Raw genomic sequence first — 56,758 nt, 5'->3', positions numbered from 1 at the left:
AGGTGGGCGGCACCGTCGGCGACATCGAGTCGTTGCCGTTCCTGGAGGCGATCCGCCAGGTCCGCCACGACCTGGGCCGGGACAACTGCTTCTACCTGCACGTCTCGCTGGTGCCGTACCTGGCGCCCTCGGGCGAGCTGAAGACGAAGCCGACCCAGCACTCGGTGGCCCAGCTGCGCAACATCGGCATCCAGCCCGACGCGATCGTGCTGCGCTGCGACCGGGAGATCCCGGAGAAGCTCAAGGAGAAGCTCTCGCTCTACTGCGACGTGGACCGGGAGGCGGTCGTCGCCGCCCCGGACGCGCCGAGCATCTACGACATCCCGAAGGTGCTGCACCGCGAGGGCCTCGACGCGTACGTGGTGCGCCGGCTCGGCCTCTCCTTCCGCGACGTCGACTGGGCCAGCTGGGACGACCTGCTGGACCGGGTGCACCAGCCGCACCACACGGTGACCGTCGCGGTGGTCGGCAAGTACGTCGACCTGCCCGACGCGTACCTGTCGGTGAGCGAGGCGATCCGGGCCGCCGGCTTCGGCCACCGGGCCCGGGTGCAGCTGCGCTGGGTGCCCAGCGACGACTGCGTCACTCCGGCCGGCGCCGCGGCGGCGCTGGCCGGCGCGGACGGCATCGTCATCCCGGGCGGCTTCGGCGTGCGCGGCATCGAGGGCAAGATCGGCACCGCCCGGTACGCCCGCGAGAACGGCATCCCGCTGCTCGGCCTCTGCCTCGGCCTGCAGTGCATGACCATCGAGGTGGCCCGTCACCTGGCCGGCCTGGACGGCGCCAACTCGCTGGAGTTCGACGAGGAGGCCACGCACCCGGTCATCGCCACCATGGCCGACCAGGAGGACATCGTCGCCGGCAAGGGCGACCTGGGCGGCACCATGCGGCTCGGGGCGTACCCGGCGACGCTGGCCGAGGGCTCGCTCGTCGCCGAGGCGTACGGCAGCACCGAGGTCAGCGAGCGGCACCGGCACCGCTACGAGGTGAACAACGCCTACCGCGACCAGCTCACCAAGGCCGGCCTGCACATCTCCGGCACCTCGCCGGACGGCCGGCTGGTCGAGTTCATCGAGCTGGACCGCGGCCTGCACCCGTTCTTCGTGGCCACCCAGGCGCACCCGGAGGTGAAGAGCCGCCCGACCCGCCCGCACCCGCTCTTCGCGGCGTTCGTGAAGGCGGCCGTGGCGTACTCGGAGGCCGACCAGTTGCCGGTGGACCTGGACGCGATGGCGGAGGCCCCGACGGCGAAGAAGGCCTCCCGCAACGGCGCCACGGCGAAGGCGGCGTCCGCCTCGTGAGCGCCGTCGAGCACCGCTACGAGCTGCGGGACCGGCAGGAGCGCTTCCAGGGTCGGATCTTCTCGGTGGTCACCGACGAGGTGACCATGCCGGGCGGCGACACCGCGAAGCGGGACTACGTCCGGCACGTCGGCGCGGTCGCCGTGGTGGCCCTCGACGACGCCGGCCAGGTGGTGCTCGTCCGGCAGTACCGGCAGCCGGTGGGGCGGCACCTCTGGGAGCTGCCCGCCGGGCTGATGGACGTCGACGGTGAGCCGCTGCCCGCCGCCGCCGCCCGCGAGCTGGCCGAGGAGGCCGACCTGACCGCCGGCACGCTCGACCTGCTGGTCGACGTGCACACCTCGCCGGGCTTCTCCGACGAGGTGGTCCGGGTCTTCCTCGCCCGTGACCTCGCCGACGTACCGGCCGAGGCGCGGCACGAGCGCCGCGACGAGGAGGCCGACATCCAGATCGTCCGGCTCGACCTGGACGAGGCGGTCGGCATGGTGCTCGCCGGGGAGATCACCAACGGTCCGTGCGTGGCCGGGCTGCTCGCCGCCGCCCGGGCCCGCGACGCCGGCTGGTCGGTGCTGCGCCGGGCCGACGCCCCGCTGCCCCACTGAACGGGTACGCCCCGAAGGGCCGCGCGGTTCGCCGCGCGGCCCTTCCGCATCTCTGGCCCCCTCCTGCCGCTCTCTCCATCACATGGCCCGCTCCAGCTGTCTGCGCCCCGCTTTGCGGCGTGTCGCGGCGTCCGTCCGCCGGGACACCGCGACACGCCGCAGAGCGGGGCGGTGGTGGCCCTCGGTCGGCCCCTCGGATCGCCGGCGTCCGGTTCGGGGGTGACCGGTGCGACGGGTGCCGGGGCGCAGCCCGGCGGGCACCGAGCGCGGCGGGGCGGACACCCGGCGTGTCGCCTGCGGGTTCCGCCCGGCGGTACCCGTCGCGCGGTGCGACGATGAGGGCGAACGCCGAGCGGGGAGCGGGCCCGCACGCCTGACACATCGTCAGGCGGATCGGGCACCGGATGTCACTGTGCTGGGCCCCGGAGGGTGCTCCCGCGCCTAGACTGCCGCCGGCGGGACCGGTCGACCGCGCCGGCAATGGGGCCGGCGCGGGGCCGAGCAGTCGGGGGTGAGCTGCCCCGAAGAGAGGTGTCTGCATCGTGAAGGTCGGAATCCCACGCGAGGTCAAGAACCACGAGTACCGCGTGGCGATCACGCCGGCGGGCGTCAACGAGTTCACCCGCCACGGTCACGAGGTCTTCGTCGAGTCCGGCGCCGGTGTCGGGTCGACCATCAGCGACGACGAGTTCGCCGCGGCCGGCGCCAAGATCCTGGGCACCGCCGACGAGGTGTGGGACACCGCGGAGCTGGTGCTCAAGGTCAAGGAGCCGGTCGCGGAGGAGTACCACCGCATGCGCGAGGGGCAGGTGCTCTTCACCTACCTGCACCTGGCCGCCTCCAAGGAGTGCACCGACGCGCTGGTCGACCGGAAGGTCACCGGCATCGCGTACGAGACCGTCGAGCTGCCCGACCGGTCGCTGCCGCTGCTCGCCCCGATGTCCGAGGTGGCCGGCCGGCTCGCCCCGCAGGTCGGCGCCTTCTACATGATGCGCACCGGCGGTGGCCGGGGCGTGCTCCCCGGCGGCGTCTCCGGCGTGTACGCGGCCAAGACCGTGGTCATCGGCGCCGGTGTCTCCGGCCTGAACGCCGCCGCGATCGCCCTGGGCCTGCAGTCCGAGGTGCTGCTGCTGGACAAGAACGTCGCCCGGCTGCGCCAGGCCGACGCCATCTACCGCGGCCACCTGCAGACCGTCGCCTCCAACGCGTACGAGATCGAGCGGGCCGTGCTCGACGCGGACCTGGTCATCGGCGCGGTCCTCGTCCCGGGCGCGAAGGCCCCGAAGCTGATCTCCAACGAGCTGGTCTCCCGGATGAAGCCGGGCAGCGTGCTCGTCGACATCGCCATCGACCAGGGCGGCTGCTTCGAGGACTCGCGTCCCACCACGCACGCCGACCCGGTCTACAAGGTGCACGAGTCGATCTTCTACTGCGTGGCGAACATGCCCGGCGCGGTGCCGAACACCAGCACCTACGCGCTGACCAACGTCACCCTGCCGTACGCGCTGGAGCTGGCCAACCAGGGCTGGCGCGAGGCGCTGCGCCGCGACCCGGCCCTGGCGCTGGGCCTGAACACCCACGACGGCCAGGTCGTCTACGGCCCGGTCGCCGAGGCGCACGGCATGCCGACCCTGCCGCTGGCCGAGGTGCTGGCCTGACCGCTGCACCGGACACCGCCGGCGCGGGCGTCACGCCCGCGCCGGCCCTGCGCCGTGCCGTCCGCGGCTACCTCGACCACCTGACCGTCGAGCGTGGCCTCTCGGCGAACACGCTCTCGTCGTACCGTCGGGACCTGGAGCGGTATCTCGACACCCTCGCGGTCGCCGGGGTGACCGACCTGGCCGCCGTCGGCCCGGGGCAGGTCGAGGCGCACCTGGCCCGGCTGCGGGCCGGGGACGACGGCCACCCGCCGCTGGCGGTCTCCTCGGCGGCCCGGGCGGCCTCCGCCGTGCGCGGGCTGCACCGCTTCGCGCTGCGCGAGGGGCTGGCCGGCGCCGACCCCAGCCGGGACGTCCGGCCGCCCACGCCGCCCCGCCGGCTGCCCCGGGCGCTGCCGGTCGACGACGTGGTCCGGCTGCTGGAGACCGCCGGCGCGGTGACCGCCGCCGGCGACGGCGCCGCCCTCGCGCTGCGCGACCGGGCGCTGCTGGAGTTCCTGTACGGCACCGGCGCGCGGATCTCCGAGGCGGTCGGCGCGGCCGTGGACGACCTCGACGTCGACGAGGGCACCGCGCTGCTGCGCGGCAAGGGCGGGCGCACCCGCGTGGTCCCGATCGGCGGGTACGCCGTCGAGGCGCTGCGCGCCTGGCTGGTGCGGGCCCGGCCCGCGCTGGTCGCGGCCGGCCGGGGCACCCCGGCGGTCTTCGTCAACGCCCGCGGCGGCGCGCTGACCCGGCAGGGCGCCTGGACGATCCTGCGCCGCGCGGCCGAGCGCGCCGGGCTGCCGGTGGACGGGCCCAACGCGGTCTCCCCGCACACCCTGCGCCACTCGTACGCCACCCACCTGCTCGACGGCGGCGCCGACGTGCGGGTGGTGCAGGAACTGCTCGGCCACGCCTCGGTGACCACCACCCAGGTGTACACGTTGGTCACCGTGGAGCGGCTGCGCGAGGTGTACGCCACCGCGCATCCCCGCGCCCGCGGCTGACCCGGGCGCCACGGGTCGGTCGGGCGGGACGTCCGACACGCCGGACCGGTACCGAACGCGCTGCTGGTGAGTGGCGTACAGTCGGCATCGGCGCGGACCTCCTGGGGCGACATCCGGGGTGCGCAGCGGCGCCGCGCAGGACGTCGGACGGCTCCGACGCCGGGTGGTCGTCGGGAGGGGGCAACGAGGACATGGCTGGCAACGGTGACCGTGCCGACGCCTGGACGTCGGAGCTCCGCGAGCAGCAGGCGTCGCTCGGCGCGGACCTGGGTCCGGCGGACCCGGCCGCTTACACGATGCGCAAGCCGATCCCCGAGCCGATGCCGACCGACCGGCACGGGCCGGCGCGGATCATCGCGATGGCCAACCAGAAGGGTGGCGTCGGGAAGACCACGACGACCATCAACCTGGGCGCCGCCCTCGCCGAGTACGGCCGCAAGGTGCTGCTGGTCGACTTCGACCCGCAGGGCGCCCTCTCGGTCGGCCTCGGGGTCAACCCGCACAACCTCGACCTGTCGGTCTACAACCTGCTCATGCAGGACGACGTCACCGCCGAGGACGTCCTGATCAAGACCGACGTCGCCGGGCTGCACCTGCTGCCCGCCAACATCGACCTCTCCGCCGCGGAGATCCAGCTGGTCAACGAGGTCGCCCGGGAGATGGCCCTGGCCCGGGTGCTGCGGACCGTCCGCAAGGAGTACGACTACATCCTGATCGACTGCCAGCCCTCGCTGGGCCTGCTGGCGATCAACGCGCTCACCGTGGCGCACGGCGTGCTCATCCCGCTGGAGTGCGAGTTCTTCAGCCTGCGCGGGGTGGCGCTGCTGCTCGACACCATCGACAAGGTGCGCGAGCGGCTCAACTTCGACCTGGAGCTCGAAGGCATCCTCGCCACCATGTACGACAGCCGCACCACCCACTGTCGGCAGGTGCTCCAGCGGGTGGTCGAGGCGTTCGGCGACAAGGTCTACCAGACGGTCATCACCAAGACGGTGAAGTTCCCGGAGTCCACGGTGGCCGGTGCGCCGATCACCACCCTCGACCCGGCCTCCTCCGGAGCGCGCAACTACCGGCAGCTGGCCCGTGAGGTGATCGCCGCCCAGGCCGACCGGTAGGTCGGGGTGCACCTTGCCGCCGGTGGCCCCGGGGCGTGGACTACGGTCGTCCGGTGACCGCGCCACCCCTGGATCCGCCGACGACCCCGGAGCAGCCCCCCGTGCTGGCTGCCGAGGCCGCCGCCGAGGTGGCCACCGACCCCGCCGGCGTGCCGCAGGCCGCGGAGAGCGCCGGCTTCACCGTCCGGCTGGCGAACTTCACCGGCCCGTTCGACCTGCTGCTGCAACTGATCGGCAAGCACAAGCTCGACGTCACCGAGGTGGCCCTGCACAAGGTCACCGACGAGTTCATCGCGTACATCCGGGCGATGGGCGACCAGTGGGACCTGGACGAGGCGAGCGAGTTCCTGCTCATCGCGGCCACCCTGCTCGACCTGAAGGCGGCCCGGCTGCTGCCCGCCGCCGAGGTCGAGGACGAGGAGGACCTGGCCCTGCTGGAGGCGCGGGACCTGCTCTTCGCCCGGCTGTTGCAGTACAAGGCGTACAAGGAGGCGGCGGCGCACATCGCCGAGCTGGAGGCGGTGGGCGGCCGGCGCTACCCGCGGGCGGTCACCCTGGAGCCCCGGTACGCCGAGGCGCTGCCTGACCTGGTCCTCGGCATCGGCCCGGAGCGGCTGCTCAAGCTCGCGATCCGGGCGATGACCCCGAAGCCCACGCCCGAGGTCTCCATCGCGCACGTGCACATGGTGCGGGTCAGCGTCCGGGAGCACGCGGCGATCCTCACCGAGCGGCTGCGCCGCGCCGGCACCGCCACCTTCTCGCTGCTCTGCGCCGACTGCGAGATCACCCTGGAGGTGGTGGCCCGCTTCCTGGCGCTGCTGGAGCTGTACCGGGAGGGGCTGGTCTCCTTCGTGCAGGACCAGGCCCTGGAGGAGCTGACGGTGCGCTGGACCGGCCCCGCCGACGGGGACACCGAACTGCACATCGACGAGTACGCCGGCTCGGCGGAAGCGGCGGAAACCGACGGCGCTGCGGCGAGCGCGCCGGTCGAGCCGACGGACGGGGACACCACGGGTACGACGGAGGAGCGAGCGGGATGAGCGACGAGGAGCGCCGGGACTCCCTGGCCGACCAGGCGGCCGCCTGGATCCCACCCTGGGAGCGCCCCACCCCGCCCCGCGACGAGCCCGCCGAGCCGCCTGTCGAGGCGTCCGACGAGCCCGGCGAGGCGTCCGACGAGCCCATCGCGTCCGCGCCGGCCGCCGACCTCACCGAGGCTTCCGGACCGGCGGGCGACGCCGAGCCCACCGCCGCCTCCGCTCTGCCGGGCGACGCCGAGCCGCCTGCCGTCCCGGCGGCTCCGGAAGATGCCGAGCCGACCGCCGACCCCGCGCCGACCGCCGGCCCCGCGCCGGCGGGTGGCGCCGACGAGCCGGCGGGGGAGGGTGCGGCTGCCCGCGTACCCGGGAAACAGCCGGCGCCCCGACGGCGGGCGACCCCCGCGCCGGAGCCGGCGCTGGTGTTGGACGACGCGGAGCTGCGCGGCGCGCTGGAGGCCATCCTGCTGGTGGTGGACGAGCCGGTCAGCGAGTTGATCCTGGCGCAGGTGCTGGAGCAGCCCGCCGAGCGGGTCGGGCCGATGCTGGACGAGATCGCCGCCGGCTACACCGCCGCCGGGCACGGTTTCGAGCTGCGCCGGGCGGCCGGTGGCTGGCGTCTCTACACCCGCCCGGAATACGCGACCTACGTGGAACGGTTCGTACTGGACGGGCAGTCCGTACGGCTGACCCAGGCCGCGCTGGAGACGCTCGCGGTGATCGCCTACAAGCAGCCGGTCACCCGTTCGCGGATCTCGGCCATCCGGGGTGTGAACTGCGACGGGGTCATCCGTACGCTGGTCTCCCGCGGGCTGGTCGAGGAGTGCGGCACCGAACCGGACAGCGGGGCGTTCCTCTACCGGACCACCACGATGTTCCTGGAGAAACTGGGGCTGAACTCGGTGGACGACCTCCCCCCGCTCGCCCCGTTCCTCCCCGACGACGTAGAAGAGCTTGCCGATGCGACGCGATGACCGTGCCCCGAAGACCGACGCCCCCGTGTACGAGGGGACCGAGCGCCTGCAGAAGGTGCTCGCCGCCGCCGGCGTGGGCTCCCGACGCGCCTGCGAGGACCTGATCTTCCGGCGCCGGGTGACCGTGAACGGCCGGGTCGCCCAGCTGGGCGACAAGGTCGACCCCGCCACCGCCGTGATCCACGTCGACGGCGAGCGCCTCCAGGCCGACAACCGCCTGGTCTACGTGGCGATGAACAAGCCGCGCGGGGTGGTCACCACCATGGCGGACGAGAAGGGACGCAACGAGCTCGCCGACTTCATCGGCAACCGGGTGGAGCAGCGGGTCTACCACGTCGGGCGGCTCGACGCGGACAGCGAGGGGCTGCTGCTGCTCACCAACGACGGCACCCTCGCCCACAAGCTCATGCACCCGTCGTACGAGGTACTCAAGACCTACCTCGCCGAGGTGGCCGGGCCGATCCCGCGCAACCTCGGCAAGCGGCTGATGGCCGGGGTGGAGCTGGAGGACGGGCCGGTCAAGGTCGACTCGTTCAAGGTGGTGGACACCCTGGGCAAGACCGCCCAGGTGGAGCTCTCCCTGCACGAGGGGCGCAAGCACATCGTCCGGCGGTTGCTGGCCGAGGTCGGGCACCCGGTGTCCCGGCTGGTGCGTACCGCGATCGGGCCGATCCGGCTGGGTGACCTGCGTACCGGGCGGATCCGGCGGTTGACCAACGCCGAGGTCGCCGCCCTGTTCAAGGCCGTGGGTGACTGACCCGGCGAACCGGGTATCGGTGCCGGTAGGCTTCGTCGCGGCCGATGGGCCGGCGGGTGGCGTGGGTCGCCCCCGCCGGTGGCGCGCGCGGCCACCCGCGAGGCGCGGGCATGATTGACGATGGACATACCGCTCAACGGCGCCGGAGACACCGGCGACCCGCGAGGTACGGGCTATAGGAGGACAACGGTGGAGGAAAACGTACGGGCCGTGCGCTGCGTGGTCGCTGTGGACGGGCCGTCCGGTTCGGGTAAGTCCACCGTCTCGCGGCGGCTCGCCGCCGGCCTCGGTGCCCGCTACCTCGACACGGGGGCCATGTACCGGGCGATCACCTGGGCCGTGCTGCGCTCCGGGGTCGACCTGACCGACGTCGAGTCGGTGGCCAAGGTCGCCGGCGAGGTCGACCTGCGCATCGGCACCGACCCCCAGGGGTACGGCGTGACCGCCGACGGCGTGAACGTCGACAAGGAGATCCGTGGCCCCGAGGTGACCGCGGCGGTCTCCGCCGTGGCCGCCGTCCCGGCGGTGCGGGAACTGCTCGTCGCCCGGCAGCGCCAGATGATCACCAACGCCGGCCGGATCGTGGTCGAGGGCCGCGACATCGGCTCCGTGGTGGCCCCCGACGCCGACCTGAAGGTCTACCTGACCGCCTCCGAGTCGGCCCGCGCCCAGCGGCGCAGCGCCGAGGACGCGGTCGACGTCGCGGCGACCGCCGCCGACCTGGCCCGCCGGGACAAGCTCGACTCGACCCGCAAGGTCAACCCTCTGCAGCAGGCCCCGGACGCGGTGGTGCTGGACACCACCGAGCTGGGCATCGACGAGGTCGTCGCCCGACTGCGCGATCTCCTCACCGAACGGGGGGTGGCATGAGCGAGGACATCGGCGGCTGGGTGGAGCTGCGGGAGCCGGACCTCGACGTCGAGGAACCGTCCGGTCCGCAGCCGGTGGTGGCCGTGGTCGGCCGCCCCAACGTGGGTAAGTCGACGCTGGTCAACCGGATCATCGGCCGCCGCCAGGCGGTCGTGGAGGACGTTCCCGGGGTCACCCGGGACCGGGTGCCCTACGACGCGCAGTGGAGCGGCCGGGCGTTCACCGTGGTGGACACCGGCGGCTGGGAGCCGGACGCCAAGGACCGGGCCGCGGCGATCGCCGCGCAGGCCGAGACGGCCGTGGCCACCGCCGACGTGGTGCTCTTCGTGGTCGACGCGATGGTCGGCTCGACCGATGTGGACGAGGCCGCGGTGAAGATGCTGCGGCGCAGTGCGAAGCCGGTCATCCTGGTGGCGAACAAGACCGACAACACCGCCATCGAGATGGAGGCGACCTCGCTCTGGTCGCTCGGCCTCGGTGAGCCGTACCCGGTCTCCGCGCTGCACGGTCGGGGATCCGGCGAACTGCTCGACGCCATCATGGAGGCCCTGCCCGAGGCGCCGAAGATCATCGAGAACCGGCCCCGCGGCCCGCGCCGCGTGGCGCTCGTCGGCCGTCCCAACGTCGGCAAGTCCAGCCTGCTCAACCGGTTCTCCGGCGAGGAGCGGGCGGTCGTCGACGCGGTCGCCGGCACCACCGTCGACCCGGTCGACAGCCTGGTGGAGATCGGCGGCGACGTCTGGCAGCTGGTGGACACCGCGGGCCTGCGCAAGCGGGTCGGTAAGGCCAGCGGCACCGAGTACTACGCCAGCCTGCGCACCGCCTCGGCCATCGAGGCGGCCGAGGTGGCGGTGGTGCTGCTCGACGCCAGCGAGCCGATCAGCGAGCAGGACCAGCGGATCCTGTCCATGGTCACCGAGGCCGGGCGGGCCCTGGTCATCGCCTTCAACAAGTGGGACCTGGTCGACGCCGACCGCCGGTACTACCTGGACAAGGAGATCGACCGGGAGCTGCGCCGCATCCCCTGGGCGATCCGGCTGAACCTGTCCGCCCAGACCGGCCGCGCGGTGGACAAGCTCGCGCCGGCGCTGCGCAAGGCGCTGGCGAGCTGGGAGACCCGGGTGCCGACCGCGCAGCTCAACCAGTGGCTGACCGCGCTGGTCCAGGCCACCCCGCACCCGGTGCGCGGTGGTCGGGCGCCGAAGATCCTCTTCGCCACCCAGGCGGGGGTCGCGCCGCCGCGCTTCGTGCTCTTCACCACCGCGCCGCTGGACGCCGGCTACCAGCGCTTCGTCGAGCGCAAGCTGCGCGAGGAGTTCGGCTTCGAGGGCAGCCCGATCGAGATCTCGGTCCGCCCGCGCAAGAAGCTCGGCCCCGGCGGCCGCGGCAAGGCGCACGGCTGACCCGTACCGTCCCGATCGCCGGGTGGAGCCTCGTTGCTCCACCCGGCGCTCTCTTTCCTAGGACGCTCTAGGGGGAGTGGCGTGGGACGCCGCGACGCGGGAGGGGCCTGTGCGCGTGGTGCGAAGATCCTGCGCTAAGCTGTACCGGCTGCCGCGGGGGAGACCACGCGGGGGCATCGGGACGTGGCGCAGCTTGGTAGCGCACTTGACTGGGGGTCAAGGGGTCGTCGGTTCGAATCCGGCCGTCCCGACGCAGGTCAGAGGCCATCTGGAATCTTCCAGGTGGCCTTTTCTGATCTTGTACAGCAGCAAAGTACAGCAACGGCTCATTGGTCAAGCGCGGCCCGCGTCGCGGGCCGCTCGCGCCGCCGAACCTGGGCCGGGCCGATGGCCCGCCGCCGCGCCTCTGGCCTTCAGCCGCCAGGGCGTCGGTTGCAGCCCGCCGGCGGCGCGACATACGACGAAGCCCCGGGCCGCCTGACATTTCAGGTAGACCGGGGCTTCCGAGTTTGGCCGCAAGAGCGTGTGTCCTCGCCGGACGGGCAGACAACCAGGATGATCCACAACCCGACCGATCCTCGGGGAGCGTGGTGGTTGCGGGGCGGAGCCATCCCACCCGCCTGCCCAATGGGATGCCGGCACGGCGCCGGGGTGTCAAGCGGTGGGGCGTGCTTGACACCCCGGCGCCGTGCCGGCATGGCAGAGCCCAGGCGGCCGGGATGACTCCTTCGGGACGGCTGACCGGGTCGCCCTGGGCGGTAGTCAGGTAAACCGTCACGGTCCGGGGCTCACCGTCAGGGGTGCCCCACGGCAACATGACCGGCATCTGGTGGGTTTCACGGTGGTTGAATGGTATGAGCTGATGTCTGATGATCTGCACTGTTGAACCGATTCGGAAGCCGGCGGTTAGCGCAGGTGTCCGGGGGTAACTCCGGGCGGTGACCAGGCCATCCGAGGACCCCGGCACTCGGGCGGACCTCAGCCGCACCGTCGCTTTCAGCGACGCAGTTCTGGCCATCATCCTGACTCTGCTGGTGCTAGACCCCGTACTGCGGGTCCCGGAGGTCCGGCCCGGCCATCTGCTGCCCGCGCTGCTGGACCAGTGGCCGAGGTACGCGGCGTATTTCGCGTCGTTCTCGTACGTGGCCGTCGTCTGGCTCAACCACAAGGCGACGTTTCACCGCATCCGCAAGACCGATCGAGGCCTGCACTATGCAAACCTGTTCATCCTGTTCACCACGGCGCTGATGCCGTTCCCGACCGCGGTCGTCTCGCACGCGTTCCTGGTGCTCACTTTGCCGGACCAGCGTGTGGCCATCGCCTTTTACGCGGCGATCGGGGCGTTGATGTGTGCGAGCTGGCTGGCGTTCTTCCAATACCTGGCCCGGCGCCCCGACCTGGTCAAGGACGAGGTTGACGAGCGGTTCTATCCCGCCGAGCGGCTGCGGGCAATGGTCGGTGTCGTCCTGTACGCCGTGGCCGGAGTTGCCGGCTATCTGATCGCACCGCTCATCGGCATGGGGGTCTTCGTGGTGCTGCCCGTGTTCTACGCGATCACCAGTGCTGGCCTGTACGCGACGCCCTTCGCCCGCCGGATCGCACACCGGCCGCCGCCGCCCGCCTGAGTTGACCTATGCGCTTCCAGCAGGCAGGGCCAAGCAGTACAGCAACGAAGTACAGCAACCGACGACACCAAGAGGAACCACGGTGACCACCATCAGACCATCGACCAGGTGCGAGCCGAACGAGACCGCGTTGCCGATCTCTGGAGGTCAAGGGGTCGTCGGTTCGAATCCGGCCGTCCCGACACAGGTGAGGGGCCATCTCGGAAGTTCGAGACGGCCCCTTTGTCGTACCTGGGTGACTAACTGAGTGACTACGCCTCAGCGTCGAAGATCCGGTCCATGGCGACTGCGCCGCTCAGGAGCACCGGCCGGAGTTGGTGCCGGTAGACGCTCTCGGTGACAGTCGTGCCGGAGTGGCCGCAGAGGTCAGCGATCTGTTCAAGGCGGCTGACCATCCCGAGGCTCGCACGTCGGCTCAGAGCCACCATGCAGGCGCGGAAGCAAGGCTTTGCGTATCTCGATAAGGGCACCGTTCCCGCCAAGGTCTGAGCGGGTCTTAGGCCGGCAGCCGGCGGTGCCTGGTCTCGCGTGATGGTTGACGGAACGGCGTCGCAGGACGCTTGACGCTTAGGGCTGCGATCGGGTTCGGGATTGTGAGCCACGCACCGAAAGCCACCAGGCGGTGTCGATGACAATCTGTTCCGTATCCAAGACATCACGCTCGAACGCTTCCACGTCCACGGGCGCCGGCGGTTGATTCATCAGCTCGGTGATCTCATCGGGGAGTCGCACGTTGTGCGCGTCGATGTAGTGCGCGAGCCCTTCTGGCCACACGAAGTACTTGCCGTCGGTCAGTTCCGTGATTCCGTTGGCGGTGCCACACAGCCGACACGGTGAATGGCCCGCTGTAGCCACGAACCACGTGCCACCACGCAGGTAGCCGCTTACCCGTCGCTGGCTCGCCACATCGGCCTCGCGGTCCACGAAAAGCGCAGGGTCGGGCCAGTGCTCTTCGGCTGGCCCACACCAGTAGCCGATCCGTCGCAAGGTCCGGGTGCTGTCTGCCTCGCTGCTCGACACGGGCGTCATCGTCACACGATCGGAGACGGACTGAGCGTCAAGGGTCAGCCGAGGCCGCGGTGTCAACCATCACCCGGCGCAGGACAGCCGGCCGCGGGCGTGTCTAGTCCCACCACATGCTTGACGAATCCGTCCCAGGACATGCTTGACGTTTGGCCTAGGAATCGTCGCCCGCGTCCTTCCGGCCGCCCCGGTCGGGCAACTCGGCGAGAAGTCGTTGGCACTCGGCCTGGCTGCCGATCGCGACCCGGTGTTCCGGGTGACAGACGTAGTGCCGGATTGCAGCGGCGAGAAACCCGGCGTCGATGTTGTCGGTGCGCAGGGCCTTCCGACTCCACGGAATACCGCGTCGCCGCACCAGCTGGGGTTCCGCGATCGCCATCCGGAGCCGCGAGGGGCGGTCGACACCTGGGGGGATCTGAGCGGCCGGTAGGGCCTCCCACGGCACAGTGAGTGAGCCGAGAGCCCAACGCTGCCGTATCCCGTAAGGATGAAGCTGTACCCCGTAACCCCGCCACGCCTCAACCAGCAACAGCGCGATCAGCACAAACCAGGGGATATTGGCAACCAAGTCGAACGTCGACACAATGCCTGCCCTGGTCGAACGCACCACTGCGCCGATGCTGGCCGATGCAGGCGCGAGGAAGCCCAGGGCAATGAACACCTTCCACGCTGGCGCGGGTGTGGCGAAGGCCGGAATCTGCGGCTGCACCACGAAGTAGGCCGGACGGATCCCCATAGTGATGAGCGCCAGGACCAGGACCGCCAAGGTAAGGAAGAGCAGCGGGAAGAACAGGCGCTGACCCAAGGTAGGCACGAACCCGACGGCCGCGACGTTCACGCCCGCCACCAGTAGACCAAGCATCAAGACGACGTGCCGGTGCTGCACCATGGCATCCGAAACCTTGCCGATCATGCCCGTGACCATACGAGCCAGCGGTTGCAGGACCGGTTAGCCGATCGGTCGACGCTGAACAACGAAACGTCGATCATGTCAAGCATCTGGTGGGACGCAGGTGTAAAGCATCAGCCGGGACACGACAAACACCCTCCCAGAATCCCCGTTCAAACTTTCTATACGTCTTCAAGGCGGCTCTTGACGGGCCGCACGCGCCGCCGCCTGGGCGCGCGTCCGTCGCTCCGCTGGCGCTCCGACTCCGGCCACGCAACACGCCCGGCGGCTGGCGCGGGAAGCGGGAAGCCCGGGGCCGCCGCAGACGGGTAGTCCAGAGTGTGGTGGAGGTTCGCCGCCGGCAGCCGGCCGCGCCGCGCCCGAGCAGCGCGGCGCAGGAGAGCGCGTGCCGGGTCCGCGCGGCAAGCCCCAAGCATGGGGGCGGTGTCCGCGCGAGGCGTGCCGGTCGTCCAGGAGCCGGCTCCGCAGCCGCTCAGGGTCAGATCAACTGCTCACCTGGGAGGGGGAGGGGTGCCCGTCGGTGGCCAGATCCGACCCCGGGAGCCGGGTCCGTGCCGGGCGAGGTTGGGTCAACTGCGCCACTGTGGCGGTGTCCGTCGGGGGCGCGGTCCGTGACACGAGAGCCGACTCCGTCTGTTCCGGCAGCGTCCGACCGTGCGTCAAGGACCGCTTGACGTGCGGGGCCGGGCCGGCTCGGCCCCGGCCTGCTGGCGACCTCCCGCCGGCATCGGCCGGGCCGGCCGCACCCTCGCGTGCGTGATTCAGCCGGAGGCAGCGACGGGATCGGACGGTTGCTCGACAGCGCAGCTTCACTGAAGCTCGCAGCCACGGAGCGTCACGGAGGCCACGTAGGTTTCCGAAGCTCGATCGCCGGTTACCGGAAAGTCATATTCGGCGCGGTACGGCTCCGTCCTGCCAGCGGTAGAGGTCGCGCAGTAGGGAAATCTCGGCGCCGTGATGGATCAGCTCCCTGTTGACGTGCAGGACGATGCCCTCCATGGGAAACCGCTCGGGACCCCCCGTGGGCGGATTCTCCAGGTCAGCGTCCGAGAGCTCGCGGACCCCCGCGTTCCATCTCCCATACATCTCATCGAGCTGTTTTAGCGCCTCGTCAGCGGTCCCCGCGTAGGCAAATGTCTGGGAGTCGACGTCCTGGCCGCCGAAGTGCCATCCGACCCGATAGCCCAGGCAGGAGACGATGATGTGCGCCAGCCGCCAGGCAATCGTGGTCACCGGCGCCGGCACCGGGTCAGGGGACGCGGAGTCCATCGTCCATTCCCCCGAACCTGCCGACATCGGTGCGGCCGACGTGCCACGTGGGCGGATGCTCCAGCAGCCGCGCACCGGCTCCCAGAAGTACTCCTCATCGGCAAGACCGTGCAGCCGCGGCCGCAGGTTCTTGTGCCAGTGCCGGTCCAGCTGGTCCGCGAGTCGCTGGCTTCTTGTCACTTCCGCACACTACATACAACGGAGACCTGGCTGCGACCCTCGCGGACGCCGGGCCGAGTCCAGTGCAGCGGCTGACTCAAGACGATGGACCAGTCGTAGTCGGGGCTATCGGGAATGACTTCGCCATACACGTCGATCTCCCTCGTCCCCAACGCGCACGTGATGAGTAGCGCCCGGAAGCTCGGCCGGGAAACCGAGAGAGTGAAGTCGTCGGGTGAAGGCATCACAGAATCATGCCTCGGGCCATTGTCTGCCGCGTGCCCGGTCCGTGCACGATGCAGGGGGCAAGATGGGTCAACGGCGGCGCGGTCTGCAGCCGGGTGTGCACGCCCCGTGCCGGACCGAGGCGTTCGTGGTCACCCAGCGTGTAGATCAACACGATTCCCAAGCTGACAGTCGGCACCTTCCAAACTGACGGTGCTCACTCAGTCCGACTGCTCTGCTGTGCGTAGCGGAAAGCAAGCCGTCTGATGATGTTCTCGCCCTCGGCTGCCGGTAGCCAGCTGGCTTCCGTCCGGGCCGACGAGTCCGGGAAGCTCGGACGTCCTGCGCCCCCTCCTTGAAGGACACCGTCGCCGCCTCGATCCCGGTCACTCCCGGCGGTTCAGCGCAGCAGGACTGGTCCGGCGTCGATGCGGGTGCGGAACAGGGCGTACGGCTTGCGCCGCAGGTCTTGTCCCCGCTGGTACTTCGGCTGCCGGTGCAGCTGGTTGGCGGTGACGTAGAGGTGCCCGTCCGTGGCGACGGACATGGTGTCCGGCCAGAGCAGACGGGGATCGTGCACGACGGTCTCGTACTCTCCGTCCGGCCGGCGGCGCAGCACGGCGTTGTTCTCGTACGAGGTGAGGTAGAACCGGCCGGCGTCGTCGGTCTCCAGGCCGTCGGAGCCGCCGCCCTTGTCACCCTCGTCCGCCACGGTGGCGGCGACCAGGTCCTCGGTAAGGGCGCGGTCGGCGAGCGCGTCGGTGGCGACGCTGTACCAGCGGCGGGAGGCGAGGGGACAGTAGTGCAGCCGGGAGCCGTCGGCCGAGATGGCGATCCCGTCCGACCCCATCGACAGCGGCTTCGGCGGTCCGTCGGTCGGGCGTTCCAGGAACGGCCGTCCCTCGACGATCGGCCGGTAGGTGGACAGCGGCTCCGCCTTGGTGGAGGGGTGGTCGTGCAGCCGCCGCCAGGACGCGCCGCTGGCCAGGTCGACCACGACGATCCCGTTCGGCCCGGAGTCCGAGGAGTCGGTGATGTAGGCGATCCCGGCGTCCCCCCGGCGCAGGTCGAATCGCACGTCGTTGAGGTACGTCGAGGGCAGCGCGACGTCGGTCGGAAAGGTGATGACCTGGGCGACGGAGTTGCTGTCCAGGTCGACGCGGACCAGTTTCGGCCCGCCCGGCTTCGTGGGCCGGAACATCGGGCTGCCGGTGTCGAGCACCCAGAGCCGGTCGGCCGGGTCCACCACGATGCTCTGCACCGAGACGAAAGCGCCGGCGTCGTCGTCCCGGGCGGGCTGGTTCCAGGCCTGGTCCGGGAAGGGCACCTCGCGGCCGTCGCGTAACTCGACCACCGTGGCGGGCACCTCGTCGCCCCACTTGGGGAAGTTCACGAAGACCCGGCCGGTGTGCGAGACGCTCACCCCGGTGGGCATGGGCCCGGTGAAGGTGTGCACGAGTTCGAGGTCGCCGACGGGTTCGTCGGCTAGGGGCCCGTTCATCCGCTACTCCTGACTGTCGGTGCGACGGCTTCTTCCCGAAGCCCTGAGCGGCAAACGCCTGGGTAGGCGCTGCCGGCCCGGCGTGTGCCTCACGAAGTCACCGTGATCGTCACCGGACCGTGACAACGCCAGCTGGTGCCCGCCGCTGCGGACGACCAACATCTGCCGCTTCGACGGAAGGCGCTGAGGCACCGTCGCACGCCGGGCGGCCCGACCCGGCCGGACAGGGCCTGTCCCGTCGGCGGCACCGAGAGCGCCGGCGAAGAAGGCACCGGCCAAGAAGGCCGCGCCCGCACGGGCCCGTACGACGAAGGCCACCCGGGCGCGGTGAAGAAAGCCACCACCATGGAGTCCTTGGGCAACCGGCGGACTGCCCGCAAGACCACACGCTGACCCGCCCGCGACCCGGAGAGCGGGCGCCCGACGGGGCCCTACTGGCCGCCCACGGCGGTTTCGGTGCGCTGACCGAGCCGGGCGACCGTCGCCGTGGCGAGCTGGGTGCGGGGGCAGCGAGACGTCCAGGACCCTGAACACCACCGGCTGGATGAGTAGCCGACCCACCGAACGTGCTCGGCCAATAGATGTGCCAGGTACGCGGTGGTTCGCCGTCAGGGTCGTGGCGCTGCCGACGAACCACAGCCCCTACCGGGTCCTCATCGCCCCGTTCGTGTCGAGCCGACCGGCGACACGACCCCGCGCACCGATCATCGGGCGGGCTCGAAGACGGCGCGTACGCAGCCGTCGAGCTTGTTCTTGAACATGTTGTATCCCTGTGGCGCCTCGTCGAGTGGCATGGTGTGTGTCGCGAGGTGTTCGGTGATCAGTTCGCCGCGTGCCATCCGTTCGAGCAACATCGGGATGTAGCGGTGTCCGTGCTGTTGGGCGCCGCGCAGGGTGAGGCCCTTGTTCATCAGTGCCCCGAGCGGGAACTTGTCGACAAGGTTGGCGTAGACGCCGAGCAGGAACACGCTGCCGCCCTTGCGGCAGTGGTAGAGGGCCTCCCGGGCGGCGATCGGGCGGTCCGATTCCAGGCGCAGCTGCTGTTTGACCTGGTCGTACAGGTATTGCGGTCCGGTGCTGTGGGATTCCATCCCCACCGCCTCGATGCACACGTCAGGCCCGCGCCCGCCGCTGCGTTCCAGCAGTTCACCGCCGACGTCCTGAGTCTGGTAGTTGAGCGTCTCCACGCCCAGGTACTTCTCCGCCATCTGCAGCCGATTGGCGAAACGGTCGATGATGATCACCCGCTCTGCGCCGAGCAGGACGGCCGCGCGTGCGGCCATCTGGCCCACCCCGCCCGCGCCCCACACCGCGACCACGTCACCGGCCTTGACCCCACCGAGGTCCGCGCCCATCCAGCCGGTCGGGGCGGCATCGGAGGCGAAGAGAGCACGCTCGTCGCTCACCCCGTCCGGGACGGTGAAGGCTCCCTGGTCGGCGTACGGAACGCGGATGTACTCGGCGTGGCTGCCCGCGAAGCCGCCGAGCGCGTGGGAGTAGCCGTAGCAGCCGCCGGGTGCGAAGCCCCAGACGTTCTCGGTGATCGCGGGGTTGGTGTTGCCGTTGTCGCACAAGGAGTACTGCTGCTGCTGGCAGTACCAGCAGCGGCCGCAGGAGACGAACGAGCAGACCACCACCCGGTCGCCCACCTTGTGCTTACGCACCTGCGGGCCGACCTCGACCACCTCGCCCAGGAACTCGTGCCCGAGGACGTCGCCCCGCTCCATGAACGGGATGTACCCACCCAGCAGGTGCAGGTCGGAGCCGCACGTCGCCGTCTTGCGCACCCGGATGATGGCGTCCTGCTCGTTGCGCATCGTCGGGTCCGGAACCTCGTCCACCGACAGTTCGTTGACGCCTTGCCACAACAGTGCCTTCACAGCCGCCCCTCCCGGCGCCCCTGCCGCGTCGCCATCTGCAGCGCTTTGTTGACCGCCGTCGTCTGGGTGGTGGGTGGAGAGTCGGGGTGCAGCACCTCGCCGGTCTCCAGCAACTGCTTCGCCTCGCGCAGTGCGGCGCGGATCGCCTGGTTGGGATCGCGACCCGCGAGTCGCCTGGCTCCCGCGGTCACCGGCAACCGAGCGCCGTCACGCAGCCGTACCGCCAGCTCGATGCCGCGGTCAGCCGGGGCGCGGCGGATCTGCACGTCCACGGCGTCACCGAGACCGGCCAGTGGCTCCGGAAGTGGCGAGTCCGGGGTCAGCTCGTCGCGGGCCGGGTTCACGGTCACCACGTGCCACCGCGGCTCGCGCCGCATCAACGGGGCCCGCTGCCAGGGCCCTTGACGGCCCGACGGAAGCAGCAACCTGCGGAGGGCCAACCCCCCGACCACGATGATCCCTACCTTGACCAATGCCCTCATGTACGCCCCCGAGTCGACCCCACCCGTCGACGCATCTGCCTGACCGACGGCTCCGTAACGCACAAACCCTGTCATATCGGTGCAATGTCACGCTCGCGATTCCCGCACCCGGCAAGGGGCAGTGGTGCGGGCGCGACACCGCGCGGGCGAAGGACGTCACCGCTCGACGAGCAGCCGAGCCACGAACAACGCGATCCACCGACCGTGGGGCTCCTCGTAGCCGCCGTCGTGAATGGCCCTAGTTGTTCTGTCCACGGACGTTGGTGACGTGAGCGGGTCTTGAACGGGTGAGGACCTCCCGGATAGGTGTGGAGCTACCAGACAGCCGCACCCGAGTCCGTGGAGGTCCTCGTGGTTCACCGTAATGCCCCGTTGTCAGAGACCGGCAGGCTGCGTCTGGCCCGGTGCGTGGTCGAGGACGGTTGGCCGTTGCGGCGGGCCGCGGACCGGTTCCAGGTCAGCGCGACGACAGCGAAACGCTGGGCCGACCGCTACCGCGTCGAGGGGCTTGCGGGCATGGCGGATCGGTCCAGTCGGCCGTACCGCTCACCCGCACGTACAGCGGCACCGTTGGAACGCAAGGTGCTGCATCTGCGTGCCACCCGGCGGTGGGGTCCGGCGCGCATCGGTGGTCGGCTCGGCCTGCCCACCTCGACCTGCCACGCGGTTCTGCGTCGCGCCGGGGTCGCCCGCCTGGCCCACCTCGACCGCGCCACCGCACAACCGGTCCGCCGCTACGAACACGCCGCCGCCGGCGATCTGATCCACGTCGACATCAAGAAGCTCGGCAACATCCCTGACGGCGGCGGCTGGCGAACCCAGGGCCGACGGCGGGGCAAACTCAACCGCACGGCCACACCCGGACACGACACAGACCGGTGGGGCGGCGCCAGGCTCGGCTACGCGTTCCTGCATACCGCCTTGGACGACCACTCCCGCCTGGCCTACACCGAGATCCTCACCGACGAGACGCGCGAGACCGCCACCGCCTTCTGGCAGCGGGCACACGCCTGGTTCACCGCCAACGGCATCACCGTGCGACGCGTCATCACCGACAACGGCAGCTGCTACCGATCCCGGCTCTGGCGCGAAACCCTGAGCAGCGCCGGGATCAGCGTGAAGAAGACTCGTCCCTACCGGCCACAGACGAATGGGAAAGTCGAACGCTTCCACCGAACCCTGACCGAGGAATGGGCCTACGCCCGTCCCTACCTCTCCGAGGCGGCACGCCGCAGAGCCCTACCCGGCTGGCTGCACGCCTACAATCACCACCGCGCTCACACCGCACTCGGCGGCCAACCACCCGCCAGCCGCGTTCCCAACCTCTCTGGGCAGAACACCTGGGCGACCCTCGGCGCGGGCACCATCGGCAGGGCGGCTCGGCGGGCCGTACCCGAGATGTCGCCGGTCTGGACGACCTCCGTGGCCTCCGCGGCCACCTCGCCCGCGACGGCGGCCGGCGCCCCCGGCCCGTCGACCGGCGGGGTGGCGGCGGCCTCGAACGCGGTGAGCAGGACCCGCAGCCGGCCCACGTCCGCAGCGGCCATCCGGAAGCATGAGGACGGCCACCGCGCTGATCATCGATGGTTTATGAGGACGACCGAAGATCGTGTGGTGGCGGTGGGCCACAGGGTGGACCCCGCCCGGTGGCGGTCATTCTGGACGAGGCGGTGACGCGTGTCGCGTGCCGGTTCGTCCGGGCGGAGCGGCGCCGGACCGCCGCGGAGTTCGTGGAAGGGCTGCTGTCGGGCGTGGAACGCAAGACCTGCTGGTCCCTGGGGGAACGGGCGGGTCACGACGATCGGCAGGCCATGCAGCGGCTTCTGCGTACGGCGGTGTGGGAGACCGGGACGGCCATGGCCGGTACTGGACCCGCCTGCGGCTCGTGCAGCGCCTGCCTTCCTCCCCGACGGAGGCGGCACCCACACCGGGTGCCGCCTCCGCGCGTCATGGGGCCAAGCCGTGGTCAGCGTCCGCCGTCCGGGTGCAGCAGCACCTTGGTCCAGCCGTCGTTGCGGGCATCGAAGTTCCGATACCCCTCCGGTGCCTGGTCCAGCTTCAGCTCGTGCGACACCAGGAAAGAGGGCTCGGCCTTGTGGTTCGCGATGAGGTTCATCAGCTGCCGGTTGTAGTTCTTCACGTTGCACTGACCGGTGCCCATGCTCTGTCCCTTGAACCAGAACATGCCGTAGTCGAACGGCGCCTTGCCCTGTTTCTGCAGCGGGTCTGGGGATCCTGGGTCCTTGGGGAAGTACACGCCGACCACGCCGATCGTGCCGCCGAACCGCACGGAGTGCACGAGGTTGTTCAACGTCAGCGCCGACTTCTCCTGGCCACTCGGGTCGTGCGCCTGGTGACCGACGGCCTCGCAGCCGCGGTCTGCGCCCATCCCGCCGGTCTGCTCCAGGATCTGGTCCACCGGTGATGCCTTGGAATCGTCGATGGGAATGGCGCCGATCTGTTCCGCCAGGCGCAGCCGGTCCGGATGCCGGTCGACCACCATCACCTTGTTGGCACCCTTGATGATCGCGGAGTACGCGGCCAGCAACCCGACCGGTCCGGCACCATAAACTGCCACGCTGTCGCCCGGTTGCACGCAGGCGAGCTCGGTCGCGTGCCAGCCGGTGGGGAAGATGTCCGAGAGCATCACGTAGTCCTTCTGCCTGCTCATGTCCCGGGCGTCCGGCGGCAGGACCAGGCAGTTGAAGTCGGCCCACGGCACCCGCAGCAGCTCGGCCTGACCGCCCGCGTACGGACCCATGTCGGCGTAGCCGTAGGCGGCACCGGCCATGCCGGGCGCCGGGTTGGCCACCAGACAGTACGCGGTCAGGCCCTGGTTGCAGTTGGCGCAGACGCCGCAGGAGACGTTGAACGGCAGGCAGACCATGTCGCCCACCTTGACCACGTCGACCCCGTCGCCGACCTCGATGACCTCACCCATGTTCTCGTGCCCGAGCACCGTGCCCGGCTGCAGATCCGTGCGCCCGTCGTACATGTGCAGGTCGGACCCGCAGATGTTCGTCGTCGTGATGCGTACCAAGGCGTCCGTCGGTCGCTCGATCCTGGCGTCCGGCACCTCCTTGACGCTGACCGTCCGTGGCCCGTCGTACACAACTGCCTTCATTCAGTACCCCCGCGTGAAGATTTCCCCCCTGCTGCGGCTCCAAGGCCGCTGGAATTCGAATTCTTGCAATCCACTTCGCCCCCCACCTCATGATTCGCGCTATTGGCTGGGTTGGGAGGAGCCGGTCATCGCTGAACGCTCCGGTGCCTTTGCCGCCGACCTTCCCACCAACGCGGTGTTCCTTGTCGACACGCATGACGCGCCCCGGCCAGGTACGCGAGCGCCACCGGATCGACGCCGATGCTGCCTGGCTCCCGGAGGCGGCCCGCATGCTGGCCGACCCGACGCCACTGACCGCCACCGTCAGCCCGGCGCTCACCGCCCTTCACCGCCGGATCGCCGAGCGGATGGTGCCGACCTCGACCAGCGCCGTCCGATGAAACGGTCGGTGGCGCTACAACATCTCCAGCGGTTGCGGGCCGGCCGGCGGCGGGAACGCCGTGTCGAGTGCCGCCACGTCCTCCTCAGTCAGATGCAGGTCGCGCGCTTCCGCGTTCTCCCGGGTGTGTTCGGGCTTGGACGATCGGGGGATGGCCGCAACCATCTCCTGCCGCAGCAGCCAGGCCAACGCGACCTGAGCGGGCGTGGCCCCGTGCCGGGCGGCGACCTCCGCGACCTGCGGATGGCCGAGCAGGCGGCCCTGCTCGATCGGCGAGTACGCCATCACCGGGATCCGGTGCTCGCGTAGCCACGGCAGCAGGTCGTACTCGGGACCGCGGCGGGTGAGGTTGTACAGGATCTGGTTGGTCGCGCAGGAGTTCCCGCCCGCCTCGAGCAGCTCCGTCATGTCGGAAAGATCGAAGTTGCTCACGCCCCACTGCCCGATGTCACCGGCGTCGACGAGTTCTGCGAACGCCCCGATCGTCTCCGCGAGTGGATGTGCGCCGCGCCAGTGCAGCAGGTAGAGGTCGATGTGGTCGACGCCGAGTCGTTGCAGGCTGCGGCGGCAGGCCTGCACGGTTCCCCGTCGGCTGGCGTTGGACGGCAGCACCTTGTCGACCAGAAAGACGTCGGCGCGTCGTCCGATGATCGCCTCGCCGACGAGTTCCTCGGAAGCGCCGTCACCGTACATCTCCGCAGTGTCGATCATGGTCATACCCAGGTCGAGCCCGATGCGTAGGGCGGCTATCTCGTCCCGCCGCCTCGCGGGGCGCTCGCCCAGGTACCAGGTTCCCTGGCCGAGCACGGGCATCGTCTGGCCGGACGGCAGCTCGATCGCGTCGGCAGCGAGGGTCATGTCGACCTTTCCGAAAGCCTGGGTACCAATGGGTTGCCTGCGTTACCCACCACGACGGGCAGCACACCCTCGTAGCGTGACCTTTCTCCACGAGGGCCCTCACTATTCAGTGGGCATCTGGGCGGATTGTCCGCCATCGAGCGGCCTTCGCTGGCCTGTTTGCCGATACCCGCACAGGGAAGGCGACCGGAGCAAGCGACGAGCCCTCGACCGGGCGGCGCCGCGAAACGGCAGTTCACTCCCGGGTTCTTCGCCGTCGAGCGGCTCCGGACGCTGCCGGCGATCATGGCCTACGCCGGGGCCAGTGTGGTCGATTGGCTGGTCAATGTGCCGGCGGCGCTGGTCGTCCTGCTCGTGCTTCCGTCTACGGGCTCTCCAGCGAGGAGTTCGCGATGACTTGGTTGGTGACGGTGGACGGCGACGAGCCCGGCTACCGGTGAGGAGCACCGATGACGCACCGTGAACAGCAGCACCGCCCGGAGGTCGTCGTCGGCCTGGTGGCGACCCCGCCGGACCATCCGGCCCGGGTGGCCGCGCGGCTCACCGCCGAGCTGGCCGGCCGGCTAGCCGAGCGGGTGGACGCGGACGTGCGGTGGACCGTGCGGGAGGGCTGGGGTGAAGTGGCGCCGCGCCGCGACGGCGGCGTGGAGGCGCTGCTCGACGATGCTGCCCAACGGCGCACTGACGACCAGTGGGACGTCGCAATCTGCCTGACCGACCTGCCGCTGCACACGGGGCGGGTGCCGCTGGTCGCGCAGAGCTCCGCCCGGCGCCGAGTCGCGATGGTGTCCCTGCCCGCGCTGGGACTGCAGCAGCTGCGAGCGGCCCGCGCGGCCGTTCCGGATCTGGTGAGCCGACTACTCACCGACGCTTCCGACCAACGGGTGACGCCGGCCGGCTGGGCACCGGCCGAGATGGCAAGCCGGGTTACGGCCATCCACACGGTCGTTGGCGAGACCGACGCCGCGGAACTGCGCTACGTCGCCTCACGGCTGAGCGGCCGGGTGCGGCTGTTGGCCGGCATGGTCCGAGCCAACCGCCCGGGGCGTGCCCTGCTGGGCCTGTCCAAGCTGCTGGTGGGCGCGTTCGGCACGGCCGCGTTCGCGCTCACCACGAACACCATCTGGCAGATGGGCGATGCGCTCGGCGGAATCCGGCTCGCCGTGATCATGCTACTCGGGCTGACCGCGTTGGTGGCCTGGCTGATCGTCGCGCACGACCTGTGGGAGAAACCAGACCACGAGACACCGCCTGAGCTGGCCCGGCTGTTCAACCTGGGTACTATCCTCACCCTCACTCTGGCCACGGCGGTGTCCTACCTGGTGCTGTTCGCTGGAACGGTGCTCGTCGGGGCGCTGCTGATCGACACGTCCGTGCTGGAACGGACCTTGCAGCGGCCGGTCGATATCACCGACTATTTGACGCTCGCCTGGATCACCAGTTCGCTGGCCACCGTCGGCGGCGCGATCGGCTCCGGGCTGGAGAACGAGGAAACGGTGCGGGCTGCCGCTTACGGCTACCACCCCGCACCCGGCGGCTGGCGGGATGAGACGGACGGATAACCCCACTGCGGGCGGGTGAGCGGGCGCATGCCCGATTCGCGATCGAACGCCGAGGGCCCGGGCGTCGTCACGCACGTTGTGGGCGTGGCGGTGCGGGCGTGTCAGCGACCTTGGCACGCTCCTGCGGGAGCGGCTCGGCGGCCACCACACGGGGACATCCGGTCCGCGTGGCCGGAGCCGGTCCCGGCGTTGGCGGGCCGGCTGCCGTCCCGATGAGTGCCCGTCTGGCGGCCCGGGCCAGCCGTGCGATTTCCGTGCAGCGATCGATTGGCGGGTTCAGGTGGTGCCCGGGGGGTATCCCGGCCCCACTAGGTCGGGCCCCGGATCGCCGTGAACCGGGATGTTCGGCCAGGTGCGATCGGAAACGGAGGTTACCTGTGACTCAACTGGCGACCCGAGAGGCAGCTAGGGCCAGGCAGAACGAGGTGCAGCGGCGGGGGCGCGGGCTCGGCTGGATGAGTCTCGGTCTGGGCGTGGCACAGCTGGCGGCGCCGGACACGGTGCGCCGGATCAGCGGCGTGGACGACTCCCCGACGTCCCGGGCGGTGGTGCCGCTCGTCGGGGCGCGGGAGCTGGTACACGCGGCCGGGCTCCTGACGAGCCGGCGCAAGAGCGTCTGGGCGTGGACCCGGGTCGTGGGTGACGCGATGGACCTGACCTCGCTCGGAATGGCCATCGCCCACCGTGGCGGGCGCCGCCGGCGGCGGCTCGTCGGCGTCACCGGCGCCGTCGTCGGGATCACGGTGCTGGATCTGCTGACCGCCGTGCAGGCCACCCGGGCGAGGGAGATCGGCTCCGTGCGGGCGCTACGAGGCTCACGCAAAGGAGGATCCATGGAGCTGACGGCCACGACAACCGTTCGCAAACCCCCGCCGGAGGTCTACGCGTTCTGGCGCGAGCTGGGCAACCTCCCGACGTTCATGGCGCATCTCCAGGAGGTTCGCGCCACCGGTGACCGTACGAGCCATTGGTCCGCCAGCGCTCCGTTCGGCAAGAATGTCGAGTGGGACGCCGAGATCATCGACGAGGCGACCGGCGAGAAGATCGCGTGGCGGTCGACCGGGAATGCCGACGTGCCGAACGCCGGTACGGTTCGGTTCGTGCCCGCCCCGGACGGTGTGAGCACCGAGGTGCACGTCGTCCTGACCTACGACATCCCGGGCGGCGCGGTCGGCAAGGCGGTCGCCAAGTACTTCGGCGAGGAACCGCACCAGCAGCTCGACGACGACCTGCGCCGGCTCAAGCAGGTGCTGGAGACCGGCGAGGTGGTCCGCTCCGACGGCGCCCCGTGGGGCAAGCGGGCCCGCAAGGAGTTCCCGCAGCGTCCGGCGCAACCGCTGTCGGACTCCGAGCTCGCGAAGGGAGCGGACGCGTGAGGGCGAACACCTGGGCGGGCCGCAACAAGGTCAAGGTCCGCGATGTGCCGGACCCGAAGATCCTGAACAGGCGCGACGCCATCGTACGGATCACTTCCACCGCCATCTGCGGCTCGGACCTGCACCTGGTCGACGGGTATGTGCCCACGATGCAGGACGGCGACGTCATGGGTCACGAGTTCATGGGTGAGGTGATCGAGGTCGGCCCGGGCGTTGATCCGGATCGGCTGCGCATCGGGGACCGGGTCGTCGTGCCGTTCCCGATCGCCTGCGGCGCGTGCGGCGCCTGCGCCGCCGAGCTGTACTCCTGCTGCGAGAACTCCAACCCCAACGCCGGGATCGCGGAGAAGATGTTCGGTCACCCGGTCGCCGGGATCTTCGGTTATTCGCATCTGACCGGCGGCTTCGCGGGGGGTCAGGCACAGTATGCGCGGGTGCCGTTCGCCGACGTCGGTCCGCTGAAGATCGAGTCCGATCTGACCGACGAGCAGGTGCTGTTCCTCTCCGACATCCTGCCCACCGGCTACATGGGTGCCGAGATGTGCGACATCCAGTCCACCGACGTGGTGGCGGTGTGGGGCGCCGGCCCGGTCGGCCAGTTCGCGATGGACAGCGCCCGGGTGCTCGGCGCCGCGAAGGTCATCGCCATCGACAAGGAGCCGTACCGGCTGCAGATGGCGGAACGGGCGGGCCACACACCGGTGAACTTCGAGGAGGTGGACGTACGGGCCCGGCTGCTGGAGCTGACCGGCGGGCGGGGACCGGACAAGTGCATCGACGCGGTCGGCATGGAGGCGACCCACGGTGCCGCGCACGTCCACGCCTACGACCGGATCAAGCAGGCGGTCCGCTCCGAGACCGAGCGCCCGCACGCGCTGCGGCAGGCGATCCTGTCGTGCCGCAGCGGTGGCATCGTGTCGGTGATCGGCGTGTACGGCGGCTTCCTCGACAAGTTCCCGGCCGGCGCGTGGATGAACCGGGCGCTGACCCTGCGTACCGGGCAATGCCACGTGCAGCGCTACATGAAGCCGCTGCTGCGGCGCATCGAGCGCGGGGAGATCGATCCGACCCGCGTCATCACCCACACCCTGCCGCTCGACGAGGCCGAACGCGGCTTCGACATCTTCAAGAACAAACAGGACCACTGCGAGAAGGTCGTCCTCAAACCCTGACAAGCACCCGCATCCGGCCACCGCGGGGCCCACGGTGGCCGAATGTGGGGTCTGTCCGGAGTCTGCCGATCGATGGGAGAAGCTGCCGACAGTCGCGCGACGCAGGAGCCCGGCCGAACTGCCTGGCATGGGAAGCGCTTGACGATCCGCGGTAACGAGCCCGGTAACTGAGAAGATCGCCACCTGCGGATGAGGCGGTACCAAGCGGGATGGGACAGCATTTCGGGCCGTCGTTCTGTCCGGCTTCTGTGGATGCTTCGAGCTGTTCCGGCACGGCGTGACAGAGTCGTTGTGAAACTGGGGGTCAAGGGGTCGTCGGTTCGAATCCGGCCGTCCCGACGCAGGTGAGGGGCCATCTCGGAGGTTCGAGACGGCCCCTTTGTCGTACCTGGGTGACTAACTGAGCTGACTACGCCTCAGCGTCGAAGATCCGGTCCATGACGACCGCCCCGCCTAGGAGCACCGGCCGCAGTTGGTGCCGGTAGACGCTCTCGGTGACAGTCGTGCCCGAGTGGCCGCAAAGGTCCGCGATCTGTTCAAGGCTCATCCCGCTGTCCGACAGCAGGGAGACGAAGCTGTGTCGCAGCTCTGGGGGAGTCCAGTCGCGGGGGTCAAGGCCCGCTTGGGCTTCCCCCCGGGATGTGGACACCGGATTATGCCGCGACCTGATGCAGCGTAGTCGGTGTGAGGGTCTGTTCGTAGTCGGCGTGCCGGCGGTGGGCACGTCGAGCCCGGACAGGATCGTGAGCAGCGTCGACTTGCCCGATCCGGAGGCGCCGACCAGGGTCATCAGCTCACCCCGGTCGACCACGAGGTCCAAGCCCTGTAGGGCGACGACCTCGACCCCGTCGGCCTTGAAGATGCGGACCAGCCCGTCACAGACGATGTGGCCGCGCAGCCGGTCGGCGCCACCCGGGCGGCGGCCCGCAGGCGGGCGCGTTCCTGTAGGGCGGGCCGAGAGCACCCCCTGGGCCGGGCAGTGGAGCAAGTTCCATCCCGCCACGCCACCGAGGACGGCCATACCGATACGTGCCCCAGCCGCGGTCCACGCGGCCAGCCGCCTCATCGCGTACATCGCCGGTCCGTTGTCACTGTCGCCGCCGCGCCCCGACCGCGCGGCTACCCGCCGGCAGTCGGGGCAGGCGTGCGCCCGGATCCGGTGCCGCGGTCGTGCGGGCGCGTCGGCTCTCTTGACCGCCAACTTCCTGCTTTACTATGGTACTAGTAAAGCAGCAAGGGGCTACCGTGTTCGTCTTCCGGCTCGACACCCACTCCGGCGTGCCGCCGTACCTGCAACTCGTCCAGCAGGTCCGCCAGGCGGTGCTGCTGGGCTTTCTCCAACCCGGTGACCGCCTCCCGCTCATCCGCGAGGTGGTCGAGGACCTGGCGATCAATCCGAACACCGTCGCCAAGGCGTACCGGCAGATGGAGCAGGAGAACCTGGTCACCGGCCGGCCCGGCCAGGGCACGTTCGTCAATGAACAGCAGTCGGCCGCGATGTCGGCATCGACGTACACGTCGCTGCGCCGCGGCCTGGCGACCTGGTTGCGCCGCGCCTACGCGGCCGGCCTCGACGAGCAGGCGGTCAACGCGCTTTTTACTTCCGTCCACCAGCAGACGAGGAATGAGGACGTGGCGTGACAGCGACCGAGTTCGCGCTGAGCACCGACGGTGTGGGCAAGCGGTACCGGAGGGGCTGGGCGCTGCGCGACTGCACCCTGGCCCTGCCGGCGGGCGGCGTGATCGCCCTGGTCGGGCCGAACGGCGCGGGCAAAACCACGCTGCTGCGCCTGGTCGTCGGGTTGCTGGCACCGAGCACCGGCACGGTGGAGGTCCTCGGCCACGACGTCACCGCCAGCACCCCGCAAACTCTGTCCCGGGTCGGGTTCCTGGCCCAGGACCACCCGCTGTACAAGCGCTTCACCGTCGCCGAGATGCTCCGCTTCGGCCGGGCCTGCAACCTGCGGTTCGACCAGGGGCTGGCCGAGCGCCGGCTGGCGAAGCTGGGCATCCCGCTCGACCGCAGGGCCGGTACGCTCTCCGGCGGGCAGCAGGCCCAGGTCGCGTTGGCTCTGGCCCTGGCGAAGCGGCCGGACCTGCTTGTCCTCGACGAGCCGGTGGCCAGCCTCGACCCGCTGGCCCGGCACGAGTTCCTGCAGGTCCTCATGGGCGCGGTGGCCGAAGGCGGGGTGACCGTCCTGTTCTCCTCCCACGTCGTGCACGAGCTGGAGCGCGTCTGCGACCACCTGGTCGTGCTTAACCACGGCCGGGTCACGCTCACCGGTGACATCGACACCCTCCTCGCCGAGCACCGGCTGCTCGTCGGCCCGCGCACGGCCACCGACCTCGACCGGGCCGGCGCCGTCGTGGAGGCCGTCCACAGCGACCGGCACACGACCCTGCTGGTACGCGACGGCGCGATCCCGGCCGCGCCTGGGTGGCAGGCCCAGCCGGTCGCGCTGGAGGACCTGGTGCTGGCGTACCTGCGCCGGCCGTCCGAGCCGAGCGCCGCGGTCACGTCGGGGGTGGCGGCATGACGTGGTTGATCTGGCGCCAGCACCGGACCGAGGTCTGCGTCCTGGGTTTGCTTGTCGGCATGTTCGGCATTGCCCTGCTCGTGCTCGGGACGCAGGCCCACGACCTGTTCCCCGGCGGTCCCGCCCGGTGTGCGGGAGAGGCCGGTATCAACGAGGCCTGCGCGGCCTCCTTCCGCCGGCTCGACGAGGAGTACGGGTACGTCGAGAACCTCCTGGCGGGCTTCTATCTGGTCCCCGTCGTCATCGGTGCGTTCCTCGGTGCGCCGCTGCTCGCGCGCGAACTGGAGGACGGCACCTGGCAGCTCGCCTGGACGCAGGCCGTGCCGCGGATGCGCTGGCTGGCGGCCAAGCTCGCGGTACTGGCCGGCGTCACCGTCACGCTCACCGGGATGTTCACCGCGGTGCTCACCTGGTTCCGTCAGCCATTCGACGCGTGGGAAGGGCGGTTCCAGTACGACGCCTTCGACCTGGAGGGACTTGTTCCGGTGGCGTACGCGCTGTTCGCGTTCGGCGTCGCCACCGCCGCGGGGGCGATCCTGCGGCGCAGCCTGCCCGCGTTCGGCGTCGCGTTCGGGGCGTTCCTCGCCGCCCGGATGCCGGTGGCGCTGTTGGCCCGTCCCGCGTACGCCACGCCGCTCACCACCATGGAGCCGGTCCCCGTCGGCGGCTCGAAGGACCAGGCGGGGCACCGGCCCGTGCCCAGCTTCGCCGACTGGATGATCGAACACGGCTACGCAGACGCCACCGGGCGCAGGCTGAGCTGGACCGAGTACTACGAGCTGGAGGGCGCCGCCAACCGGGCCGGCACCAACCTCAACCAGTTCCTGCACGCGCGGGGCATCCAGCAGTTCGGGGTCTACCACCCGGCCGACCGGTTCTGGACGTTCCAGCTCATCGAGGCGGCCCTGTTCATCGCCGTCGCGGCGGTCCTGATCGGTGTGGTGGTGTGGCGGGTACGGCGCCGTATGATCTAGTGCCCTGACCACAAACGTTCACGGTGTTGGTTGACACGCTGTTCGGCTTGTCGGCCGGGCGGCGTGTCGACGTTCACGCTGTGTGGATGGCAGAGCTGGGCTTCCCCCGGGGGTGTGGACACCGGGTTGTGCCGCGATCGGTAGCAGCGTAGTGGGGTCGAGGGTTCGTTCGTACTCGGCGGGGCTGCGGTAGCCGAGGGCGGAGTGGCGACGGCGGTGGTTGTAGAAGGCGATCCAGCGGAAGATGTCGCGTCGGGCGTCGGCCTCGCTGTTCCAGCGTCGATGGTCGACGGCGAGTTCGCGTTTGAGGGTGGCGAAGAACGCCTCCGCGAGTGCGTTGTCGAACGATGAGCCGATGCGGCCCCTGGAGCGGCGTACGCCGTGGCGGTGGCAGGCGTCGGCGAAACCGGCGCTGCCGTACTGGGCGCCGCGGTCGCTGTGGAAGATCACGCCGTGGACCCGGCCACCGCGGGCGGCGACGGCCGCGTCGAGCGCGTTGATGACGAGGTCGGTACGCATGTGGGTGTTCAGTGACCAGCCGATCAGCCGGCGGGTGGCGATGTCGATGACGGTGGCCAGGTAGAGGAACCGGTCACCGACCCGCAGGTAGGTGATGTCGCCGCACCAGCGCTGGTCGGGTGCGGTCGCGGTGAAGTCGCGGCCGAGCAGATCCGCCACCGCCGGCGCCGCCGGGTCCGGGTCGTGGTGCGCTTGCCCCGGCGTAGGTGGCGACCCACGACGGCACGCTGGCGCATGATCCGCTCCACCCGCTTACGGTTGACCCGCATACCTTGATCACGTAGCTCGGCGGTGACCCGCGGCGAGCCGTAGGTGCCGCCCGACGCGGCGTGCACCGCCGTGATCTGCGCGGCCAGGACATCCTCGGCGGCGGCCCGCGCCACCCGGGTCGGCTCGGCGGCGATCCACCGGTAGAACCCCGAGCGGGACACCGCCAACAGCCGGCACAGCCGCTTGACGCCGTAGGCGGCGCGGTGGGCGGAGATGAACCGAAAGCGGCTGGTCACCGATCCATCTCCTTGGCGAAATAGGCGGCTGCCTTGCGCAGGATCTCCTTCTCGACCTGCAACTCGGCGACCTGCCGACGCAGTCGGGCGATCTCGGCGTCCTTGTCCGCCACCGACAACCCGCCACCAGCCGCCACCGGGACCGAACCCGACGTCTGATGCTCGTGCTTGCGGACCCAGTTCCGCAGCGTCTCATGGCTCATACCCAACTCGCGCGCGACTTCGTTGATCGGCCGCCCGGACGAGCGCACCAGGTCAACCGCGTCGCGCCGGAACGCTTGCGTGTACTTCGATGGACGCCGCAACGGGGACACCCCTTCCTCTGGACTCAAGATCCAGTTCTCAGGGTGTCCACACCTCCGGGGGAAGCCCAAACAAGCGTCTGTCCAAGTGCGCAGGTCGGACAGGCCGTGGGACCACGACGACGTTCGAAACGTTCTGTGGACCTGCATGACATTTCGGGGCCTGTCCCTCTTGGTCTACACCGTCGACGGCTGGGGCCCGTCCCCGCCATCGCGGGATCCGAATTGCTGGCGGTCCCTGTGGCCCCAGTCGATGCCGATCCGCTTCCCGGCCCGATTCGATGTGTCCGGCGACGACGTCCTGGAGGCGGTGACCGTGCAAACACCTGCACTGCGCACGCCTGATCTACCTGTCTTCGTGCACGACCCGGACGGTACCCAGTACCGACGCCGCAACTAGGTCTGGCCATCTCCAACTAGTTCGGCCCGCTGCCGGCTGCCGGCGATGTCGGGCTCCACTTGATGCGTTACGGATTGCGTTCAGTTGATCCGTTACGCCTCCGGCTAGACGATCACGGCACCGTGCGCACGATCGTCCTGTGAGTTCAGGCTTGGATGCGGCTGCGGCATGTCCCGGGCGAGGGCTGCCTGGCTGTCGTCGTCGACCCGTAGGACGCCGTTCTCAGCCATCACCGCGTAGAACTGCTGCGACTTCACGCCTGCCCCGGCCGCTCTGGCGCGTGTGCACGGGGATGGGCAGGACAGCGTCGCTGTGAACCTGCGCGGGAGCGTGCCAGCTGGGATGCCGTTACACGGACGGGTCCCAGGCGATGAGCTGGTCGAAGATGCGGCGGTCGCCGTCCCACTTCAGGGAATCCAGCGGTATGCGGCCGTAGAAGAACAGGACCAGGTCACTGGCCGTGCCCCGGGCGGAGGCGTCGGCCGTGCCCGGGTCCTCGCTGGCAGCGGGCTCGCCGAAGCGGGCGACCCGGGCGCCGTCGCGGGACAGCCGGAGGCGCCAGGAGCAGCCCTCGGTGGCGTGGTAGTCGACGACGGCGGGTTCGTGTGGCCAGGCGACCGTCGTGGCGCAGAGGGTGTACTGGCAGTCGTCGAAACCGTCGAGGGCGACCTCGTTTGGTAGCGGCTGCGGGGCACCCACGGTGAGCTGGGCGTCGTAGGTGTGCACTGCGATCTCAGGAACTTGGCGCCGCGCCCAGGCACCAGAGGTTTGCGGTGATGGGGAGTCCCCCCACCACGTCCAACAGCCGCGGTCCGGCCCAGCCTCGCGCAGCGCGCTCGTCAGTTGCTCGACGGACGCGGTCCACCAAGCCAGGAGAGCCTCGCGTTCCCGAGGCGCACCCATGCCGTCCTCCCATGCGGACTTCTCCGGGGGAGCGTCTGCAGGCCCTGCGGCGACGACGGCGGCTGCTTTGCGGCGGCCCATGCCCACGTGTTGCACGAGATCGAACAGCGTCCGCTCGGGATGGGTCGGCACCTGCACGTCCAGGCTGGGCGCCGCGGCGACCGCAGCCCGGAAGGCGGTCGACCGTTCGTCAATGAGCCGCAGCTGATCAGGGAACGTCAAAATCTTTTGCACTCCGGCTTTCTAGCACTGTGCTCCGACAACCGGACAGCGATTTCCACAGCCAACGCGGCGGGTGCCGCGGCACTGGCGCGCCCAGGGCGATTGTCGTTCTCGTAGACGAGATGGTGCCGGTAGTCGGAGTCGCCGGCTACAAACGCGCAGACGAAGCAAGGCCCTCCGCTCACCCGACGCGCGTACTGCTCAAAGTCGAACGCGACCTTCACTGGCTGGTTCCCCATGCGAGGAGAGTGTCACGCATCAAGTGAAGCCACGACGTAACGCATCAAGCGGAGTACGACAGCGTGCTGCCGGCGATGTCGGGTCTCAGGACCTCCGTGACAGATCAGTCTCAGGACCTGCGTGACACGTCCGGCTAGACGACTGTGCAGCAGGCTGACTCTGGCGGGGGCTTCGGTGGTGGCTGGTCAGGTGCGGCGCTGGTCTACAGACCGAGCACGAATCACGAATAAGGTGGGACAGGCGGCGACGACCTGCCGGGCCTTGACGGGAGACGAGATGGCGGGACCCAGCGCCAAGTACGTGGAGCGGGCAGGCCAGCTCACCCGCGCAATCGATATCGGAGCCCGGGTGCTCGCCGACCGGCCGCAGGATCGCAACATCGTGGATTTCGGTGAAGAACTAAAGGAGCTGATGAAGCGCCCGCCGCAGACGGTCGCCGGCCTGCGGTACCTGGAGTCGGCGTTCCTCACCTACTGGAACGAGGCCACGGGGCGGCACGTCGATCAATTTTGGGAGCTCGTCGCCGCCGAGAGCCTGCCCTTCACCCGCCGCAACGTGCTCGCCGACGTGCTGGCCCGCGGGCGTATCAACAACGCTGCCGAACACGAGGCCGTCGTCGACTCGCTAGTCGGTGCCGAGCAGGAAGGCACGATCGCGGCCGAGCAGGCCGTCCGGCTCAGCGACATGGTCGGCCGTTACGAACGTCGCGGATCCCGGGGCTGAACTCTGCCGCGAGACAGCGAAGCGAGCTGCTACATCGGTGACCATCGTCGCCCGGATCGCTAACACAAACCGATACCGCTGTCCCGTCACGCTCATCTCGACCAACACTGGGTAAAGTGTCACGCAGGTCCTGATACCGATCTGTCACGCACGTCCTGAGACCGGACAGCGTGCTGCCGGCGAAGTGGTGAGAACTTTCTGTACGTCTTCAAGGCGGCCCGCAACGGGCCGCACGCGCCGCCGCCTGGGCGCGCGTCCGAGAAAGGACGTGGCGTGTTAGCGGTGTGGGGGCGAAGGCGGCTGCAGCGATCTAGCCCGTCAGTAGGGTCGGCGAGAACCCGGTATCGAATGCCTCTTCCTCTGCCTGAGCGATGATCTCCAGAACCTCCGCCTCGGGGACCTTGTGGATCCAGAGGAGTGAGGCGAAGGTCAGCATCCGCAGCAGCTCCGGATTCTTCAGCTTCAGCTTCTCGATGGCGTCATCTTCCCCGAGGCAGTTCCTGATGATCCGTTCCACATCGCGTGGAGCGATGTCGCCCTTCGGGAAGATTCTCGATGTACGAACGGCAGTTTTACCAACAGCAATGAAGTTTGGCTTCGGCCCGAGGTATCGCCGTATCGTCAGAAGAAGCGCCGCGTTCGTGACCTCGTCAGCATCGACCCACCTCGTCCGGCTCAATTCGGCACGACAACGCTCGCGCTCTTCCACCTTTCTTAGCGCCAGCATCGCCAGGTACGAGCCGATGAGCGTCCGCGGGGCCGTCATCTCGGCGCCCCCCTACCACGCCACGCGCCCAGAGCTTTTTGCGCAACCCGCCTGATGCGTGTGAAGGTCACGTAACCGACAATAGCAACGGCAGGGTGCGGAAGAAGGCCGAGGAGATGCCTGTTGAAGCAAGATCGTCGGTTACAGATCTACTACAACTGAGAGCAACCAACGACGGCGGACGTTAGCAAGTGTCGGCAGGTTCGGCGCTGGTCACGGCGCCGATGGGTCTGATTGATGGTTTCCCTCGCTACGGTGGGTGTAAGGGGTTCAAATCCCAGGTCTTCATGAACGGCCCCTCATACCGGCCGAACAAACGACCCGAGGCGTCGGTCACCAAAGCCTGAGCCGGCCCCGGGTGCTTCCGAGACCGTGGGCCCACTGATCCGCGTTGCTCAGCCGACCGGTCCCGTTGTCGCGTGCGGCCGTACCGCCGGTTCGAGCAGCGACAACGTCCGCTGCTGCGCGTCGAGGTCGACGCGGATGCCGACCGGCATCGGCAGATTCGGGCCGGCGTGTCCGAACTCGACGTTGCCCAGGACCGGGATGTCACGGTCGCCGAGGACGTCGAGGACTATCTCGGGCAGGGTCGGGGACGCGTCGGGCGCCCCAAGCCCGTCGATCGCGTACGGGACGCCCACGACCATGCCGGCGATCCGATCGAGGATGCCGCAGTGCCGCAGCACCTGCAGATCGCTCCACACCCACGATGCGTAGCCGCCCATCTCCTCCCAGAACAGCACCGCGCCGTCAAACCATTCGAGCGGCAGCGCGTAACGCGTCGCCTGCGCCCGCATGATGCGATTGAGCACCCCACCGATGAGGCGACCTTCGGCACGACCAGGACGCCAGCACTCCCACGAAGGGGTGGCAGGCAGCGCACCGATCGCCTCCGTGCTCGTCAGCAGCGCCGAGTAGAGCTTCTCAAGTTCCACTCTGCGCGCCGCGGGCGCAGTCTGCCACGCCCCGCCGAGACCGGGCGTCGCCAAGTCGGCATGGAACCCGACCAGGCCCGTGCGCCCGTAGAGCACCAGATGCAGCAGCGATATGTCGCTGTAGCCGAGGATCGGCTTGGGGTCGGCAGCGATCGCCTCAACGTCGATCAGGTCGAGGTAACCGAGCGCCGTCTGGCCACCGTCATGCGCGATGATCGCGCGCACCTCGGGATCACGCAGAAGGGCGTTGAGCTCCTCGGCGATCTCCACCGGCCGAGCGCCGCTCCACCAATGGTGCCGCCCTGCTTCGAGTAGCGGTGCCCGACGCACGCGGAATCCCATCCGCTCGAGCACGGCCACCGCCTGCTCGAGGTCGGGCTCGTAAGCGGCATGGAGCGGCCCGGACAGCGACGCGACGACGACGAGATCTCCGGGTGCCAGGGCACGAGGTCGAAGCAGTTGAGGCAGTGCAGAACCGGTCACCGGCGCAGTGTTTCAACACGTGCAACAACCCGCTACACACTTACTGATCGGCCGCGCAGCAGGCCTGGCCCGCACAACCCCGGCTGGTCCCAATACGTGAGCCGGCCCCGGGGAATTGCGTGAGCGCCCACAGCGGGGTCATTGGGGTTTTCAAAATAGCAGGCGGCCCAGAGTGGCGAACCTTCCAGCGGTGAAGGACTGCCGGCAGGCGAGGCCGCGTAGTACAGCAGCGAAGTACAGCAACCGACGACACCGGGCGGAACCATGGCGGTCACCATCGGACCGTCGACCAGCGGGGCAAGCCACACCAGACCGCGTTGCCGATCTCTGGGGGTCAAGGGGTCGTCGGTTCGAATCCGGGCCGTCCCGATAGCCAGAGGGTTTCCGCAGGTCAGAGCCTGTAAAGGCCCTCTTTTCTTGATCGAGTCGGCCGAGGCGTTGGTGTGCTTGGTGCTCGTGGATCCCTTGACTCGGCGGATCCCTTGACCTTTGCGGGTCCGGAACCCAACGCTTCGACCATCGTCAGCGCTGGTCAGCCTCGCGATGCCTCAGTCTGCCCGTGACATGATTGCGCCCATGGGGAAGCAGCAGGACGACGGCGGGCCCGACGGCCACCGCGGGTCAGGTACCACCGCCCACCGTGCGAGCGGCGGCAGCGCCGACGCGCGGCTTGCCCTCGCGCAGGACCCCGCAACGCCACAGATGACCCTCTTCGACCTGGCGTCCGACCCGTCGGCCGTGGTCCGTAAGGCGGTCGCGGCCCGGACCGACGCACCCGCGCAGGCGCTGCGACCGCTGACCCGGGACCACGATCGTCAGGTCCGGGAGGCTGTGGCGAGAAACCCTTCGACCTCGGTCGGCAATCTCTTGCGTCTCGTCAAGGACCCCGACCGGTGGGTCCGCTGGGCGGTCGCCGGCAACCCGGCTTGCGACGAATCGGTTCGCCGGGTGATGTCAGAGGCGCCCGACAAGGAGCTTCGTGGTCTCCTCGCGGAAGTGCGGGAGTTGGAGCCAGAACTGGCTGCCAGGCTGATCGACGACGTCTCACCCGAGGTACGGGAACGACTCGCCACCCACACCCACGACCCCGACGTGATCACCGCCCTGATGGCCGATCGCACCGTACGCGTACGCAAGGGCGTCGCCCGCAACCCGCGAACCACCGCCGAGCAGCGCAGGGCGCTTGCCCAGGACCCCGTGGTCGACGTCCGTGCCGCGCTGGTCCGCGCGGTCCAGCTGGACGAGGCGGATCTGGAACGCCTGGTTCACGACCGTTCGGTGCAGGTCCGACTGGCAATGGCAACATCCGAGGTCATCCCGCCGCACATCCGGCGGGCCCTCGGCCGCGATCCCGACGACATGGTGGCCGGCGCGGCGCGGGATTTCCGCCCGGCGTCTGGCAACTCCCTGGTGATAAAGGCTCCACGGATCGGTCACCGGCGCTCCGGGAGCGGCCCTGGTCGACCGGGCGGCACCGCGCGCTAAGGCCGGCGACACGTCTGCCCCGGCCCATACAGGGCGGGCACGCGCGCCGGATCATCATTCTCGAGGACCAGATCGAGGATGCCCTGCCGCACGGACGCAGGCGCCCGCCCTCTCGTTTCTGGTCTCAGGGGTACGGAAGGGCGCTCGCTCGGTGGGGATCGGCGCCGGCCGTGGTGGAGCGGTTGTCGCCGTGGTCACCGTGCCAGTCGAGGACGAGCATGCAGGCGTCGTCGGGCAGGGCGGGTCCGGCGACGTCGAGGACGGCGTCGCCGAGTACGCGGACGACCTCCCTGGGGTGCAGGTCGGTGAGGCCCGGCAGCCGTGCGGGCAGGTCGAGGCGGGCGGCGCCGCGTTCCAGCATGCCGTCGGTGAGCAGGATGAGCCGATCGTCGGGGCGAAGCGGGACGTCGGTTGTGCGGTAGGTCCCGTGGCGCAGTACGCCGAACGGGGGATCGACCGGTAGCGCGAGGGGCTGGACGGTCCCGTCGCGCACCAGCAGAGGGGTGGGGTGGCCGGCGTTGACCATGGCCAGCACGCCGGTGCGCAGATCAAGCCGGCCGAGAAGTCCGGTGGCGAAGGTGAACCCCCCGGGCGGATTCTCGATCAGCGCCGAGTTTGCGGCCCGAGCCTGGTCGAGCAGCGTGTGACCGCGGCGGCGGGTGTGGCGCAGGCTGCCGACGCAGAGCGTTGCGGTCAGTGCGCTGTGCACGCCGTGGCCCACGGCGTCGGTGATGCTCAAGTGCAGCAGGTTGCGCGCGAGGCTGTAGTCGAAGGTGTCTCCGCCGATACTGGCCGCCGGCTCCAGCCACGCCGAGAGGGTGAACGAGCCGGCCTCGCAGGTGAATGAGGAGGGCAGGAGCCGGCGCTGGATCTCCGCGGCAAGGGTGAACGGAGTGGTTCGCTGGCCCCATTCGAAAAGGTCGGTGTGCCGCCGGGCGGCGATCACCACGAACGCCAGCGCGTGCGCGGCCCGGGAGATCTCGGCCAGGGCCTCGTCGTCCGGCTCGACCGGCAAGGAGATCTCCAACAGTCCGATCGCCTCGCCCCGTTGCGTGACGGGCGCCATCACGACGTGATCATCTCCGCTCGGACGGACCTGCACGCGTTGGGAGCGCAGCGCCTGCTCCTGTGGCCCGCCGTCGAAAGGCAGCACGGTGGCGACGTCTTCGTCCTGCTGGCGTCTGCCGGGCCGGTTCCCGAAGGGAACGTCGTGGGCCAGCCGAACGAGAGCCCGGCCGCTCATGTCCGCGACGAGGAACGACACCCACAGCGCCCCGAGGTCGACGCCGATGCCTCGGGTCACCGCCTCCACCGCGTCGACCGGGGCGGCGTCCTCGACGGCGCGCAGCACGTTGCCCAGGTCCACGCCGCTCCACCGTTTCTTGTTCACGCGCCAGAGCATAGGCCGAGGGAGCCGACAAGCCGTCCACACAGGTTTCGTCGGCTCCGGGCCGGCGTCCGGGCTCAGCTGAGCACTGCCGCGGCGACCGGGTGGGCCGGACGGTCACCCGCCCGCCGTGGGTGGCCTTCGACTGCCGCACTGGTCCACCGGGTTGCAACGCCAGATACCTGGGGACCGCCGGGGATCCACGTGGTGCCCCGGAGCGGACGACGCCGGCGGCGGTCCGCCCAGGCATACCGGCTGGAGTTGGTGCCGGTAGGCGTTCTCGGTCGATGGCCGACCAACACGGCGAGTGAGCACGCGCCGAGCCGCGTTGCCGCCGCTGACGGGACAGCGTCGTGGTACCTGCTCGGCACCGAGGACCGGGCCATCCCGCCGGCGGGGCAACGTTTCATGGCCGAGCGGGCGAAGGCGAGGATCGAGGAGGTGGCGGCCTCCCACGCCTCCATGGTCTCGCAGCCCGAGGCCGTGACGCGGTTGATCCTGAGCGCGGTGGAGGCGACCAGTCGCTAGCCGTCCACCCGGCGCTGGTGATCATGCCGATGCCTGGCCGGTCGCCGGTTCGATCCGCTCGACCCACTGTGCCCGCCAGGCCGGCGGCTCCCAGGGCTCCCCGAAGTAGATCCGCTCGCGGACGACCTTGCCGTCGCGGAACTCCATGATCCCGACGGCCATCATCGGCCGGTCGTCGTACCGGATGGTGTACTCGTTGACCCACAGATCCCCGCAGCCGACGGTCCGGTGCAGCTGGAACTCCTGCCGGGCGGGGTAGCTGGACCTGAGGGCGGTGATGTTGGCCTTGCCGCGGACGCGCTCGCCGCCCTGCGGCCACTCCAGCACCGCGTCGTCGGCGTAGATCTCGGAAGCGCGGGCGATGGCGTCGCCCGGCCCGCCGCCGGGTGCGCTGACGTTGGAGGCTTCGAAGTGGGCTTTGATCATCGCCCGCGCGACGGTCTCGTCCATGGCTCAACCTTCCGTCCGACCGGACGTCTGCGTGTTGGCCTGCGCATCTGGAAGCTACCACCGGCCGGGAGCCACCCGGTGCCGTACCTGGCGGATCGAGGCTTCGTCGTGCAGCACGGCAGTCATCGACGAGCGGCAGCGCGGCGTGCGAGGGAAGGTCAGCGCACCGCCGTACGCTACCGACGAGCGGCCCCGCCCGACTGCCCGCACGGCGCCGGGTGGGGTGGTGGCTGTCAGGGCCAGGTCCGGGCCTGGGCGTCGAAGACCTCCGGCGGGCTCTCCACCGGCAGGACGCAGACCAGGTGTCCGCCCGGCACCCGCAGGATGCGACAGTCCAGCCACCGGGCCACCTCGGTGGCGCCGAGGGCGAGCAGCCGTGCCGTCTCGGCCTCGACGTCGTCGGTCTCGAAGTCGAGGTGGAAGCGGGGCGCGTCGTCGACGGCCTGCACGGCGGTGACCAGCCCGTGCAGGGCGCCGTGCAGGCCGACGAACTGCGGGTGCTCCGGGTCCGCCTCGGCGGGGACGCCGAGGGCGGCCGACCAGAAGGCCGCCGCCCGGGCGGCCTCCGCGTGCGGGGCGTCGATCAGGACGGCGTAGACGCGGCTGCGATGCATGCCGCGCAAGGTAGTGCCTGTCGCCGGTCCGCGCTGCCCCAGGCGGAGCCGGGGGCGGTCGGGGGAGTGGCCCGGTGGGTGGACCACTCCCGTGGCGGCCTCGCCTAGGCCGCGGCGGCGGCCGGGACCCAGAGTTCGTCGACGGCGCGCTCGGCCGCCGCGAGGCTCTCCTGGGCCAGCGGCACCAGGCCGGCCATGGCCGGGTTCACGCCGGCGAGGGTCAGCTCCGCCGTGATGAAGCGCGGCTGGAGGCCGGTCATCGCCAGGCCGTGCGGCAGCCACGGCTCCGCGTGGTCCCAGCCCTCGCGTGGCGTGCCGGGGGCGTACCCGCCACCGCGCGTGGCCAGCACGATGAACTCGCGGTCGCCCAGCAGGCCGGCCTGGGTCTCCGGGTCGTAGGCCAGGCCGGGCGCGATCAGGTGGTCGACCCACGCCTTGACGCTGCTGGGAGCGGCGAAGTTGTACAGCGGCAGCCCCAGCAGGACCGTGTCGGCCCGCAGCACCTCGTTGACGAGTTGCTCGGTCAGCGCCCAGGACTCCCGCTGGGCCGGGCTGTGCTGCTCCGGCGGTGTCATCCGCGCCAGGCCGCCGGCCTGGTCCAGATGCGGCAGGGGCTCGGCGCCCAGGTCCCGGTAGTGGACCGTGCCGCCGGGGTGCGCGGCGCGCCAGGCCCTCGCCGCACGGTCGGTGAGCCGGCGGCTCACCGACCGGTCCCCCTGGATGCTGGAGTCGATGTGCAACAGGTGTGCCATTGGTTTGCCCTTCACGATTCATTGGTGCCGTACCAATCATTTGTAGCACGTGGGTCGTGGGCGGCGGCGGTAGGCTTGGTCACATGCCTGCCGTACCGGTCGACCAGCCCGAGCACCGCTCGGCGCCCCTGCTCGACCACCTCGCGCGGCGGATGCGGCTGCGTGCCGAGACGGTGCTGGCGCCGCTGGGGCTGCGGCCCCGGCACCTGGTCGCGCTCACGGTGCTGCGGGCGCAGGGCGGCAGCAGCCAGCAGGCCCTCGCCGGCACGCTGGAGATGGACGGCACGAACATCGTCGGGCTGCTCAATGAGCTGGAGGCGGAGCGTCTGATCGAACGGCGCCGTTCTCCCGAGGACCGCCGCCGGCACGTCGTCGAGCTCACCCCCGCCGGCGAGAAGCGCCTCGGGGAGGCTGAGTGCGCCCTCGCGGCGGTGGAGGACGAGGTGCTCGGCGCGCTGGACGCGCGGCAGCGCGAGACCCTCTACGAGCTGCTGGAGCGGGCGGTCGGTGGCGGTCCGGCGTCCTGCGCCGGGGCGGCGGAGGGTCCGTCTTGCTCGGCCGCGGGCGAGCCGGCCTGCTGACCGGTCGGGAGATCGCCGTACCGATTGACTTTCGATAGATTACGAGCGATAGTCGATGCATGTTCACTGAGCATCGAGCGGTGGCCCCGCTCAGAGTCTTCCTCGTGCTGCTGTTCGGGATCCTGGTCATGTTCCAGACCTTCTCCCTGCCCGGACAGTTCGCGCACATGGCCCAGGAGTCCCCGGACCAGGCCTACCTCCGGTGGCCGCTGACTGCCGTCTCGGTGTTCTGGCTGCTGTGCATCCAGGTGGTGATCGTGTCCACCTGGAAGTTGCTCACCCTGGTCAAGAACGACCGCATCTTCAGTGACGCCGCCCTGGCGTGGGTGGACGCGATCGTCTGGGCGATCGTCGCCGGCTGGGTGGTGCTGCTGGGCGTATTCCTCTATGTCGGTTTCCGCGCCTCCGACCCCGGACTGCCGCTCCTGCTCTTCCTGATGTTGGTGGGCGTCGCCGTGCTGGGGCTCCTGATGGTGGTGATGCGGGCACTGCTGCGGCAGGCCACGACACTGCGCACCGACATGGAAGCGGTGATCTGATGCCCATCGTCGTCCGCATCGACGTCGAGCTGGCCAAACGCAAGATGAGCGTCGGTGAGTTCGCCGAACGCGTCGGGCTCACGCCGGCGAACGTGGCGGTGCTGAAGAACGGCCGTGCCAAAGCCGTCCGCTTCAGCACCCTGGAAGCCATGTGCCGGGTGCTCGACTGCCAGCCCGGTGACCTGCTCGAGTGGGTCGAGGACTGACCCGGCGCACCGCCTCCCAACCACCGAACACCTCGGCCACGTCGACCCGCTCACCGGCCGGATCCGCGGCGGATCCGGCCTCGGAAAGGAACCCCATGAAGTACGTCCTCGCCATCGTCGCCCTCCTGGCCGTCGCGATCGGCGTCGCCGGCATCGTGTACGGGGAGGCCGACGACTCCCCGGGCCTCCAGCTCCTGGGCGTCCTGCTCGTCCTCGGCGCCGTGGTGTTCGGCGTGCGGGCCGTCCGACGCGGCAGGTAGCAGTAAGCCGCGGTGGCGTCGTCCCCGCCCGGCGGCGTCAGGTCCGCGCCTCGGCGCGGAGCCGGTCGGCCAGCTCACGGACCGCGGCGGCGAAGCGTTCGTCGGATTCGCACGGCCAGTGCCCCTTCACCGCGGGCGGGACGCTGTCGCTCGGGGGCGCCACCACGTCCTCGGGGTCCCGCAGCCGCCGGTCGACCCGGTCGCTCGCGCCGGCCCGGGTCGGTGGGTCACCGGGCCGGTGTGCGGCGAACACCCAGCCGCCGATGGGGTCGGTCTCCCGCCACAGGTTCAGCCAGCGCCAGCCGACCCGCTCGCCCACCTCGTGCAGCACGTCCCTGCCCAGGTACGCGGGGAAGAGCCGGGCGTACAGGCGGTCGAGCGGGGACCCGTGGGTCAGCAGGGCGACCCGCCGGCGTACCTGCGGCGGCAGTTGCAGCACCGTGGCCGCCAGCAGCACCGAGCCGTGGCTGTGGCCGCTGAGCAGCACGCCGGTGTGCCGCTCCGCCAGGTAGCAGATCCGCTTCGCCAGCTCGGGTACGGCCCGTTCGGCGTAGCACGGCGGCGCGAAGGGGTGGGCGGCCCGGGGCCAGAACGTGCCCAGGTCCCACACCACGCCGACGTACCGGCGGAACTCCGCCGTCCGGTAGGCGAACAGTCCGCCCATCACCAGGGCGAGCACGAGCCCGAGGATGAGATAGCTGCCCACGGTCAGCCCGAAGTTCACGAACCCGGACGGCACCCCGAGCACCCGTTCCGCCAGCGGGCTCGGCTGCACGTTGAACAGTCCGAGCAGGCTCGTGGCCAGGCCGACCGCGGCGAGGCAGGCGTACCCGACGGCCAGCGGGCCGAGCCACTCGGTGAACCGCGCCCGCGCGATCGTCTTCTCCACGCGTCGCATCCGGTCGGCGGCCTCCGGCGGGGCTGCCGGGAAGTCCCTGGCGACGATGGCCGCCGCCGCCCGTCGGCGACCTCGGAGGGAGAGCAGGGTCAGCCCGCCGGCGACCAGCACCGCCATGATCATGCTCAGGAAGAAGGTGAACAGCGCCCACTTGTAGGCCAGCGGCGGGGCCGCCATGTCCGTCGGGCTTCCGGTGATCGCCCGCCGGTTGAGGAAGTACGCCGTCCGGTAGACCAACTCGGCGGAGAACGCGCTCGACAGGCCGACCGCGAAGGCCGCGATCACCGGCGCGCCGAGGCCGTGCAGCAGCGCCCGGCTGCCGTCCCGGCGGCCGCGCCAGGGGGCCAGCACGGCGAGGGCCGCCAGCAGTGCCATCTGCGCGAGGAAGGCCCAACCGACGATCCGGTCGTACCCGGGTAGCCCGGCCGAGACCGGCCACGGGGTCCGGTCCAGTGCGACGACCCCGAGGGTCGCCACGGTCAGACCGCAGGCCACCGTGCGCAGCGCCACGGTCAACCGGTCGGTGGTGTGCGCCGTCCCCGGCCGTTCCAGCAGCTCGGGCGCGCAGAGCAGCGCCGCGCCGGCCGCCAGCACCAGCACGGCCAGGACGGCCAGGCCGACCGTCGCGACCGAGGGGTGGCCGGCACCGCGCGCGGTGAGCAGGGTCAGGTCGAGCACCGCGAGCGCGACGGCGATGTGGATCGCCCGCAGCCGGCCCACCATCGGCATGGCGTCCCACTGGCCGACGGCGCTGAGTCGGTCGCCCTCGGGGTCGCCGGTCGGCACCCGGAAGCCCTCGTAGGAGCGGCCGGGCCGGGCGCCCAGCAGCCAGACCAGCCCGACCGCGCCGATCGGCACCGCGGCCAGCACCGCCAGCCGCAGGCCGACCGGGTGCCCGCCGAGCCAGGACAGCCATGGGCGGCCCGTCAGGCAGCGGGACGAGCCCATGCACTTCCAGGCGATCAGGTCCAGGGCGACGCCGGCGGCGGACAGGGCGTACAGCACGGTGAGGCTGAGCGCGAGGAGCCGGCACAGCACCTTGACGCCCGTGCCGGGCCCCCGCCGTGCCGGGCGCATCCAGATCGCCACGTTGCTCAGCATGAACGGGAGCAGGAAGACCAGGGACAGTGTCCGGGCGGCGGTGCCGGAGGGCAGGTCGCTCCACCGGTACGCCTCCAGCACCACGCCTCCCGGCCCGGTGCTGTCCGGGTAGCCCGGCCTCGGCCGGAAGAAGCCACCGCTGCGGTCGCCGGCCACCTGGTGGGCGTGCGGCCGGTCGAGCACCTGATCGGCGCGGGCGCCCGAGACCCCGTGCACCCGCAGTTCGACGACATCGTCCGGCGCGTGCTGCTCCCCGGACGGCGGTGCGGTGTCCGTCATCGGCCTGCGACCCCCGGCGGCGCGGCCAGCAGTTCGGGACGGCTGCCGAGGGACGAGTCGCCCGGCAGCCGGCTGGCGGCGGTGACTACCCGCGCAGGCGGGCGCCAACCGGGAAGGTCACGCGGAGGGGGTGGACATCCCCGGCCGCGCATCGACCGGCCCGCCTCACCTGCCGCGTCCCGTCGTCCGCCGGACACCGGATCGGCTGCTGGTAATGTCGGCGACGAGTGATCGGGACAGGGAGACCAGACATGGCGGGTGACGACGACATCTCCGGGTGAGACCGGACATGTTCGGCCACCGGCAGGCGCGTGGGAAGCGCCCCGCCGCCGGTGAGCCGTGCCGTCGACCAACCCCTGTTGCCCGCCGGGCGGCTGTGGCACGCCCGCATCACACCCGAGGTCCTCCGCATGTCCGATGCGTACGTCATCTGCTCCAACCTCTCCTTCTCCTGGCCCGACGACACCCCCGTCTTCGAGGACCTGTCGTTCACCGTCGGCGGCGGGCGCACGGGTCTGGTCGCCCCCAACGGCGCCGGCAAGAGCACCCTGCTCAAGCTGATCGCCGGGGAGTGCCGGCCCACCGGCGGGTCGGTGACCGTCGAGGGGGTGCTCGGCTACCTCCCGCAGAGCCTGCCCCTGGCCGGCGACCTGACCGTCTCCGAGGTGCTGGGGGTCGCCCCCGTGCTCCGGGCGCTGCACGCCATCGAGGCCGGTGACGCCAGCGTGGAGCACTTCACCACGATCGGCAACGACTGGGACGTCGAGGAGCGCACCCAGGCCCAGCTGGACCGGCTGGGGCTCGCCGGCGTCGCGCTGACCCGCCGCCTGGACACCCTCAGCGGTGGTCAGGTCGTCTCACTCGGCCTCGCCGCGCAGCTGCTGAAGCGGCCCGACGTCCTGCTGCTCGACGAACCCACCAACAACCTCGACCTCGACGCCCGGCGCATGCTCTACCAGCTGCTCGACGACTGGCCCGGCTGCCTGCTGCTGGTCAGCCACGACCGGGCGCTGCTCGACCGGATGGACCGCATCCTCGAACTCGACCGGGGTGAGGTCCGCTCCTACGGCGGCAACTTCACCGCCTACCAGGAGGCCGTGCGGGCCGAGCAGGAGGTCGCCGAGCGCAACGTCCGCAACGCCGAGCAGGAGGTCAAGCGGGAGAAGCGGGAGATGCAGCAGGCCCGCGAGCGGGCCGAGCGCCGGGCCAGCAACGCCAGCCGCAACCTCAAGAGCGCCGGCCTGCCGAAGATCTTCGCCGGGACGATGAAGCGCGGCGCCCAGGAGTCGGCCGGCCGGGCCGGCGAGACGCACGCGGCCCGGGTCAGCCAGGCGCGGGCCCGGCTCGACGAGGCCGGCCGCGCCCTGCGCGACGAGCAGCGGATCGTGCTGGACCTGCCCGGCACCAACGTTCCCGCCGGGCGCACCGTCTTCCTCGGCGAGCGGATGCAGGTCCGCTACGGCGGCCGGGCGCTCTTCGCCGCCGACGGTGCCGACCTGGTGATCCGGGGTCCCGAGCGGATCGCGCTGACCGGGCCCAACGGCGCCGGCAAGTCCACGCTGCTCCGCCTGGTCCACGGTGATCTGGAGTCCGACGGCGGCCGGGCGCGGCGGGCCGACGGGCGGATCGCGTACCTGTCGCAGCGGCTGGACCTGCTGGACCTCGATCGCACGGTGGCGGAGAACCTGGCCGCGTTCGCGCCCGGGACGCCGGAGGCGGAGCGGATGAACCTGCTCGCCCGCTTCCTGTTCCGGGGCTCCCGCATCCACCTGCCGGTCGGGGTGCTCTCCGGCGGGGAGCGGCTGCGCGCCACCCTGGTCTGCGTGCTGTGCGCCGAGCCGGCACCCCAACTGCTGCTGCTGGACGAGCCGACCAACAACCTCGACCTGGTCAGCGTCGCCCAGTTGGAGAGCGCGCTCGGCGCGTACCAGGGCGCGTTCGTGGTGGTCAGCCACGATCAGCGGTTCCTCGCCGAGATCGGGGTGAACCGCTGGCTGCGGCTCGCCGGGGGAGAGCTGCGGGAGACCGGCGCGCCCGAGCTCGACTGACACCCCCGGGATCACCAGGGGACGGGCCGGCCGTCGCGGAAGAAGCCGCCGGTCGGGCCGTCGTCGGGCAGGTCGACGGCCCACAGCACGCTCGCCGCGCCCTCGGCGACCGGGCGGCCGCCCCGGCCGCCCATGTCGGTGGCGACCCAGCCCGGGCAGACGGAGTTGACCAAAATTCCGTCGGGTGCGAGCTGCGCGGCGAAGAGCCGGGTGACCGCGTTCAGCGCGGCCTTCGAGATGGCGTACGCGGGGGTGCCGGCGCCCATGCTGCTCAGCGAGCCGGCGCCGCTGGACACGTTGACGATCCGGCGGCCGGGCCCCTGGCGGCGCAGCAACGGCAGGACGGCCTGGGACACCTTCAGCGCTCCGAGCGCGTTGACCTCGAAGGCCTCCCGGACCACGCCGACGTCGGCGCCGGCCGGGTCCTGGTCGGTGTCGTAGTGGATGCCGGCGTTGTTGACCAGGACGTCCACCCGACCCGGTGCGTCGGCCAGGCCGGCGGCGAACGCGCGGACGCTGTCGTCGTCGCCGACATCGAGTCGGCGTACCAGGACCCGGCCCGGGGCGGGGGTGAGGGTGGCCGCGGCCGCCTCCCCCCGCCCGGTGTCGCGGCAGGCGAGCACGGTGACGAAGCCGCGGTCCAGCAGTTGCTGCACCACGGCCAGCCCGATACCCCGGTTGGCGCCGGTCACCACGGCGGTGCGCTCGTCGGTCACACCGGCAGTTTCCCCCGCTGCGCCGCCGTACGCACCGCCCGGCGGTGGAACCGGGACGCGCGTACGGCGGCGGGCGGGTCAGCCGGTGCCCTGCCGGTGTATCCGCCCTTCGTGCGCGACCTTGGACCGGCCGTGGTCGCGTTCACTGCCGGAGGGGCCGGTCGCGGTCCGCTCGTGCCGGCGCTTGGGCGAGCGTTCGACCTCTGAGCCCTGCCGCCCCGGCGCGCCGCTGCCCGGGTGCCGGTGGGCCCGAGCCGATTGGCCACCGCTGTCGTGTTTGTTGTGCTTCTGGCTACCCATGGGCAGCGCGTACCCGCCGAGCGGGCGGCTAGTCGCCCCCTCACCGTCGGTCGGGGCCGCCCGCTCGTGCCCGGTGGTCCGTGCGGCGTGGCACCCGGAAAAGTGGTTGAAGCGCGCCCGCCCGGCCGGCCTACCCTCGGCGGCGTGACCACCCGCCCCGGCCGCGAGCCCGTCGACTCTTACCTGGTCTGCGCCACGCCCCGCACCGGCAGTTCGCTGCTGCTCGGGCTGCTCGCCTCCACCGGGGTCGCCGGCCGCCCGCAGGCGTACTTCCGGGTGCCGGACGAGCCGCTGTGGGCCGAGCGCTGGGGGATCGCCCGGCGCCCGGACGGGAGCGTCGACTACCGGGAGTACCTGGCGGCGGCGCTGGCGGCCGGGCGTACCGACAACAGCGTCTTCGGGGCGAAGCTGATGTGGGGGACGCTGGACGAGCTGGTCGACCGGCTGGCCACGGTGTACCCGGACCTCGCCGGAGCGGACCTGGCGCTGCTGGAACGCGCCTTCGGGCGTACCCGCTTCGTGTATCTGCGGCGCGACGACGTCGTCGCGCAGGCGGTGTCCTGGCTGCGCGCCGAACAGGCCGGCACCTGGTACCTCGGTGGCGACGGTGAGATCAGCGGCGGCGACGGCGGTGGGGGCGCGCCGACCTTCGACGCGGACGCGATCGGTCGGCTGGTCGAGGTGATCGGCCGGCACGACGCGGCGTGGCGGGCGTGGTTCGCCGCGTCCGGCGTCCGGCCGTTGGTGGTGTCCTACGAGGACCTCGACGCGGACCTGGTCGGCGTCACCCACGCCGTCCTCGACTTCCTCGGGCTCACCCTGCCCGCCGGGGCCGCCGTCGTACCCCGGCACCGGCGGCAGTCCGACCAGCTCAACGGGGAGTGGATCCGCCGCTACCGGGCGGTCTCGACGGGTGCCGACACCCGCGTGGTTCGGCCGAGGTAGGTGACCGGGCCGGGGTCGGGCACCGGGATCTCGTGGAAGCCCAGCCGGTCGTAGAAGCCGCGCGCCCGCACGTTGGCGGTGACCATGCCGACGTGCAGTCCGGGCGCCCCGGCGCGGGCCGCGGCGCGTAGGAACGTCTCGACGAGTCGCCGGCCGTGACCCCGGCCCTGGTGCCCGGGCAGCAGGTCGATGTGCAGGTGGGCGGGGTAGCCGGCGAGTTCCGGCAGCAGCATCCGCTCCGGCCGGTGGTGCAGCGCGATCATCTCGTCGTCCGGGGTGGCCGGCGGGCGGGTCGGCACCGGGTACCGGTCGGCCAGCCGGGGTATCCACTCCCGCCGGTAGGCCCGCACGAAGGCGGGCGTGTCCGCCGTGCCGATCACGTAGCCGACCACGACGTCCCGGTCCGTGAGCACGAACGCCAGTTCCGGCTCCAGGTGCAGGTACGGCCCGGCGAAGAGGTCGGGCATCAGGTCGTCGCTGGCGTACCGACCGCGGGCGTCACCGCCGGCGTCGGCGGTGCGGACACAGATGTCGTAGACCGCGTCGTGGTCGCGGTCCCGGTATTGGCGGATGGCGGTGGCGGTGCGGTCCATGTCGGGACGGTACGGGGTGGAACCGCTTGCACCGCAAGCCGTTCAGGCGCTCCGCCGCCGGACCAGGGTCGACGGGTGCACCACCGGCCGGTCGGCGGCGGTGTCCCCGGTGAGCAGTGCGCGCACCGCCCCGGCGGCGATCCGTTCGACCGGATGGGTGCTAGTGGTCAGGGCGGGCAGGGCCGAGGCGGCTGCCGGAGCGTCGTCGAAGCCGATCACCGCGACGTCGTCGGGCACCCGTACCCCGTCCTCGGCCAGGGCGCGCAGCGCTCCGATCGCCACGGCGTCGGTGATGGCGACGACGGCGTCGGTGTCCGGCCAGCGGCGCATCAGCCGACGTAGGCCGGCGTGGCCGGTGCTGTCGGTGAGGCCGCCGGAGGTGGTGCGGCCGGGCAGCCCGTGCGCCCGCATCCCGTCCCGGTACGCGGCCACCGGTCGGCGCAGGCTCGCCGCCCAGGCGGGGCCGGTCAGCATGGCGATGCGCCGACGGCCGGTGGCGGTCAGGTGCCCGATGGCGGCCGCCATCGCCGACCCGGTGTCCACGTCGTACGCCGGGACCCGGCCGAAGCCGGGGCCGATCGCGACGACCTGGCCGCGCAGCGCGGCGGGCAGCGCCTCGACCAGTTCGGCGCGGTGGTTGACCAGGACCAGCCCGCGTACGCTCCGGTCCCGCGCCAGCTCGTCGAGGGCGGCGCGGTCGCCGGGGCGCAGCCGGCGCACCGAGACGCCCACGGCGTACGGGTCGGCCGCCCGGGCCGCCGCGGTGACCAGGCGGGCGACGTACTGGTCGGTGAGCAACCAGGGCGACGGCGCGACGACGCCGACCACCACGCGGTGGCCCTCGCCCCGGGCCAGCGACACCGCCACCGGGTGCGGCGCGTACGCCAGCGCCGCCGCGGCCCGGAGCACGTCGGCCCGGGCGGCGGCGGAGACCGGGCCACGGCCGCTGAGCGCGCGGGACGCGGTGGCGGTGGAGACGCCGGCGGCGTGCGCCACGTCGGCCAGGGTGGGGGTACGACGCACGCTTTCGCTCGCCTGACTCACCCCGGCGATTCTGCCGCCCCGGCATGGGCGGGTGCGACCGGGCGGTGGCGGCTCGGACAACCGGGGAGTCGAGGGTGGACTCGGCAGCCTCCGCGACGGTGCCGGGGGAGGCCGGCAACGGCCGGCCCGCCGGGTGGCGGGCCGGCCGGGTGTCACCAGGCGTAGGTGACCGAGACGGTGGTGGCGGGGCAGTTGTTCGCCCAGCTGGTCAGGGCGCTCTTCTCGGCGCTGTCCACGGTGAGCCGCCAGCGGATCTTGGTGGCGACCCACTCCTTGACGTAGCGGCAGCGGGCCGAGGCGTACGGGGGCAGCCAGGTGGCCGGGTCCTGGTCGCCCTTGGCCTGGTTGACGTTGTCGGTGACGGCGGCCAGCGGGCGGCTGTCGCCCAGGTCGTTGGCGTACGCCTGACGGCGGCTGGTGGTCCAGCTGCGCGCGCCGGAGTCCCACGCCTCGGCGAGCGGCACCATGTGGTCGATGTCGAGGTCGCTGGTGAGGGTCCAGTACGCGTTGTCGTAGTAGGAGTACCAGCGCCCGCCGGACAGCGTGCAGCTCCCGCTGACCGTCGGCGCGGAGACGGCCTCGGCGATCAGCACCTCGTTGCGGGCGTGGCAGCCGTCGCCGTCGGCGTCGACCCAGTGGGGAAAGAGGTCGCGGCTGTAGCCGGTGCGGACCTCGGTGGCGACAGAGAGGCCGGCGACCGCGGTGGTCAGCGAGGCGGAGTAGCTGGCGGCCCAGGCGGGGTGGGCGAGGCCGAGGGTGGCGGCCAGGGCGGCGGCGAGGATGGTGGCCGTCGCGCGCAGGGTACGGGTCATGGTGCTCCGTCCAATGAGGGTGGGCGGGATCGCCTGCGTACATATGGACAGAGATCACGGCCAATATCCAGATCAACTTTGTGAACGATGGGCGACGCAGCGTCGCCGAACCGATGAAAAAATCGGGGCGCCCGACCGCGGTGCCGACGCGCCCGACGGCGGGGCGGCCGATGGCGGTGGGCTCCACTATGGTGGGCGGCTGGATCGCCGACCCGTGGGAGACGCTTCCTTGCCGGATGCCGCACCCGAGCCGTACCTGCGCAGCACGGACCCGGAGATCATGCCGTGGTGGCTGACCTGGCCGGAGGTGGATCCGGCCCGGCATCCCTTCGACCGGGCTTCGGCGCCGGACGTCGTCCGGTCGCTCGCCCCGGCCGCCTCGGTGCCCACCCGGCCACCCGGGAGGTCCGGCCAGGACGACGTGTACCAGTGGGGCCAGCGGGTGGGCACCCGGTGGGCCGACGAGATGAGCGTCGCGCTGGTCCGCCACTACGGCAGGTGGGCCTCGGGCTGGCGATGGGGGGTCGGTGAGGCGGACGTCGGCGGCGGGCCGGTGCACGCCTGGTGCTGCCCGGCCGACAGCATGGGCAGCCCCGAGCAGACCCTGGCCGTCGTCACCGAAGCCCTCGTCGAATGGCGGGGCTGGCTGGAGGAGCTGGTCGAACGCTTCGACCGCTTCCTGCCGCTGGTCACCGACGACCGCGCGGACGTGGCGCTGGACGCCTGGGAGCGGGCGGTGGCGCACCTGGTCACCGTGGTGGTGGACCGGACCTGCGCCGACGGCGGCTGGGAGCACCACTGCCGCCAGGTCCTGGGTTGGTTCCTCACCCTGGCGGGCGTGCCCGCCGAGCGGCACGCGTCCCTGGTGGAGCACGCGATCGGGGGTCGTTTCCACAGCTTCATGCCCCCGCCGGACCGGCTCATCCGGGAGGTCGCCGAGCGGTTCGCCGCGGAGGTCGACCGGCATGCGCGATGACCTGCTGACCTGGCTGTCGGTGCGGGAACGGGTGAGCTGGGCCGAGGTCGCCCGGCCGGCCGGTGGGCCGGTGCGGGGCGGGCGGGACGGAGTGGTCGAGTTCGTGCGTACCGACGTCGCCGCCCGGGACCCGGAGCGGGCGGCGCGGCTGCTGACCGCCCTCGACCGGGTCCGGGTGGCCGCCGCCGAGGGCGGGCCGCTGACGTACGAGCTGCTGGCCGACTGGCAGCGCCGGGTGCTCGCGTCGCCGGAGGTCGGATTCCGGGACGGGCCCGCGTACGCCAAGGGCGGCCGGGAACGCTACGGCCTCGCGCCGGACACTGTGGAGGGATTCCGGCGCTGCCTCGGGCAGGCGACCGAGCCGGGGGTGCCGCTCGCGGGGCGCGCCGCCCGCGCCTACCTCGACGTGGCGTTCTTCCACCCGTTCGCCGACGGCAACGGGCGGGCGGCGATGCTGGCGCTGTACTTCCTGCTGGTCCGCGACCGGGCGGTGCCCGACCTGGCCGCCCCGGTGCTGCGCACCGTCCGCCGGGCCGACGACTCGAACGGCGCGGCCGACCTGGTGCGCCTGCTCGACGTCCTGATCGCCGCCACCCGACGCCGCCGCGAGCGGCCGGAGACCGGGCGGGCGCGGCCACCCGGGGCGACCGGCCGGCTCACTCCGCCGGCAGGAAGGCCAGCGCCAGGGTCAGCTCCAGCACCGTCGCCGGGTCGTTGAGGCGCTCGCCGTACAGCTCGCGCAGCTGACCCATCCGATAGCGCACGGTCTGCGGGTGGACGAAGAGATCGCCCGCGACGTCGTCGCGCCGGCCCTGGTGCAGCAGCCAGGAGCGCAGCGTCTCGGCCAGCCGCCGGGCGGTGGCCGGGGGCAGCGCCGACAGCGGTTGCAGCACCTGCGCGCGCAGGTCCGCCAGGGCCTCCGGGTCGGTGCTGAGCACCAGCCGGGCCAGGTGCTGCTCGGTGTCCAGCGGCGCGCCGTCCGCCGGCCGGTCCAACCCGAGCGCCAGCGCCCGCAGCACCCGCTGGTACGACTCGGCGACCCGGGTCCACGGCCGGGCCGGCCCCACCACCGCCCGGTGCCCCTGCACCGCGCCGGTGAGCCGCCGCCGGCGCCCGCCGTGCACGTCGGGAACGAGCAGCACGGCGGACTCCTCGGCCAGCTCCACCCCGGGCAGGTCCTCGCCGCTCTCCAGGGTGTGCGGGCTGAGCATCGCGAGCACCCCGCGCAGGTTGCTGCGGGGCAGCACCGCGACGGTGAGGGTCTGCGGGGGCGGCCACTCCGCCCGCTCGGCGCTGCGGCGCAGCACCTCCTCCGGCTCGCCGGCGAGCAGCTGCTGGGCCAGCCGTTCCAGGTAGCGCCGGTGCACCCGGCCGGCGCTGGCCAGCTCGTCGGTGTGCCCGGCCACGCTGGCGGCGGAGAGCTCGTCGATGTAGGCGAACATCAGCTCGGCGAACTCGGCCACCCGCTCGGCGGAGAGCCCGTCGCGCACGGTGGTGGCGGAGACCTCCCGCCAGGCCACCCGGGCCCCCACCCGGTACGCGGCGAGCAGCGCGTCCATGCTCCGCCCCGACCGGGCCTCGCCGCTGCCGAGCGCGTACGCCGCCTCCAGCGCCCGGCTCAGCGGCGTGCTCGGATCGGCGGCGTCGGCCCGCTCGATGAGCTGGAGGAACGTGCCCAGCGCGATGCGGACGGCGTTCTCGATCTTCTCGCGCATCTGCCCGGTGAGGGTGCCCGAGTAGTCGGGGACCTCGGCGGTGATCGCGGTGACCGTCCGTTCGGCCACCGCGGGCAGCTGGCCGCGCAGCCGGTCGGCCACCCGCTCGTCCAGCTCCAGGTGCGCCGCCCGGCGGCTGGTGGCGCCGGAAGGATCGGTCATGTTGTTCTCCCCGAACAAGAACCCGTGGTCAATTCACCTTCGCTGGCCAAGATGTTATGCGAACGGGCGACGACCCTGGACATATGACCACCACCGTCCCGCGTCCCCCGACGAGACTCTCCGTCCGGGACCGGCTCCTCCGGCTCGCCGAGACGGTCACCACCCCGCTGCTCCCCGAGGACTATCTCGACCTGGTCGCGCCGCTGCGCGCCGGGGCCGCGCTGCGCGGTCGCGTGGTCGCCGTCGACGCCGAGACCCGCGACGCCGCCACGCTGACCATCCAGCCCGGCCGCGCCTGGCGCGGCCACACCGCCGGGCAGTACGTGCGCCTCGGCGTGGACGTCGACGGGGTCCGGCAGTGGCGGGCGTACTCGGTCACCTCGGCGCCCGGGCGTCCCGACGGCCGCATCTGCGTCACGGTGAAGGCGATCCCCGACGGGAAGGTCAGCAACCACCTGGTCCGGCGCATCCGCCCGGGCGCCATCGTCCAGCTCGACCAGGCGCAGGGGGACTTCGTCCTGCCCGACCCCGCGCCGGCCCGGGTCCTCTTCCTCACCGCCGGCAGCGGCGTCACCCCGGTCATGGGGATGCTGCGCGCCGGCGCGC

Annotated in this window: 52 protein-coding genes, 1 tRNA gene and 6 pseudogenes (2 of these 59 only partly in view); 32 read left to right on the top strand and 27 right to left on the bottom strand. The window is 71.2% G+C overall.

Annotated features, from left to right (window positions below; genetic code table 11):
- The 12 genes from FHX75_RS08745 to FHX75_RS08690 form a co-directional block, all read left to right on the top strand.
- Window positions 1-1,301: the 3' portion of a CTP synthase gene (locus tag FHX75_RS08745; protein WP_154937930.1), read on the top strand. The gene continues 451 nt to the left of window position 1, outside the view; 1,301 of the gene's 1,752 nt are visible here — the last part of the coding sequence; the start codon falls outside the window, past its left edge; the stop codon is at window positions 1,299-1,301.
- Entirely contained in the window at window positions 1,298-1,903 is a 606-nt protein-coding gene (locus tag FHX75_RS08740) for an NUDIX domain-containing protein (protein ID WP_154937928.1), read from the top strand. Before FHX75_RS08745 ends, FHX75_RS08740 begins: the two co-directional genes overlap by 4 nt.
- Window positions 1,904-2,445: 542 nt before the next feature.
- Entirely contained in the window at window positions 2,446-3,561 is a 1,116-nt protein-coding gene (gene ald / locus FHX75_RS08735) for an alanine dehydrogenase (protein ID WP_154937926.1), read from the top strand.
- Complete coding sequence (locus tag FHX75_RS08730; RefSeq protein ID WP_154938949.1) at window positions 3,558-4,550, top strand: site-specific tyrosine recombinase XerD; 993 nt, start codon at window positions 3,558-3,560, stop codon at window positions 4,548-4,550. The genes ald and FHX75_RS08730 overlap by 4 nt, the downstream gene beginning before the upstream one ends.
- 191 nt (window positions 4,551-4,741) lie before the next feature.
- A complete protein-coding gene (locus FHX75_RS08725) occupies window positions 4,742-5,665 on the top strand; it encodes a ParA family protein (RefSeq protein ID WP_154937924.1) in 924 nt (307 codons plus the stop codon).
- A gap of 53 nt (window positions 5,666-5,718) precedes the next feature.
- Entirely contained in the window at window positions 5,719-6,705 is a 987-nt protein-coding gene (locus FHX75_RS08720; protein ID WP_154937922.1) for a segregation and condensation protein A, read from the top strand.
- Window positions 6,702-7,676 carry an SMC-Scp complex subunit ScpB gene (gene scpB / locus FHX75_RS08715; protein WP_154937920.1) on the top strand — a complete coding sequence of 325 codons (975 nt, stop codon included), beginning with the start codon at window positions 6,702-6,704 and terminating at the stop codon, window positions 7,674-7,676. Before FHX75_RS08720 ends, scpB begins: the two co-directional genes overlap by 4 nt.
- A complete protein-coding gene (locus FHX75_RS08710) occupies window positions 7,663-8,433 on the top strand; it encodes a pseudouridine synthase (protein ID WP_154937918.1) in 771 nt (256 codons plus the stop codon). Before scpB ends, FHX75_RS08710 begins: the two co-directional genes overlap by 14 nt.
- Before the next feature lie 189 nt (window positions 8,434-8,622).
- On the top strand, window positions 8,623-9,303 hold the full coding sequence (gene cmk, locus FHX75_RS08705) for a (d)CMP kinase (protein WP_154937916.1): 681 nt from the start codon (window positions 8,623-8,625) through the stop codon (window positions 9,301-9,303).
- Entirely contained in the window at window positions 9,300-10,706 is a 1,407-nt protein-coding gene (der, locus tag FHX75_RS08700; RefSeq protein ID WP_154937914.1) for a ribosome biogenesis GTPase Der, read from the top strand. The genes cmk and der overlap by 4 nt, the downstream gene beginning before the upstream one ends.
- Before the next feature lie 177 nt (window positions 10,707-10,883).
- A tRNA-Pro gene (locus FHX75_RS08695) sits at window positions 10,884-10,957 on the top strand.
- Between the two features lie 687 nt (window positions 10,958-11,644).
- Window positions 11,645-12,331 (top strand): TMEM175 family protein, encoded by a 687-nt coding sequence (locus tag FHX75_RS08690; protein WP_154937912.1) that lies wholly within the window; start codon window positions 11,645-11,647, stop codon window positions 12,329-12,331.
- A 251-nt stretch (window positions 12,332-12,582) separates the two neighbouring features.
- Here FHX75_RS08690 and FHX75_RS31535 read toward each other — a convergent pair.
- The 8 genes and pseudogenes from FHX75_RS31535 to FHX75_RS08655 all read right to left on the bottom strand — a co-directional run.
- Window positions 12,583-12,714, bottom strand: a pseudogene (locus FHX75_RS31535) (site-specific integrase); the annotation flags it as partial.
- A 184-nt stretch (window positions 12,715-12,898) separates the two neighbouring features.
- Complete coding sequence (locus FHX75_RS08685; protein WP_154937910.1) at window positions 12,899-13,351, bottom strand: hypothetical protein; 453 nt, start codon at window positions 13,349-13,351, stop codon at window positions 12,899-12,901.
- Between the two features lie 157 nt (window positions 13,352-13,508).
- The gene (locus FHX75_RS08680) at window positions 13,509-14,267 is read right to left on the bottom strand and encodes a hypothetical protein (protein WP_154937908.1); all 759 of its coding nucleotides are present in this window, start codon (window positions 14,265-14,267) and stop codon (window positions 13,509-13,511) included.
- A gap of 882 nt (window positions 14,268-15,149) precedes the next feature.
- Entirely contained in the window at window positions 15,150-15,713 is a 564-nt protein-coding gene (locus tag FHX75_RS08675; protein WP_154937906.1) for a DinB family protein, read from the bottom strand.
- 223 nt (window positions 15,714-15,936) lie between these two features.
- A complete protein-coding gene (locus tag FHX75_RS30660) occupies window positions 15,937-16,092 on the bottom strand; it encodes a hypothetical protein (RefSeq protein WP_170285318.1) in 156 nt (51 codons plus the stop codon).
- Between the two features lie 225 nt (window positions 16,093-16,317).
- On the bottom strand, window positions 16,318-17,418 hold the full coding sequence (locus FHX75_RS08665; RefSeq protein WP_154937902.1) for an L-dopachrome tautomerase-related protein: 1,101 nt from the start codon (window positions 17,416-17,418) through the stop codon (window positions 16,318-16,320).
- 704 nt (window positions 17,419-18,122) lie between these two features.
- Complete coding sequence (locus FHX75_RS08660; protein ID WP_154937900.1) at window positions 18,123-19,298, bottom strand: zinc-dependent alcohol dehydrogenase; 1,176 nt, start codon at window positions 19,296-19,298, stop codon at window positions 18,123-18,125.
- Complete coding sequence (locus tag FHX75_RS08655) at window positions 19,295-19,648, bottom strand: hypothetical protein (RefSeq protein ID WP_154937898.1); 354 nt, start codon at window positions 19,646-19,648, stop codon at window positions 19,295-19,297. Before FHX75_RS08655 ends, FHX75_RS08660 begins: the two co-directional genes overlap by 4 nt.
- A 483-nt stretch (window positions 19,649-20,131) precedes the next feature.
- Here FHX75_RS08655 and FHX75_RS08650 point away from each other — a divergent pair.
- Window positions 20,132-21,121: pseudogene (locus FHX75_RS08650) on the top strand (IS481 family transposase); the annotation flags it as partial.
- Between the two features lie 273 nt (window positions 21,122-21,394).
- Window positions 21,395-21,624, top strand: a pseudogene (locus tag FHX75_RS32210) (IS701 family transposase); the annotation flags it as partial.
- 122 nt (window positions 21,625-21,746) lie between these two features.
- Here FHX75_RS32210 and FHX75_RS08640 read toward each other — a convergent pair.
- Window positions 21,747-22,904 (bottom strand): glutathione-independent formaldehyde dehydrogenase, encoded by a 1,158-nt coding sequence (locus FHX75_RS08640; protein ID WP_154937896.1) that lies wholly within the window; start codon window positions 22,902-22,904, stop codon window positions 21,747-21,749.
- Between the two features lie 194 nt (window positions 22,905-23,098).
- Between FHX75_RS08640 and FHX75_RS08635 the strand changes: the two genes are divergently transcribed.
- Window positions 23,099-23,284, top strand: a complete 186-nt coding sequence (locus FHX75_RS08635; RefSeq protein WP_154937894.1) for a hypothetical protein — start codon at window positions 23,099-23,101, stop codon at window positions 23,282-23,284.
- Window positions 23,285-23,298: 14 nt separating this feature from the next.
- On the opposite strand, the gene FHX75_RS08630 is transcribed toward FHX75_RS08635, so the two are convergent.
- A complete protein-coding gene (locus FHX75_RS08630) occupies window positions 23,299-24,141 on the bottom strand; it encodes an aldo/keto reductase (protein ID WP_154937892.1) in 843 nt (280 codons plus the stop codon).
- A gap of 449 nt (window positions 24,142-24,590) precedes the next feature.
- Between FHX75_RS08630 and FHX75_RS08625 the strand changes: the two genes are divergently transcribed.
- From FHX75_RS08625 to FHX75_RS08615, 3 genes are all read left to right on the top strand, one after another.
- On the top strand, window positions 24,591-25,703 hold the full coding sequence (locus tag FHX75_RS08625; protein WP_154937890.1) for a hypothetical protein: 1,113 nt from the start codon (window positions 24,591-24,593) through the stop codon (window positions 25,701-25,703).
- Window positions 25,704-26,158: 455 nt separating this feature from the next.
- Window positions 26,159-27,079, top strand: coding sequence for an SRPBCC family protein (locus tag FHX75_RS31530; RefSeq protein WP_154937888.1), 921 nt, complete (start codon window positions 26,159-26,161; stop codon window positions 27,077-27,079).
- The gene (locus FHX75_RS08615; RefSeq protein WP_154937886.1) at window positions 27,076-28,251 is read left to right on the top strand and encodes a zinc-dependent alcohol dehydrogenase; all 1,176 of its coding nucleotides are present in this window, start codon (window positions 27,076-27,078) and stop codon (window positions 28,249-28,251) included. Before FHX75_RS31530 ends, FHX75_RS08615 begins: the two co-directional genes overlap by 4 nt.
- A 409-nt stretch (window positions 28,252-28,660) precedes the next feature.
- On the opposite strand, the pseudogene FHX75_RS31145 reads toward FHX75_RS08615, so the two are convergent.
- Window positions 28,661-28,879: pseudogene (locus tag FHX75_RS31145) on the bottom strand (tyrosine-type recombinase/integrase); the annotation flags it as partial.
- 30 nt (window positions 28,880-28,909) lie between these two features.
- Window positions 28,910-29,215 (bottom strand): annotated as a pseudogene (locus tag FHX75_RS32205) (ATP-binding cassette domain-containing protein); the annotation flags it as partial.
- A gap of 281 nt (window positions 29,216-29,496) precedes the next feature.
- Here FHX75_RS32205 and FHX75_RS08600 point away from each other — a divergent pair.
- From FHX75_RS08600 to FHX75_RS08590, 3 genes are read left to right on the top strand one after another with little or no spacing between them, the layout of a single operon-like run.
- Window positions 29,497-29,892, top strand: coding sequence for a GntR family transcriptional regulator (locus tag FHX75_RS08600; protein ID WP_053656509.1), 396 nt, complete (start codon window positions 29,497-29,499; stop codon window positions 29,890-29,892).
- On the top strand, window positions 29,889-30,788 hold the full coding sequence (locus tag FHX75_RS08595) for an ABC transporter ATP-binding protein (RefSeq protein ID WP_154937884.1): 900 nt from the start codon (window positions 29,889-29,891) through the stop codon (window positions 30,786-30,788). The genes FHX75_RS08600 and FHX75_RS08595 overlap by 4 nt, the downstream gene beginning before the upstream one ends.
- Complete coding sequence (locus tag FHX75_RS08590) at window positions 30,785-31,762, top strand: ABC-2 transporter permease (RefSeq protein ID WP_154937882.1); 978 nt, start codon at window positions 30,785-30,787, stop codon at window positions 31,760-31,762. The genes FHX75_RS08595 and FHX75_RS08590 overlap by 4 nt, the downstream gene beginning before the upstream one ends.
- 165 nt (window positions 31,763-31,927) lie before the next feature.
- Here FHX75_RS08590 and FHX75_RS08585 read toward each other — a convergent pair.
- The 3 genes and pseudogenes from FHX75_RS08585 to FHX75_RS08580 form a co-directional block, all read right to left on the bottom strand.
- Window positions 31,928-33,092: pseudogene (locus tag FHX75_RS08585) on the bottom strand (IS3 family transposase); the annotation flags it as partial.
- Window positions 33,093-33,593: 501 nt separating this feature from the next.
- A complete protein-coding gene (locus FHX75_RS30650) occupies window positions 33,594-33,746 on the bottom strand; it encodes a hypothetical protein (RefSeq protein WP_170285317.1) in 153 nt (50 codons plus the stop codon).
- A gap of 91 nt (window positions 33,747-33,837) precedes the next feature.
- Complete coding sequence (locus tag FHX75_RS08580; RefSeq protein WP_154937880.1) at window positions 33,838-34,626, bottom strand: maleylpyruvate isomerase family mycothiol-dependent enzyme; 789 nt, start codon at window positions 34,624-34,626, stop codon at window positions 33,838-33,840.
- Between the two features lie 504 nt (window positions 34,627-35,130).
- Between FHX75_RS08580 and FHX75_RS08575 the strand changes: the two genes are divergently transcribed.
- Window positions 35,131-35,577, top strand: a complete 447-nt coding sequence (locus FHX75_RS08575) for a hypothetical protein (RefSeq protein ID WP_154937878.1) — start codon at window positions 35,131-35,133, stop codon at window positions 35,575-35,577.
- Between the two features lie 310 nt (window positions 35,578-35,887).
- Here FHX75_RS08575 and FHX75_RS08565 read toward each other — a convergent pair whose 3' ends face one another.
- Complete coding sequence (locus tag FHX75_RS08565) at window positions 35,888-36,343, bottom strand: hypothetical protein (RefSeq protein ID WP_154937874.1); 456 nt, start codon at window positions 36,341-36,343, stop codon at window positions 35,888-35,890.
- A 395-nt stretch (window positions 36,344-36,738) separates the two neighbouring features.
- Window positions 36,739-37,761 carry a S66 peptidase family protein gene (locus FHX75_RS08560; RefSeq protein WP_154937872.1) on the bottom strand — a complete coding sequence of 341 codons (1,023 nt, stop codon included), beginning with the start codon at window positions 37,759-37,761 and terminating at the stop codon, window positions 36,739-36,741.
- A gap of 576 nt (window positions 37,762-38,337) precedes the next feature.
- On the opposite strand from FHX75_RS08560, the gene FHX75_RS08555 reads away from it, so the two are divergent.
- Window positions 38,338-39,246 (top strand): hypothetical protein, encoded by a 909-nt coding sequence (locus FHX75_RS08555; protein ID WP_170285316.1) that lies wholly within the window; start codon window positions 38,338-38,340, stop codon window positions 39,244-39,246.
- A gap of 124 nt (window positions 39,247-39,370) precedes the next feature.
- Here FHX75_RS08555 and FHX75_RS08550 read toward each other — a convergent pair whose 3' ends face one another.
- The 4 genes from FHX75_RS08550 to FHX75_RS08535 all read right to left on the bottom strand — a co-directional run bounded on the left by FHX75_RS08550 (window position 39,371) and on the right by FHX75_RS08535 (window position 42,977).
- Window positions 39,371-40,636, bottom strand: a complete 1,266-nt coding sequence (locus tag FHX75_RS08550; protein ID WP_246157795.1) for a PP2C family protein-serine/threonine phosphatase — start codon at window positions 40,634-40,636, stop codon at window positions 39,371-39,373.
- A 546-nt stretch (window positions 40,637-41,182) separates the two neighbouring features.
- A complete protein-coding gene (locus FHX75_RS08545) occupies window positions 41,183-41,611 on the bottom strand; it encodes a nuclear transport factor 2 family protein (protein ID WP_154937866.1) in 429 nt (142 codons plus the stop codon).
- Between the two features lie 233 nt (window positions 41,612-41,844).
- Window positions 41,845-42,225 carry a VOC family protein gene (locus tag FHX75_RS08540; protein ID WP_154937864.1) on the bottom strand — a complete coding sequence of 127 codons (381 nt, stop codon included), beginning with the start codon at window positions 42,223-42,225 and terminating at the stop codon, window positions 41,845-41,847.
- A 104-nt stretch (window positions 42,226-42,329) separates the two neighbouring features.
- On the bottom strand, window positions 42,330-42,977 hold the full coding sequence (locus FHX75_RS08535; protein ID WP_154938945.1) for an FMN-dependent NADH-azoreductase: 648 nt from the start codon (window positions 42,975-42,977) through the stop codon (window positions 42,330-42,332).
- An 83-nt stretch (window positions 42,978-43,060) separates the two neighbouring features.
- Between FHX75_RS08535 and FHX75_RS08530 the strand changes: the two genes are divergently transcribed.
- From FHX75_RS08530 to FHX75_RS30645, 4 genes are all read left to right on the top strand, one after another.
- On the top strand, window positions 43,061-43,558 hold the full coding sequence (locus tag FHX75_RS08530) for a MarR family winged helix-turn-helix transcriptional regulator (protein ID WP_154937862.1): 498 nt from the start codon (window positions 43,061-43,063) through the stop codon (window positions 43,556-43,558).
- Between the two features lie 80 nt (window positions 43,559-43,638).
- On the top strand, window positions 43,639-44,097 hold the full coding sequence (locus tag FHX75_RS08525) for a DUF2975 domain-containing protein (protein WP_246157794.1): 459 nt from the start codon (window positions 43,639-43,641) through the stop codon (window positions 44,095-44,097).
- Entirely contained in the window at window positions 44,097-44,303 is a 207-nt protein-coding gene (locus FHX75_RS08520; RefSeq protein ID WP_088962527.1) for a helix-turn-helix domain-containing protein, read from the top strand. The genes FHX75_RS08525 and FHX75_RS08520 overlap by 1 nt, the downstream gene beginning before the upstream one ends.
- Window positions 44,304-44,398: 95 nt before the next feature.
- Window positions 44,399-44,563 carry a hypothetical protein gene (locus tag FHX75_RS30645; protein WP_170285315.1) on the top strand — a complete coding sequence of 55 codons (165 nt, stop codon included), beginning with the start codon at window positions 44,399-44,401 and terminating at the stop codon, window positions 44,561-44,563.
- Between the two features lie 37 nt (window positions 44,564-44,600).
- On the opposite strand, the gene FHX75_RS08515 is transcribed toward FHX75_RS30645, so the two are convergent.
- Entirely contained in the window at window positions 44,601-46,841 is a 2,241-nt protein-coding gene (locus tag FHX75_RS08515; protein ID WP_154937859.1) for a hypothetical protein, read from the bottom strand.
- A gap of 410 nt (window positions 46,842-47,251) precedes the next feature.
- Between FHX75_RS08515 and abc-f the strand changes: the two genes are divergently transcribed.
- Window positions 47,252-48,889, top strand: coding sequence for a ribosomal protection-like ABC-F family protein (gene abc-f / locus FHX75_RS08510; RefSeq protein WP_154937857.1), 1,638 nt, complete (start codon window positions 47,252-47,254; stop codon window positions 48,887-48,889).
- A gap of 11 nt (window positions 48,890-48,900) precedes the next feature.
- On the opposite strand, the gene FHX75_RS08505 is transcribed toward abc-f, so the two are convergent.
- Window positions 48,901-49,605, bottom strand: coding sequence for an SDR family NAD(P)-dependent oxidoreductase (locus FHX75_RS08505; protein ID WP_154937855.1), 705 nt, complete (start codon window positions 49,603-49,605; stop codon window positions 48,901-48,903).
- Between the two features lie 444 nt (window positions 49,606-50,049).
- Between FHX75_RS08505 and FHX75_RS08500 the strand changes: the two genes are divergently transcribed.
- Window positions 50,050-50,850, top strand: coding sequence for a Stf0 family sulfotransferase (locus tag FHX75_RS08500; RefSeq protein WP_170285314.1), 801 nt, complete (start codon window positions 50,050-50,052; stop codon window positions 50,848-50,850).
- Here the strand turns inward: FHX75_RS08500 and FHX75_RS08495 are convergent.
- The 3 genes from FHX75_RS08495 to FHX75_RS08485 form a co-directional block, all read right to left on the bottom strand.
- Window positions 50,799-51,443, bottom strand: coding sequence for a GNAT family N-acetyltransferase (locus tag FHX75_RS08495; RefSeq protein WP_154937850.1), 645 nt, complete (start codon window positions 51,441-51,443; stop codon window positions 50,799-50,801). The genes FHX75_RS08500 and FHX75_RS08495 overlap by 52 nt on opposite strands.
- 42 nt (window positions 51,444-51,485) lie before the next feature.
- Window positions 51,486-52,487: a LacI family DNA-binding transcriptional regulator gene (locus FHX75_RS08490; protein WP_246157793.1), complete on the bottom strand. Its 1,002-nt coding sequence runs from the start codon at window positions 52,485-52,487 to the stop codon at window positions 51,486-51,488.
- A gap of 152 nt (window positions 52,488-52,639) precedes the next feature.
- Entirely contained in the window at window positions 52,640-53,299 is a 660-nt protein-coding gene (locus tag FHX75_RS08485; protein WP_154937848.1) for an HNH endonuclease family protein, read from the bottom strand.
- A gap of 229 nt (window positions 53,300-53,528) precedes the next feature.
- On the opposite strand from FHX75_RS08485, the gene FHX75_RS08480 reads away from it, so the two are divergent.
- Together FHX75_RS08480 and FHX75_RS08475 are read left to right on the top strand one after the other, a co-directional pair.
- Entirely contained in the window at window positions 53,529-54,275 is a 747-nt protein-coding gene (locus FHX75_RS08480; RefSeq protein ID WP_154937846.1) for a hypothetical protein, read from the top strand.
- Window positions 54,265-54,993 (top strand): Fic family protein, encoded by a 729-nt coding sequence (locus tag FHX75_RS08475; protein ID WP_154937844.1) that lies wholly within the window; start codon window positions 54,265-54,267, stop codon window positions 54,991-54,993. Before FHX75_RS08480 ends, FHX75_RS08475 begins: the two co-directional genes overlap by 11 nt.
- Here FHX75_RS08475 and FHX75_RS08470 read toward each other — a convergent pair.
- On the bottom strand, window positions 54,932-56,152 hold the full coding sequence (locus FHX75_RS08470; protein WP_154937842.1) for a PucR family transcriptional regulator: 1,221 nt from the start codon (window positions 56,150-56,152) through the stop codon (window positions 54,932-54,934). The two genes, FHX75_RS08475 and FHX75_RS08470, sit on opposite strands and share 62 nt — an antisense overlap.
- 83 nt (window positions 56,153-56,235) lie before the next feature.
- On the opposite strand from FHX75_RS08470, the gene FHX75_RS08465 reads away from it, so the two are divergent.
- Window positions 56,236-56,758, top strand: the 5' portion of a protein-coding gene (locus FHX75_RS08465) for a ferredoxin reductase (RefSeq protein WP_154937840.1). The gene runs 569 nt beyond the window's last position; the window shows 523 of its 1,092 coding nt (coding positions 1-523); the start codon lies at window positions 56,236-56,238; its stop codon lies off the right edge, out of view.

Origin of the sequence: Micromonospora palomenae (genome assembly GCF_007829925.1) — a bacterium.
GTDB lineage: Bacteria > Actinomycetota > Actinomycetes > Mycobacteriales > Micromonosporaceae > Micromonospora > Micromonospora purpureochromogenes.
This window is presented reverse-complemented; position numbering and strand designations above follow the sequence as displayed.

What these genes read in the sequence shown, in the direction of transcription:
- FHX75_RS08485 (WP_154937848.1), bottom strand. Translation starts at nt 53,299, where the DNA reads ATGACCCGTACCCTGCGCGCGACGGCCACCATCCTCGCCGCCGCCCTG.
- FHX75_RS08530 (WP_154937862.1), top strand. Translation starts at nt 43,061, where the DNA reads ATGCCTGCCGTACCGGTCGACCAGCCCGAGCACCGCTCGGCGCCCCTG.
- FHX75_RS08475 (WP_154937844.1), top strand. Translation starts at nt 54,265, where the DNA reads ATGCGCGATGACCTGCTGACCTGGCTGTCGGTGCGGGAACGGGTGAGC.
- FHX75_RS08535 (WP_154938945.1), bottom strand. Translation starts at nt 42,977, where the DNA reads ATGGCACACCTGTTGCACATCGACTCCAGCATCCAGGGGGACCGGTCG.
- scpB (WP_154937920.1), top strand. Translation starts at nt 6,702, where the DNA reads ATGAGCGACGAGGAGCGCCGGGACTCCCTGGCCGACCAGGCGGCCGCC.
- FHX75_RS08630 (WP_154937892.1), bottom strand. Translation starts at nt 24,141, where the DNA reads ATGACCCTCGCTGCCGACGCGATCGAGCTGCCGTCCGGCCAGACGATG.
- FHX75_RS08515 (WP_154937859.1), bottom strand. Translation starts at nt 46,841, where the DNA reads ATGACGGACACCGCACCGCCGTCCGGGGAGCAGCACGCGCCGGACGAT.
- FHX75_RS08495 (WP_154937850.1), bottom strand. Translation starts at nt 51,443, where the DNA reads ATGGACCGCACCGCCACCGCCATCCGCCAATACCGGGACCGCGACCAC.
- FHX75_RS08555 (WP_170285316.1), top strand. Translation starts at nt 38,338, where the DNA reads ATGGGGAAGCAGCAGGACGACGGCGGGCCCGACGGCCACCGCGGGTCA.
- FHX75_RS08635 (WP_154937894.1), top strand. Translation starts at nt 23,099, where the DNA reads ATGACGCGCCCCGGCCAGGTACGCGAGCGCCACCGGATCGACGCCGAT.
- FHX75_RS08680 (WP_154937908.1), bottom strand. Translation starts at nt 14,267, where the DNA reads ATGATCGGCAAGGTTTCGGATGCCATGGTGCAGCACCGGCACGTCGTC.
- FHX75_RS31530 (WP_154937888.1), top strand. Translation starts at nt 26,159, where the DNA reads ATGAGTCTCGGTCTGGGCGTGGCACAGCTGGCGGCGCCGGACACGGTG.
- FHX75_RS30645 (WP_170285315.1), top strand. Translation starts at nt 44,399, where the DNA reads ATGAAGTACGTCCTCGCCATCGTCGCCCTCCTGGCCGTCGCGATCGGC.
- FHX75_RS08640 (WP_154937896.1), bottom strand. Translation starts at nt 22,904, where the DNA reads ATGAAGGCAGTTGTGTACGACGGGCCACGGACGGTCAGCGTCAAGGAG.
- FHX75_RS08625 (WP_154937890.1), top strand. Translation starts at nt 24,591, where the DNA reads ATGACGCACCGTGAACAGCAGCACCGCCCGGAGGTCGTCGTCGGCCTG.
- FHX75_RS08565 (WP_154937874.1), bottom strand. Translation starts at nt 36,343, where the DNA reads ATGACGGCCCCGCGGACGCTCATCGGCTCGTACCTGGCGATGCTGGCG.
- abc-f (WP_154937857.1), top strand. Translation starts at nt 47,252, where the DNA reads ATGTCCGATGCGTACGTCATCTGCTCCAACCTCTCCTTCTCCTGGCCC.
- FHX75_RS08545 (WP_154937866.1), bottom strand. Translation starts at nt 41,611, where the DNA reads ATGGACGAGACCGTCGCGCGGGCGATGATCAAAGCCCACTTCGAAGCC.
- FHX75_RS08470 (WP_154937842.1), bottom strand. Translation starts at nt 56,152, where the DNA reads ATGACCGATCCTTCCGGCGCCACCAGCCGCCGGGCGGCGCACCTGGAG.
- FHX75_RS08710 (WP_154937918.1), top strand. Translation starts at nt 7,663, where the DNA reads ATGCGACGCGATGACCGTGCCCCGAAGACCGACGCCCCCGTGTACGAG.
- FHX75_RS08590 (WP_154937882.1), top strand. Translation starts at nt 30,785, where the DNA reads ATGACGTGGTTGATCTGGCGCCAGCACCGGACCGAGGTCTGCGTCCTG.
- FHX75_RS08665 (WP_154937902.1), bottom strand. Translation starts at nt 17,418, where the DNA reads ATGAACGGGCCCCTAGCCGACGAACCCGTCGGCGACCTCGAACTCGTG.
- der (WP_154937914.1), top strand. Translation starts at nt 9,300, where the DNA reads ATGAGCGAGGACATCGGCGGCTGGGTGGAGCTGCGGGAGCCGGACCTC.
- FHX75_RS08520 (WP_088962527.1), top strand. Translation starts at nt 44,097, where the DNA reads ATGCCCATCGTCGTCCGCATCGACGTCGAGCTGGCCAAACGCAAGATG.
- FHX75_RS08575 (WP_154937878.1), top strand. Translation starts at nt 35,131, where the DNA reads ATGGCGGGACCCAGCGCCAAGTACGTGGAGCGGGCAGGCCAGCTCACC.
- FHX75_RS08725 (WP_154937924.1), top strand. Translation starts at nt 4,742, where the DNA reads ATGGCTGGCAACGGTGACCGTGCCGACGCCTGGACGTCGGAGCTCCGC.
- FHX75_RS08540 (WP_154937864.1), bottom strand. Translation starts at nt 42,225, where the DNA reads ATGCATCGCAGCCGCGTCTACGCCGTCCTGATCGACGCCCCGCACGCG.